The sequence below is a fragment of the Streptomyces sp. NPDC046465 genome, from assembly GCF_040646035.1.
Classification (GTDB): Bacteria; Actinomycetota; Actinomycetes; order Streptomycetales; family Streptomycetaceae; genus Streptomyces.
In genome coordinates, this window is record NZ_JBEYZK010000002.1 from 1 (window position 1) to 56,781 (window position 56,781).

A 56,781-nucleotide genomic window follows, 5' to 3' on the forward strand; every position below is an offset into this window, starting at 1 on the left:
GACCCGATCGACGGCACGACCCTCTGCGCGAAGGGCATGCCGAACGCCATCGCCGTGCTGGCCGCCGCCGACCGCGGCGCCATGTTCGACCCGTCAGCCGTCTTCTACATGGACAAGCTGGTCACAGGCCCCGAGGCCGCCGATTACGTCGACATCAACGCGCCCGCCTCGGTCAACATCCGCCGCGTCGCGAAGGCCAAGAACTCCTCGCCCGAGGACGTCACGGTCATGATCCTGGACCGCCCCCGCCACGAGGGCATCGTCAAGGAGATCCGCGAGACCGGCGCCCGCATCAAGTTCATCTCGGACGGCGACGTCGCGGGCTCGGTCATGGCGGTCCGCGAGGGCACCGGCGTCGACCTGCTCATGGGCATCGGCGGCACCCCCGAGGGCATCATCTCGGCCTGCGCGATCAAGTGCCTGGGCGGCGTGATCCAGGGCAAGCTGTGGCCCAAGGACGACGCCGAGCGCCAGCGGGCCATCGACGCGGGCCACGACCTGGACCGCACGCTGTCCACGGACGACCTGGTCAAGGGCGACAACGTCTTCTTCGTCGGCACCGGCATCACCGACGGCGAGCTGCTCCAGGGCGTGCGCTACCGGGCGGCGACCGCCTCGACCTCGTCCCTGGTCATGCGCTCCAAGTCGGGCACGATCCGCAAGATCGACTCCGACCACCGGCTGTCGAAGCTGCGCGCGTACAGCGCGGTCGACTTCGAACGCGCCAAGTAGAACGGCAGCAGTACGCAGCAGGCAGCAGACCGTACACATGCCGAAGGGGGCGTCCCATGCTGGGACGCCCCCTTCGGCATGTGGTTCGCGCCGCGCCCCACCGCTATCCGGCGGCCGCGATGCCCGCCGCGTGGGACGCCTTCTTCAGCTCCAGGTCGCGCCGGCGGCGGCGGGCCAGGACCACGCGGCGCTCGGCGGCGGTGAGGCCGCCCCACACGCCGTACGGCTCGGGCTGGAGGAGGGCGTGTTCGCGGCACTCGACCATTACGGGGCAGCGGGCGCAGACGCGCTTGGCGGCCTCCTCCCGCGACAGCCGCGCCGCGGTCGGCTCCTTGGACGGGGCGAAGAACAGGCCGGCTTCATCGCGGCGGCACACGGCTTCGGTGTGCCACGGGGCGTCATCATCCCGATCTCGCATGGGTGACCGCTGGGCCGGAACTGCGGCGACCTGCAGAGACTGATGCGACGGTTGCAGCACGGGTCTACTCCTGACGACGGCTTCGCGAGCGAGAGACGATGCAGCAAGCTCTACCCGCTGTGTGCGCGCCTATGCACTGAGTTCCGATGTACGGATGTGCCGCTTCCTCATCGTGGCCGACGAGCGCCGTCAGTGGCCGGTGCGCTTGCCCAGTCGCCGGTGCAGATCGCGGACGAGCTTGCCGCGCTGCGGGAGCGCCTCGATGCTGCCGAGGACCGCGATGCCGTCCACGTAGACCACGGGGGCGTCCTGGTCCGGCGAGTCGATCGTGTCCACCTCGAAGCTGCCGAGCACGCCGCCGCCGCTGCCACGCAGCGAGACGTTCTCCGGGACGCGGATCTCGACCGAGCCGAAGATCGCCACGGCCTTGATGACGACCTGGCGCTGCTCGAAGATCGCCTCGCTCAGGTCGATCTCGACGCTGCCGAACACGGCGTACGCGTGCGTGCGGCGGGCCACCCGCCAGCGGCCCCTGCGCGCGGAGCTGCTGAGCACCGCGACGAGGTTCTCGTCGGCGACGGGCGGGACGACGCCGGGGGACGGCCGGGAGGGGGCGGGCTCGGGGGAGGGCTCGGGGGCGCGGCCGCGGGCGGGTGCCGGGGCGTGGGCGGCGGGCAGGTCGCGGACCAGCGGCTCCAGGTCGGCCATGGTCTTGGCGCCATACACCCCCTCGATCCGCTCCGCGTGCTCCTCGGCGGTCAGTCGGCCCTCGGCCAGGGCCTCGCGCAGGACGTCCGCCGTGCGGTCCCGGTCGGCGTCGGAGGCACGGAGCGCTGGAGGATGCTTTTCGAGGTCCACGCAGAGCAGCGTACCCAGACGCGATAGATCGCGACTACCCCTGTGGACAACCGACCCTGCGGACAATCCCTTGCCGTGCCCCGCGGGTCGCGGCAGATCTACTGAGCCTTACCTCACAGGATCGGCCCGACGTACGCGCTCTACGCTGGATGACGCGTCGCCAATGGAGGCCGCGCCGCTGTCTGCCGAGTGAGGAATGGCCGTAATGCCAGAGTTTGCGTACTCCGATCTGCTCCCGCTGGGAGAGGACACCACCCCGTACCGGCTGGTGACCGCCGAGGGTGTCTCCACCTTCGAGGCCGACGGGCGGACGTTCCTCAAGGTCGACCCGGAGGCGTTGCAGCAGCTGGCCGCCGAGGCGATCCACGACATCCAGCACTACCTGCGCCCCGCCCACCTGGCCCAGCTGCGGCGCATCGTCGACGACCCGGAGGCCTCGGGCAACGACAAGTTCGTGGCGCTCGACCTGCTGAAGAACGCGAACATCGCGGCGGCGGGCGTGCTCCCCATGTGCCAGGACACCGGCACCGCCATCGTCATGGGCAAGCGCGGCCAGCACGTCCTCACCGAAGGTGAGGACGAGAAGGCGCTCTCCAAGGGCATCTTCGACGCGTACACGAAGCTGAACCTGCGGTACTCGCAGATGGCTCCCCTGAACATGTGGGAGGAGAAGAACACCGGCTCCAACCTCCCCGCCCAGATCGAGCTGTACGCGACCGACGGCGGCGCCTACAAGTTCCTCTTCATGGCCAAGGGCGGCGGCTCCGCCAACAAGTCGTTCCTCTACCAGGAGACGAAGGCCGTCCTGAACGAGGCCTCCATGATGAAGTTCCTGGAGGAGAAGATCCGGTCCCTGGGGACGGCGGCGTGCCCGCCCTACCACCTGGCGATCGTCGTCGGCGGCACGTCCGCCGAGTTCGCCCTGAAGACCGCGAAGTACGCCTCCGCGCACTACCTGGACGAGCTGCCCGCCGAGGGCTCCGAGACCGGTCACGGGTTCAGGGACAAGGAGCTCGAAGAGAAGGTGTTCGAGCTGACGCAGAAGATCGGCATCGGCGCGCAGTTCGGCGGCAAGTACTTCTGCCACGACGTGCGCGTGGTGCGCCTGCCGCGGCACGGCGCCTCGCTGCCCGTCGCGATCGCCGTCTCCTGCTCGGCCGATCGCCAGGCGACCGCGAAGATCACGGCCGAGGGCGTCTTCCTGGAGCAGCTGGAGACGGACCCGGCCCGCTTCCTGCCGGAGACCGAGGACTCCCACCTGGACGAGTCCGCTGACGTCGTGAAGATCGACCTCAACCAGCCCATGGACGACATCCTCGCCGAGCTCACCAAGCACCCGGTGAAGACCCGTCTCTCGCTGACCGGACCCCTCGTCGTGGCCCGCGACATCGCGCACGCCAAGATCAAGGAGCGGCTCGACGCGGGCGAGGAGATGCCGCAGTACCTGAAGGACCACCCGGTGTACTACGCCGGTCCCGCGAAGACCCCCGAGGGTTACGCGTCCGGCTCCTTCGGGCCGACGACGGCCGGGCGGATGGACTCCTACGTAGAGCAGTTCCAGGCCGCCGGCGGCTCCAAGGTCATGCTCGCCAAGGGCAACCGGAGCAAGCAGGTCACCGACGCGTGCGACGCGCACGGCGGCTTCTACCTCGGCTCGATCGGCGGCCCGGCCGCGCGCCTCGCGCAGGACTGCATCAAGAAGGTCGAGGTCGTCGAGTACGAGGAGCTCGGCATGGAGGCGGTCTGGAAGATCGAGGTCGAGGACTTCCCCGCCTTCATCGTCGTCGACGACAAGGGCAACGACTTCTTCCAGAACCCGGCCCCGGAGCCGACGTTCACGCACATCCCGGTGCGCGGGCCCGGCCTGGTGTGATCTTTTGAGGGGCGCGGGGAACTGCGCGACCAGCCACGACGCGCCCGCAGCGCAAGGTCACGCAGTTCCCGCGGAGGACGGCTCCCAGAGCCTGTCGTCAGGCGAACCGCTGGTTCGCCGCCCCCGTGCACTTCTGCAGCCGCACCGGCTCCTTGGCCCCCGCAAGGGTCAGACAGAGCCCGCTGGCAGCGGCGGGCCGCACCGTGCCCGCCTCGCGGACGAACTTCTGGTTGCCGCCGCCGTGGCAGTTCCAGAGGGTGACGGCGGCGCCTTCCTTGTAGGCCCCGTCCGGCACGTCCAGGCAGCGGTCCTGGGTCAGACCGGTGTGCAGCGACCGCTGCGTGCCGTCGTACCACCAGGTCTGGTTGCGGTTGCCGGTGCAGTCCCAGCCCTGGACCTTGGTTCCGTTGCGGCTCTTGGACGCGTCGACGTCCACGCAGGTCCCGGTGGCCTCGTTCTTCAGCGGCTTGTACGCGTCGTCCCAGGCGCCCTCGTACAGCTTCGGGCTGCCCGTGCTCGCGGGGTCGGCGCAACTGCCCTCACGCTTGCCCGAGTCGTAGATCTGGGTGAGGCAGGACGCGAAGGCGGCGTGGCCGCGGGCGTTCGGGTGGAAGGACTGGCGCACCGAGTTGGAGTCCGGCGGGAACGGGTTGGACAGGTCGACGTAGAGGCCGCGCGCCCAGGTGTCCTCCGTGCAGACCTCGTGGCCGTGAAAGAGGCGGGAGTTGTCGAGGTAGGTCGCGCCCGCGTTCCTGGCGGCCTTGCGCATGCCGGTCTCGAAGGCGGGCACCGCGTAGTTGCGGCCCCACTCGGTGTCGGAGTCGTAGCCGAGTCCGCCGCAGGCGAGCTTGCCGGGGAACTTGGGGTTGTCGCGGAAGTCCGGGCCGATCGGGCTCGGGTAGCCCATGGCGACGAGCTGGTAGTCGCCGTCCTGGTAGCCCGCGTCCTTCATGACGGTCTTCAGGTCGCGGAGGGACTGCTCGACCTTGGGCACGAGGCCGTCGACCCGCGCCTGCCAGCCGTCGTTGTACTTGCCCGCGCACGCTCCCTGGCTGAGCAGGAAGCGGGTCACGCAGTCCGTCATCACGCCGGAGAAGTCGAGGTCGTCGTTGGCGCCGATGACGAGCAGGATCGTCTTGATCTTGGTGTTTCGGGCCTTGACCGCGAGGTTGTCGCTCTGGACCAGTTCGTCGGCGTACTGCTTCTGACCGCCGATCCTGATGTTGGCGGTCTGCGCTCCCGAGCAGGCGACGTTGTACGTCACGTCGGCCGGGATGCCGGTGCGGTGGATCGCGGCGTCCGGCGAGCGGTGGCACCAGTTGACGGGGCCGTCGGTGCCAGGCTCGTACGTCCCGACGCCCTCGCCGGAGATCTCGCTGTCGCCGAGCGAGATCAGGCCGGTCTTGCGGTCGGCCATCGGGCGCTCGGCCGGACTGCCGTAGAGCTTCGTGGCCTCGTCCGCCCGGATCTTCTCCAGATCGGGCGGCAGTGGCGCCGCGGCGGGCGCCTTCCCCCCGCTCCCGTCCGCCGCCTGGGCGGGTACTGCGGCGGCCGTGCCGAGCACGGCGGCCATCGCGACGGCTGCCGCGAACGAACATCGCAGTCGGCCACCGCTGCGATTGATGCGCTTCATTGCGCCTCCCCGGTGTGGTGTTACCCAGGGTTTTTACTGGTCAGTAGCAGGCTTGGGAATACCTGGAACAAGACAAGTGCTCAACTTTTTACGGGGTTTGAGCGGAGAGGTAGGTTCAGCGCATGACCAGCGACGCCAGCGGCGGCCAGACCGGCGAGTACCGGATCGAGCACGACTCCATGGGCGAGGTACGGGTCCCCGCGCACGCCAAATGGCGGGCCCAGACCCAGCGCGCGGTGGAGAACTTCCCCATCTCGGGGCAGGTCCTGGAGCGCGCCCACATCGCCGCCCTCGCCCGGATCAAGGCGGCCGCCGCCCAGGTCAACGCGGAGCTCGGGGTGCTCGACAAGGACATCGCCGACGCCATCGCCGCCGCGGCCGCCGAGGTCGCCGAAGGGCGCTGGGACGACCACTTCCCGGTCGACGTCTTCCAGACCGGCTCCGGCACCTCGTCCAACATGAACACCAACGAGGTCGTCGCCACCCTCGCCACCGAGCGCCTCGGCCGCGACGTCCACCCCAACGACCACGTGAACGCCTCGCAGTCGTCGAACGACGTCTTCCCGTCCTCGATCCACATCGCGGCGACGGACGCGGTCACCGGCGACCTGATCCCCGCCCTCGACCACCTCACCGCCGCCCTCGAGCGCAAGGCCGCGGAGTTCGCCGACGTCGTGAAGTCCGGCCGTACGCACCTCATGGACGCCACGCCCGTGACGCTGGGCCAGGAGTTCGGCGGCTACGCGGCCCAGGTGCGGTACGGCGCCGAGCGGCTGCGCGCCTCGCTCCCCCGCCTCGCCGAACTGCCGCTCGGCGGCACGGCCGTGGGCACCGGCATCAACACCCCGCCCGGCTTCGCCGCGGCCGTGATCGCCGAGGTCGCGCGGGCCACCGGGCTGCCGCTGACCGAGGCGCGCGACCACTTCGAGGCGCAGGGCGCGCGGGACGGCATCGTCGAGACCAGCGGGCAGCTGCGGACCATCGGCGTCGGCCTGACGAAGATCGCGAACGATCTGCGGTGGATGGCGTCGGGTCCGCGCACCGGCCTCGCCGAGATCAGCCTGCCGGACCTGCAGCCCGGCTCGTCGATCATGCCCGGCAAGGTCAACCCGGTCATCCCCGAGGCCGCCCTGATGGTCGCCGCGCAGGTCACCGGCAACGACGCGACGGTCGCCGCGGCCGGGGCCGCCGGGAACTTCGAGCTCAACGTCATGCTCCCGGTCATCGCCAAGAACGTCCTGGAGTCCATCCGGCTGCTCGCCAACGTCTCCCGGCTGCTCGCCGACCGGACCGTCGACGGGATCACCGCGAACCGCGAGCGGGCCCGCGAGTACGCCGAGTCCTCGCCGTCCGTCGTGACGCCGCTGAACAAGTACATCGGATACGAGGAGGCGGCGAAGGTCGCCAAGAAGTCGCTCGCCGAGCGCAAGACGATCCGTGAGGTGGTGCTCGAATCCGGGTACGTCGAGCGGGGCGACCTCTCCCTGGAGCAGTTGGACGAGGCCCTGGACGTCCTGCGCATGACACATCCCTGACGGAGCCCGGACTCCGGGCGGGCTTCAGATACAGGCTCTAGTATCTGTCCATGACAGACCTCGACGGGCAGACGACGGCCGGCGGCGGAGCGGTGCGGTGGGCGCCGGGGGACCACATCCTGTGGCGGTACCGGGAGAACTCCGGGCACCGCGTCCACATCTGCCGCCCCGTCACCGTCGTGCGGGACACCGAGGACCTGCTCGCCGTGTGGATGGCGCCCGGGACCGAGTGCGTGAAGCCGGTGCTCGCCGACGGGACGCCCCTGCACCACGAGCCGCTCGCCACCCGCTACACCAAGCCGCGCAGGGTCCGCACGGGCCACTGGTTCGGCACCGGAGTCCTCAAGCTCGCGCGGCCCGGCGACCCCTGGTCGGTCTGGCTGTTCTGGGACTCGGGCTGGAAGTTCAAGAACTGGTACGTCAACCTGGAGGAGCCGCGCGTCCGTTGGACCGGCGGCGTCGACTCCGAGGATCACTTTCTGGACATCTCCGTGCGCCCGGACCGCAGCTGGTGCTGGCACGACGAGGACGAGTTCGAGCAGGCCCGCAGGGTGGGCCTGATGGACGCGGGAAAGGCCGCTGACGTCCGCGCCGCCGGGCAGGCCGCACTTGACGTGATCGGTGCCTGGGGGGCGCCGTTTTCGGACGGCTGGCAGAACTGGCGGCCCGATCCGTCCTGGGTCGTACCCTCCCTTCCGGATGACTGGGACCGTACGCCCGCGCATGTGTCCTCATGAGACCCTTGATGCGCCCCCGTGGTTCAAACGTAGGATCGTCCTCCGCAAGGGCGCACAGCAGCAACTCCGTGCGTCCGCGCGGTGCCTGACAGGAAGTCATCGAGGGGCGGCAGAACGTGAGCGAGGACCGCAGAGGTCAGGCCGAGGCCTTTGACGCCATCGGGCAGCACTACGACGACGCCTTCCCGCACAAGGAAGGCCAACTGGACGCCGGAAGCCGCCTCGCCGCGGCGCTCCCGGCCGGGTCCGCCGTGCTCGACGTGGGCTGCGGCACCGGCCTGCCGACCGCCCGCCAACTGACCGGATCAGGCCACTCGGTCCTCGGCACCGACATCTCGTCGGGCATGCTGGACCTGGCGAGAAAGAACGTCCCGGCAGCCCGGTTCCGGCAACTCGACATCGCGGAGCTGCGGGCCGAAGGGCCGGGCGGAGTCGGCACGTTCGACGGCATCGCCTGTTTCTTCTCCCTCCTGATGCTGCCGCGCGCCGAGATCCCCGAGGCGTTGCGGCTGCTGCACGGTCTGCTGCGACCTGGAGGCCTGATGGAACTGTCCATGGTCGAGGCCGACCTGGACGACGCGGCGATTCCGTTCCTGGGGCACACAATCCGGGTATCGGGATATCTGCGGGAGGAACTGCGGCAGGTCGTGCGGGACGCGGGCTTCGAGATCACCGGCGAGGACACGTATTCGTACGCCCCCGCAAGCAGCGACGCACCACCCGAGCACCAGGTCTTTCTGCACTGCCGACGCGGCTGAGCAACGTGCAACGCTGGACGGCGCGCACGGCGCGCAGCCCCGGACGGACGGATTCGAAACGCGTGACGGAGCACCTCACCCCCCACGAGGGTCGCAAGGCACCAGCTGCCCGGCCGACCGCCCCCGCGGATCCCCGCGGGGCGCTGCTGCGTTCCCCCGAACACCCGGAGGGCGCCGGCGAGGCGCGTTCGGAGGCGCCCTTGCCGTCCGGCGAGCACTCCCAGTCACCGGCCGCCGAGCCCGACCCGCACCGGCCGCGCCCCGTGCCCGAGAGCGGCGTGCCCTCCCAGCCCGGACCCGCCCCTGGCGGCCCGGCGGTCCCGCCGGACGGCGAGGAGCGGCGCTCCGGCGCGCCGCGGCCGCCGGGTGCGGGGCCGGTGGCGATGCGGCGTGACGGCGACCGGCTGCGCTTCGTGGGCGCCGCGACCCGGCGCATCGCCCGCGGCATCGACCTCGACGAGATCGTGATGGGGCTGTGCCGGGCGACGGTGCCGACGTTCTCCGACGCGATCCTGGTCTATCTGCGCGATCCGCTGCCGGTCGGCGACGAGCGCCCCACCGGGCCGCTGGTGCTGCGGCTGCGCCGCACCGACCGGCTGCGCTCCATCGACGAGGGCGCCGAGGAGCCGGAGACCGACAGCGGCGGCGCCCTGCCCCCGCTGCAGATGGTGCAGCCCGACATCACCGACGTGATGGGCAGCGCCGAGCTGTGCGAGGTGCGGCCCGGCGGCGCGCTCGCCGAGGTCCTGCGCGGGGTGCGCCCGGTCTTCGCGGATTCGGCGGCGGCGCGGGCCGCACTGCCCGAGCTGCTCGGCGAGGGGCGGACCCTGCCGGGCGGGCAGCGGGCGATCCTCGCGCCGCTGCGGGGACGGCGCCGGGTGATCGGCGCGGCGGTCTTCCTGCGCCGCCCCGACCGGCCCGCGTTCGAGGGGGACGATCTGCTGGTCGCCGCCCAGCTGGCCACGCACAGCGCGCTCGGCATCGACAAGGCCGTCCTGTACGGCCGCGAGGCGTACATCGCCGACGAGCTGCAGCGCACCATGCTCCCCGAGACGCTGCCGCGCCCGACGGGCGTGCGGCTCGCCTCGCGCTATCTGCCGGCCGCCGAGACGGCCCGCGTCGGCGGCGACTGGTACGACGCGATCCCGCTGCCCGGCAGCCGGGTCGCCCTGGTCGTGGGCGACGTCATGGGGCACTCGATGACCTCGGCGGCGATCATGGGACAGCTGCGGACGACCGCGCAGACCCTGGCCGGGCTCGACCTGCCGCCCCAGGAGGTCCTGCACCACCTGGACGAGCAGGCCCAGCGGCTCGGCTCCGACCGCATGGCCACCTGCCTGTACGCGGTGTACGACCCGGTCTCGCACCGCATCACCATCGCCAACGCCGGGCATCCGCCGCCCGTCCTGCTGCACCTGGGCGGCCGCGCCGAGGTGCTCCGGGTCCCGCCGGGCGCGCCGATCGGAGTGGGCGGCGTCGACTTCGAGGCCGTCGAGCTGGACGCCCCCGCGGGCGCGACGCTGCTCCTCTACACGGACGGCCTGGTCGAGTCCCGGCTGCGCGACGTGTGGACCGGCATAGAACAGCTGCGGGAACGGCTGGCCGCCACCGCCCAGTTGACGGGCCCCGACCACCCGCCGCCCCTCGAAGCCCTCTGCGACGAGGTGCTCGACATGCTCGGCCCGGGTGACCGGGACGACGACATCGCGCTGCTCGCCGCCCGCTTCGACGGGATCGCCCCGAGCGACGTCGCGTACTGGTTCCTGGAGCCGGAGAACGCGACGCCGTCCCGCGCCCGCCGCCTGGCCCGCAGCGCGCTGGTGCGCTGGGGTCTTGAAGAGCTCACGGACTCGGTGGAGCTCCTGGTCAGCGAGGTCGTGACGAACGCCGTGCGGTACGCGTCGCGGCCGATCACGCTGCGCCTGCTCCGTACCGACGTGCTGCGCTGCGAGGTCGGCGACGACGTGCCGCAACTGCCCCGCCTGCGCAACGCCCGCGCCACCGACGAGGGTGGCCGCGGCCTGTATCTCGTCAACAAGATGGCGCGGCGCTGGGGTGCCACGCGGCTGAGTACCGGCAAGGTGGTCTGGTTCGAGCTGAACCGGAGCTGAGCAGCTCTCTGGTCTACGACGAAGGCGCCCCGGACCGTTTCGGTCCGGGGCGCCTTCGTCGTGTGCTGATCGTTCCCGCGGCTGCGGCTGCGGGGTCAGTCCCTGCCGAACAGGCCGTCGTCCGGGTCCTCCGGGAGGTCGGGTGAGGTCGTCGGGTCCGGATCGGTCGTCCGCGTCGGCGTCGGGGTCGGCGTCGGCGAGTGCGTCGGGGTCGGCGTGTGCGTCGGCGTCGGCTTGTTGGTCGGCGACTTCGTCGGCGTCGGGTCCTTCTCGGACTCCGTCGGGGTGGGCGTCGGATCCTTCGAGACCGACTGCGTCGGGTCCGGCGGCGGCGCGATCGCCGCGCCCATGTTCGTGTCGAGGTCGAACTGGCTCGGCGCGCCCATGGCGTCGAACGTGTAGGCCGCCCAGATCTCGGCGGGGAAGCTGCCGCCGTCGACGCGCGCCTTGCCGCCCGCGCCCTTCATGGAGACATGCTTGTTCTTCTCCGGGGTGCCCGGGGGGCCCTCGCCGAACAGGCCGACGGAAGTGACCAGCTTCGGCGTGTAGCCGGTGAACCAGGCCGACTTGTTGTTGTCGGAGGTACCGGTCTTGCCCGCCACGTCCTGCTCGGGGTTGCGCACCGCGTGGCCCGTACCGTCGTCGACCACGCCGGTGAGGACCGAGGTGAGCGAGTCGGCCGTGCCGCGCTTGATGACCTCTTCGCCGACCGGGTCGGGCAGGTCGACGGTGCGGTCCTTGTGCTCGACGGAGCCGACGAGCGCCGGGGTGACCTTCTTGCCGTGGTTGTCGAGCGTGGCGTACACGCCCGCCATCTCCAGGGGGCTCGCGCCCATGGAGCCCAGGGTCTGCGCGGGCACGGCAGGCAGGCCCTTGACGTCCATGCCGAGTTTGCCCGCCATCTCCATGACCTCGGGCATGCCCACGTCGACGCCCATCTGCGCGAAGACGGAGTTGATGGACTTGTTCATCGCCTTCTGGACGGTGACGGGTCCGTAGCTGCGGCTGTCCTCGTTGGGCGGCGCGAAGCCGACCTCGCTGCCCTTGACCGGTCGCCTGCTGGTGCCGTCGTAGATCGTGCCGGCCGTGATCGGCTTGCCGTCCTGCGTGGTGGCGCCGTGTTCCAGGGCCGCGGCGAGGATCAGCGGCTTGAAGGTGGAGGCGGACTGGTAGTCGCGGCGGGTCGCGTTGTTCGTGTAGTGCTTCACGTAGTCCTCGCCGCCGTACATGGCGAGGACCTTGCCCGTCTTCGGGTCGACGGACGCGGCGCCCGCCTGGACGCGGGCGTCCGCCTTGTTCTTCTTGCGGTCGAGGTTGTCGTTCAGCTTCTTGTCGACGGCCCGTTCGAGCTTCTTCTGCTTCTTGGGGTCGATGTTCAGCGTGACGGTGTAACCACCGGCCTCGAACTGAGCCTCGCTGAGGTTGCTGTTGCGCAGGACCTCACGCTTGGCCTCCTCCACGAGGTAGCCGATCTGGCCCTCGCGGCCGGGCGGGGCCTTGGGGCGCTCGGGCGTGGGGAACTTCAGGTCCGAGCGCTTGCCGGAGTCCAGCCAGCCCTCCTCGACCATGTTGTCGAGGACGTAGTTCCAGCGGGCCTTGACCAGCTTCCTGCCGGTCGGCGTCGCGGACGTCCAGTCGTACTGGCTGGGGGCCTGCAGCAGCGCCGCGAGGTAGGCGCCCTGCTGCACCTTCAGGTCCTTGGCGTCGACGCCGTAGTAGGCCTGGGCCGCGGCCTGGATGCCGTACGCGCCGCGGCCGTAGTAGCTGGTGTTGATGTAGCCCGCGAGGATGTCGTCCTTGCTCTTCTCGCGGTCCACCTTCAGCGAGACGACCAGTTCCTTCAGCTTGCGGCTGACGGTCTGGTCCTGGCTGAGGTAGTAGTTCTTCACGTACTGCTGGGTGATGGTCGAGCCACCCTGCTTGCCCTTGCCGGTGACCGTGTTGAGCACACCGCGGGCGGTGCCCTTGAAGTCGATGCCCTCGTCCTTGTAGAAGGACTTGTTCTCGGCGGCGACGAAGGTCTTCTGGACGTCCTCCGGGACCTTGTCCAGGTCGACGATCTCGCGGTTCACGTCGCCGGTGCGGGCGATGACGTCGCCGTTGCTGTACCGGTAGACGTTGCTCTGCATCTTCGCCGCCGCATTGCCCTTGGGTATGTCCACCACGAGGTACAGGATCACGAAGCCGAGCATGCCAAGGAGGATGAATCCGAGGAACGTGCCGAGGATCTTCTTCCAGGTGAAGAAGCGGCGTATGCCGGTGCGCTTGGGCTTGCCCCCGCTGGTGCGCTTGGGCTTGTCCCCGCCCGACGGGCGCCCGCGCGCTGCCCGGCGGGCACCGCGCTGCCGCGCTTGTCGTTCTTCGGCTCGGCCCATGACTGAGAGTGCTCCGCTTCCGTCTAGTCCTCATGCGTACGTCGAGTCAGCTCATGAAGCTAACACCGCACTGCGGGACAAACTCCGGCCCATCCGGTCTTTTCCGGACGTGACAATGAGCACCTGCCCCTTAGGAACCGACGTTCTCAAGGCCCGGATGGTTGCCCACCCGTCGCACAAATGATCACTGCACCCACCTATGCACGGCACGTATACACCGCACGTATACACACCGTGTAGAGTGCTCAGCATGTCCATTGGCCACACCCTTCTGGGTCTCCTGGAGTCCGGCCCCCGGCACGGCTACGACCTCAAGCGCGCCTTCGACGAGAAGTTCGGGCACGACAAGCCCCTGCACTACGGGCAGGTCTACTCGACCATGTCCCGGCTCTTGAAGAACGGCCTCGTCGAGGTCGACGGCATAGAGGCGGGCGGCGGACCCGAGCGCAAGCGGTACGCGATCACCGAAGCCGGCATCACGGATGTCCAGCGGTGGCTCGCCACCCCGGAGAAGCCGGAGCCCTACCTTCAGTCGACCCTCTACACCAAGGTCGTCCTCGCGCTCCTCACCGAACGCGACGCCGCCGAACTCCTCGACGTACAGCGCGCGGAGCACCTGCGCCTGATGCGCATCCTCACCGACCGCAAGCGCAAGGGCGATCTCGCCGACCAGCTCATCTGCGACCACGCGCTCTTCCACCTCGAAGCCGATCTGCGCTGGCTGGAGCTGGCCGCCGCACGTCTCGGCAAGCTCGCCCAGGAGGTGCGCTCCGCATGACCCCCGCAGGTTCCCTCCTCGCGGCCGAAGGACTCCGCAAGGAGTACGGCCCGACCACCGCGCTCGACGGCGCGGCCTTCTCCATCCACCCCGGCGAGGTCGTCGCCGTCATGGGCCCCTCCGGCTCCGGCAAGTCGACCCTGCTGCACTGCCTCGCCGGGATCGTCCGCCCCGACGCGGGCTCCATCACGTACGGCGGCCGCTCGCTGACCGACATGTCGGACGCCGAGCTGAGCGGCCTGCGCCGCAGCGAGTTCGGCTTCGTCTTCCAGTTCGGCCAGCTCGTCCCCGAGCTCACCTGCGTCGAGAACGTCGCGCTCCCGCTGCGCCTCAACGGCGTCAAGCGCAAGGCCGCCGAGGCGACGGCCCGCACCTGGATGGAGCGCCTGGAGGTCGACGACGTCGCCGCCAAGCGGCCCGGCGAGGCGTCCGGCGGCCAGGGCCAGCGCGTCGCCGTCGCCCGCGCGCTCGCCACAAGCCCGCGCGTCATCTTCGCCGACGAGCCGACCGGCGCCCTCGACTCCCTCAACGGCGAACGCGTCATGGAGCTCCTGACCGACGCGGCCCGCTCCACCAACGCGGCCGTCGTCCTGGTCACCCACGAGACCCGCGTCGCCGCCTACTCCGACCGCGAGATCGTCGTGCGCGACGGCAAGTCCCGCGACATGGAGCGGATCGCATGAGTGCCACCCGGGTCCGCCCGCAGGCCCCCGCCGCGCCCGCGACCGCCACCACCCCGTCCGGCGGCACCGCCTGGCTGCGCGACCTCGGCATGGGCATGCGGTTCGCCTCCGGCGGCGGCCGCGAAGGCTGGATCCGTACGATCCTGACCGCCGTGGGCGTCGGCCTCGGCGTCGCCCTGCTGCTCGGCGCGGCCTCCGTGCCCAACCTCCTGGAGAACCGCGACGACCGCGCCGTCGCCCGCACGCCGCACTTCTCGGCGGACGGCAAGCCGCCCGCGGCGAGCGACACGACGCTGATGGTGCGCGACACCGGCACCGAGTTCCACGGGCGCACCGCGACCGGCAAGTTCCTGAAGGCCGACGGCGGCCACCCGGTCCTGCCGCCGGGCCTCGACAAGATCCCCGGGCCCGGCGAGATGGTCGTCTCGCCCGCGCTGCGCGACGTGCTCGACGACCCGGCGAACACCCTGCTCAAGGAGCGCTTCAGCGCGTACAAGCAGGCCGGGACCATCGGTGAGGCGGGGCTCATGTCCCCGGTCGAGCTCTACTACTACGTCGGCGCCGACACGCTCACATCGGCGCACGGAGCGCATCGCTTCGAGGGCTTCGGCGAGGACGACTCGCTGCCCCTCGACCCGTTCCTGATGGCGCTCGTCGTCCTGATCTGCGTCGTCCTGCTCACCCCGGTGGCGATCTTCATCGGCACCGCGGTGCGGTTCGGCGGCGACCGGCGCGACCGGCGGCTCGCCGCGCTGCGCCTGGTCGGCGCGAGCGCCCGCTCGGTGCGCAGGATCGCCGCGGGCGAGGCGCTGTTCGGCGCGCTCGTCGGGCTGGCCTTCGGCGCGGTCCTCTTCCTGCTCATGCGCCAACTGGTGGGCATGGTCGACCTGACGAACGTCAGCGCGTACCCGTCCGACATGGTGCCCGCGTCCGGCCTGGTGGTGCTGATCGCGGTGGCCGTACCGGTGTCGGCGGTCCTGGTGACGCTGATCTCGCTGCGCTCGGTCGCCATCGAGCCGCTCGGTGTGGTCAGGGGCGGCAAGCAGCGGAGGCGCCGCCTGTGGTGGCGCGTCGTCCTGCCGGTCGCCGGTATCGGCATCCTGCTCCTCTCCGGCCGCATCGACCGCGACATGGGCAACGACGCCGTCAACGTGACGGCGATCGCGGTGGGTTCGTCGCTCGCCCTGATCGGGCTCAGCGCGCTCCTTCCCTGGCTCGTCGAGGCCGTCGTGGGGCGGCTGCACGGCGGTCCCGTGCCCTGGCAGCTCGCCGTCCGCAGGCTGCAACTGACGTCGGGCACGGCGTCCCGCGCGGTCAGCGGGATCACCGTCGCGGTGGCGGGCGCGGTGGCGCTACAGATGATGTTCGCGTCCATGCACGACGACTTCACCCAGGTCACCGGCCAGGACACCACGCGTGCGCAGCTCACGGTCCGCAGCGGCTCCGGCGACGGCGCGCTCGCCCAGCGGATGATCGACGACTTCACGAAGACCGAGGGCGTCACCAAGGTCATCGGGACCGTGCAGGCGTACGTCACCCGCCCCGGCGGCAAGAAGGAAGACGGCCTGACGCCGACCACGGAGCTGACCATCGGCACCTGCGCGACCCTGCGCGAGCTGGCGGACCTCGACTCGTGCAAGGACGGCGACACCTTCGTCGCGCACACGGGCAGCAAGGAGCAGAACGACTGGGTGGACGCGACCGCACGCCCCGGCAAGCCCGTCAACGTCGGGCCCGACCCCGACTTCAACAAGGGGGCGAAGCCGGTCCTGTGGACGCTGCCGAAGGGCACGCCCACCGTCAAGGCCCGGCCGAACCCGTCCGGCACGAAGATGGACGGCATCTTCGCGACGCCCGGCGCGGTCGACATCAAGAAGCTCGACGACGCGTCGACGTCCTCCTGGGTCAAGCTCGACCCGAAGGCGCCGGACGCCGAGGAACACGTGCGCAACACCGCGGCACACATCAGCCCGTTCCTCGGCGTGGACTCGCTGAAGGCGGTCGACCGCGACAAGCAGTACGCGTCCATCGCGCGCGGCCTGCAGATCGGCGCGGCCGTCACCATGGCGCTGATCGCCGCGTCCATGCTGGTGTCGATGATCGAGCAACTCCGCGAGCGCAAGCGCCTCCTGGCCGCGCTCACCGCGTTCGGCACGCGCCGCTCGTCGATGGCGTGGTCGCTCCTGTGGCAGACGGCGATCCCCGTCGCCCTGGGCCTCGCCCTCGCGATCGGCGGCGGTCTCGGCCTGGGCGTGGTCATGACGCGCATGATCGGCAAGGGGGTCACCGACTGGTGGTCGTTCCTGCCGCTGACGGGCGCGGGCGCGGCGATGGTAGCCGTCGTCACGCTCCTCAGCCTGCCGCCGCTGCGGCGCATGATGCGCCCGGACGGACTGCGCACGGAGTAGGGCCCTGGGGGGAGCGCCCCCACACCGCCCCGCGCAATCAGAAGCGACCCCACGGCCGTTGCCGGTGCAGGTTCACACCACCCGCACCGGCAACGGCCGCACGGCCCCCCGCAAGGCCCGCGCCAACTCCTCGTACTCGGCCGCCCGCGCAGCCCCCGTCCGCATCGCGAGGGCGATCCGCCGGGTCGGCGCGGGATCGGCGAAGTACCCGGTCAGGAGCTGATTGCTGCGGCTGGTCTCCACCCGCACCGCCGTACGCGGCAGCAGCGTCACGCCGAGCCCGCCGGCCACCAGCTGGACGAGGGTGGAGAGCCCGGCGGCGGTCGTGGTGACGGGAGCCTCCGCGCGGCCCGCCTCCCGGCAGATGTCGAGGGCCTGGTCGCGCAGGCAGTGCCCCTCGTCGAGGAGCAGCAGGTTGAGCTCCTTCAGCGCCTCGCGCGGAATCCCCTCGCGGCCGCCGAGCCAGTGGTCAAGGGGCGTGACGAGCACGAAGTCCTCGTCGAAGAGCGGCAGTTCGCTCACCCCCGGCACGCCGAGCGGCACCGCGAGCAGCAGCAGGTCGAGCCGTCCCGCCGTGAGCCCTTCGAGGAGCGAGGAGGTCTGCTCCTCGTGCACCTGGAGGTCCAGGTCCGGGTACCGCTCGTGGACGAGCGCGATCACCGTGGGCAGCAGGTACGGTGCCACGGTCGGGATCACGCCGAGCCGCAGCGCGCCGGTGAACGGCGCCTTGACCGCGTCGGCCTCCTCCATGAGCGCCTCGACCTCGCCGAGGACCGCCTTGACCCGTACGGAGAGCCGCTCGCCCGCGGGCGAGAGCAGTACCTTACGGGTGGTCCGCTCCAGGAGCTTGACACCCAGTGCCTCCTCCAGCGCGGCAACGGCCCCGGAGAGCGCCGGCTGGCTCATTCCGATCGCGGCGGCGGCGTCCCGGAAGTGCAGGTGCTCGGCCACGGCGGCGAAGGCGCGCAACTGCGCCAGGCTGGGCTGTCTGCCCTGTGACGGCTTGCCCCTATGTATGGCTCGCACTGATAACCACCTCCGATCAACATGACCCACTCTAGCTATTTCCGTAATCAATGCACCCTGTGCCAACATCGACTTCAGTCCAACCCCATAGGAATCTCCTCAAAAGGGATTTTCCTTGTCGCAAGGAGTACGTGTGCTCACTGTCGGTGACAAGTTCCCCGAGTTCGACCTGACCGCCTGTGTCTCGCTGGAGAAGGGCTCGGAGTTCGAGCAGATCAACCACAAGACCTACGAGGGCAAGTGGAAGATCGTCTTCGCGTGGCCCAAGGACTTCACCTTCGTGTGCCCGACCGAGATCGCGGCGTTCGGCAAGCTGAACGACGAGTTCGCCGACCGTGACGCCCAGGTCCTCGGCTTCTCCGGTGACTCCGAGTTCGTGCACCACGCCTGGCGCAAGGACCACCCGGACCTGACGGACTTGCCCTTCCCGATGCTGGCCGACTCGAAGCACGAGCTCATGCGTGACCTCGGCATCGAGGGCGAGGACGGCTTCGCGCAGCGCGCCGTCTTCATCGTCGACCAGAACAACGAGATCCAGTTCACGATGGTGACCGCCGGTTCCGTGGGCCGTAACCCCAAGGAGGTCCTCCGGGTCCTCGACGCCCTGCAGACCGACGAGCTGTGCCCCTGCAACTGGACCCAGGGCGACGAGACCCTGGACCCGGTCGCGCTGCTCTCGGGCGAGTGAACAGGAGTTTTCTGACATGGCACTCGACGAACTGAAGTCCGCCGTTCCGGACTACGCCAAGGACCTGAAGCTGAACCTCGGCTCGGTCATCGGCAACTCGGACCTGCCCAAGCAGCAGCTCTGGGGCACGGTGCTCGCCTGCGCGATCGCCTCCCGCTCCCCGAAGGTGCTGCGCGAGCTCGAGCCCGAGGCGAAGGCCAACCTCTCCCCCGAGGCGTACACGGCCGCCAAGTCGGCCGCCGCCGTCATGGCGATGAACAACGTCTTCTACCGCACGCGCCACCTGCTCTCCGACCCGGAGTACGGGACGATGCGCGCCGGTCTGCGGATGAACGTCATCGGCAACCCGGGCGTCGAGAAGGTCGACTTCGAGCTGTGGTCCCTCGCGGTCTCCGCGATCAACGGCTGCGGCCAGTGCCTGGACTCGCACGAGCAGGTCCTGCGCAAGGCAGGCGTCGACCGCGAGACGATCCAGGAGGCCTTCAAGGTCGCCGCGGTCATCCAGGCGGTGGGCGTCACGCTGGACTCCGAGGCTCACCTCGCGTAGTTCCGCCGGAGCTCGTAACCGAAGCTCGTAAAAGAGTGGGGCCCGGAACCGAAAGGTTCCGGGCCCCACTCTTTGTGTGCGCGGGCTACTCCTGCGGGTCGTCCGTACGCTCCGGCGCGGACGCCGACACGGCCGCGGAGTCCAGGGCGGTCGCGCCCCTGGGCTGCGGAGCCTGCTTCAGCGCGGCCTCGCGGGCATAGGACCGGAGGTAGCCGACGACCGTGTTCGTGACGGCGACCAGCGGCACCGCCACGACCGCACCGCCGACCCCGGCGACCATGCCGCCCGCGGCGACGGACAGGATCACCGCGAGGGGATGCACCCGCACCGCGCGGCCGAGGATGAACGGCTGCAGGATGTGCCCCTCGATCTGCTGCACCGCGAGGACCACCGCCAGCGCCATCACCGCGGTGAACACGCCCTGCGTGACCAGGGCGACGACCACGGCGAGCGCGCCGGAGGCCACGGCGCCGACCAGCGGCACGAACGCGGCGAGGAAGATGATGACGGCGAGCGGCACCGCCATCGGCACCCCGAGGAAGTAGATTCCGAGGCCGATGAAGATGGCGTCGATCAGAGCCACTATCACCGTGCCGCGCACGTACGCGGTGAGCGTGCGCCAGGCCCGCGGACCCGCGCCCGCGATGCCGGGCCGCGCCTGAGCGGGCATCAGCTTCAGGAACCACTGCCAGATGCGCTTGCCGTCGTACAGCAGGAAGAGCGTCGAGAACATCGCGAGCAGGATGCCGGTCAGCATTTCGACGATGACGGTGACGCCTTCCAGGCCCGCGGAGGTGAGCTCCTCCGTGTTGGAGCCGACCGCGTCACGCAGGCTCTTCGCGATGTCGTTGATCTGGTCCTCGGTCACATGGAACGGGCTGTTGAGGAGCCACTTGCGCAGATCCTCGATGCCGTCCTGGACCTGCCGGGACAGTTCGTCGGCGTTCTCCATGACCTGCCACACCACGAACCAGCCGACCAGGCCCATGATGACGAAGCCGAGGATCGCGGTGACCGCCGTCGCGAGCCCGCGCGGCAGACCGAGGTTCTTGAGCCGGGCCACCGTGGGCTGCAGCAGCGCGGTGATCAGCAGGGCGGCCACGAACGCGAGCACCACGAGCTGCACCGCGCTGATGACCTTCATCAGGACCCAGAGGGTGCCCGCGAGGACCAGCATCCGCCAGCCCGCCTCGGCGGCGACCCGCACGCCCCACGGCACGGCGTCCACGGGGTCGGGTCTCGCCGCTATGGCCGGCGCGTACGCGGGCGGCGCCGGCACGTGTTCGTTGTCTTCACTGTCATCGTGATCGTTCTCGACGACGGATTCTCTCGGCTCGTCGGCGTCCGAGTCGGCGTCCTTGTCGCGGCGCTGCTCGTTCAACCGCTCGCCCATCCCGCTCAGTCCGGCGCCAACCCGGCCGAGCCACCCTGGCACTCGCGACATGATCCGTCCTCTACCCCCGTCTTTCCCCACCACTCCCCCCTGGAGCTGTCGCACCGACCGTACACGGGAGAGACCCCCCACCGAAGGACGGTGAGGGGCCTCTCAAGGTTGAGCACCGGTAGGGCCGGAGTGCGGCCTAGTACCAGTTGTTCGCCTGCCAGAAGCTCCAGGCGCCGCACGGGCTTCCGTAGCGGTCGTTCATGTAACCCAGGCCCCACTTGATCTGCGTGGCCGGGTTGGTCTGCCAGTCGGAGCCCGCCGAGGACATCTTGGAACCGGGCAGCGCCTGGACGAGGCCGTACGCGCCCGAACCGGCGTTGGTGGCCTTGTAGTTCCACGTCGACTCATGGTTGACGATGTTGCTGAAGCACTGGAACTGGTCGCCGGGGACCATCTGCCGTGCCATCGCCTGGACCTGGGCAACCGTGTAAGAGCCCTGCGGCTCGAAGCTGGAGGCGTCGCGGGCGGAGGAGCGGCTGGCCTTGGTCTCGGCCTTGTCCTCACGCTCCTTCTTCTCGGCGGCCTTCTTGGCCGCCTCCTCCTTCTCCGCCTTCTCCGCGGCCTGCTGCTTCTCGATCGCCGAGGCGGCGGCCTGCTTACGGGCCTCCTCCGCGGCGGTCTTCTTCGCGGCGTTGTCGGCGGCCGTGGCCTGCGCGTCGGCCTGCTGCGTCAGGGACGCGGTCTGGACCTGGGCCTGCTGACCCGCGGGTATGTCTGCGAGGAGCGTCGCGTCGCTTGCCGCTGCCTCAAAGTCGTTCGAGTTCGAGGGCTGGGTGTTGCCCGAGGCAACACCCACGACAGCGCCGACGGTGGTGACCGCGGTGGCAGAAGCCACGGCGAATCCCCGGACCGAAATCCGGCTCACACGGTTTCCTTCCAGCATCGCCCGCACAGGTGACCCCGCGGACGCAATCGTGCCCCTGGCGCTGGCCTCCGCTGGTCGTTCGGTCACGGGAGGCTCGGACCCGGTGCTCAACTCCCGTTACGGGAGCGTCGCGTGGTGCTTCGGGCGGCATGCGACGGTCACTATGAAGTTCTGTGGTGCTCGAGTTGTCGTACCCCTAGGGGTACACGTGTGTCGCATGCGGGGCCTGACAGGACCCAGACTCTGCCCCAGCCGGACACCGCAAGGCAATTCTCCGTTGCGTGGGAAAGCTCACACCCCGTTTGCCCCAGGAGTTTTACGGAAACAGGGGCGCAGCAAGACGCCGCCCGGCTAGGCTCCTTTGCTTCGCCGGGCGGCGCCAACTGTGGGGCAACTGCCGTGAACTGCCTCAGATGTGACCGTCCTCCAGCATTTCGGTCACCAGGGCCGCGATCTGCGACCGCTCCGATCGCGTGAGCGTGACGTGCGCGAAGAGCGGATGCCCCTTCAGCTTCTCGACGACGGCGACCACACCGTCGTACCTCCCCACCCGGAGGTTGTCGCGCTGCGCCACGTCATGGGTCAGTACGACACGGGAGTTCGCCCCGATACGGGACAGAACGGTCAACAGGACGTTCCGTTCCAGGGATTGCGCCTCGTCCACGATCACGAACGCGTCGTGCAGGGAGCGCCCGCGGATATGGGTGAGCGGCAGCACTTCGAGCATGCCGCGCGCCGTGACCTCCTCGATGACCGCTTTCCCCGCCACCGAACCGAGCGTGTCGAAGACCGCCTGCGCCCAGGGGCCCATCTTCTCGGCCTCGGTGCCGGGCAGATAGCCGAGCTCCTGCCCGCCCACCGCGTACAGCGGCCGGAAGACCATCACCTTCTGGTGCTGCCTGCGCTCCAGAACGGCCTCCAGGCCCGCGCAGAGCGCGAGCGCCGACTTGCCGGTGCCCGCACGGCCGCCCATCGAGACGATGCCGACGTCCGGGTCGAGGAGCAGATCCAGCGCGATCCGCTGCTCGGCGCTGCGCCCCTTGAGACCGAAGGCCTCCCGGTCGCCGCGTACGAGCCGGACGTTGCCGTCGGCCGTGATGCGGCCCAGCGCCTTGCCCCGCTCCGACTGGATGGTGAGGCCCGTGTGCACGGGCAGGTCCGCCGCCTCGGGTACGTACAGGGTGTCCTCTTCAAAGAGGAGGTCCACCTGCTCGCCCGAGAGCGTCAGTTCGGACATGCCGGTCCAGCCGGAGTCCGTGATGGCGAGCTCGGCGCGGTACTCCTCGGCGAGGAGCCCCACCGACGACGCCTTGATCCTGAGCGGCAGGTCCTTGGAGACGACGGTGACGTCGTACCCCTCGGCCTGCAGGTTGCGCGCTACGGCGAGAATCCGTGAGTCGTTGTCCCCCAACCGGTAGCCGGCCGGAAGCACGCCGGGATCGGAGTGGTTGAGCTCGACGCGCAGCGAACCGCCGAGATCCCCGATCGGGATCGGGGCGTCCAGGCGGCCGTGCCGGATGCGGAAGTCGTCCAGCAGGCGCAGCGCCTGCCGGGCGAAGTATCCGAGCTCCGGATGGTGCCGCTTGGCCTCCAGCTCTGTCACCACGACGATCGGCAGCACGACTTCGTGCTCCTCGAAGCGGGTCAGGGCGTTCGGATCGGCCAGCAGAACGCTGGTGTCGAGAACATAGGTGCGCCTGTCGGGCATGCGGCGCTTTGTGCTGGTCACCACGGAAGGACGTACCCCCTCGGATGAGGTCGGGGAGCGACGGGAGGGTTGCCGGGCGCGATCCGGCGGGTGTGAGCCGGACCGGTCGCGGGCCGCGCTGCGCGGGCCGAGCACCGGCCCTCCACGTCGCCCGTGCTGCTCACACGGTCGTCCTGGTGCAACGGGCCTCCCGGGCGGACGGCCCATGCCGTCCGCTGAGATACGACATCCGTGAATCGGACGTCGACCTGGAAGGCTTATTCCCTCGAACAAGCGCAGCCATGCCAGGGCATATGACGACGCGTTGGTTAACTCCGGGTTACCCCGACCTCAGGGGCGTATGCGGGTCAGCCGCCGTAGCGGCGGTGGCGGGCCGCGTAATCACGCAGCGCACGCAGGAAGTCGACCTTGCGGAAGGCCGGCCAGAAGACTTCACAGAAGTAGTACTCGGAGTGGGCCGACTGCCAGAGCATGAATCCGGAGAGACGCTGCTCACCACTCGTTCGGATCACCAGGTCCGGGTCCGGCTGGCCGCTGGTGTAGAGGTGCTTGGAGATCTGGTCGACGTCGACGCTCTCCGCGGCCTCCTCCAGGCTCGCGCCGTTGTCCGCGTGCTCCAGGAGCAGCGAGCGGACCGCGTCGGCGATCTCCTGGCGGCCGCCGTAGCCGACGGCCACGTTGACCAGTATTCCGGTGTTGGCGTGGGTCGCCTCTTCGGCTTCCTTCATGACCGTCTGGGTGTGGCCCGGCAGCAGATCGAGGGCGCCGACGTGGTGGACCCGCCAGCGGCCGTCCGCGACGAGCGCGCGGACGGTGCCCTCGATGATGCCGAGGAGCGGCGTCAGCTCGTCCGGGGGCCGGTCGAAGTTGTCGGTGGAGAGCATCCACAACGTCACGACCTCGACGTCCGTCTCCGCGCACCAGCCGAGGAACTCCTCGATCTTGTGTGCACCCGCCTGGTGGCCCTCAGCGGTGGTCCCGCCCGCCGCCTTGGCCCAACGGCGATTGCCGTCGAGGATGACGCCGATGTGCTTGGGCACCTGGTCGTGGTCGAGGCGGCCTTCCACCCGGCGTGCGTAAAGTCCGTACACCAGGTCGCGCAGGTTCACGTGTGTCAGCCTCCAGCAGATGGCGATCTCCGGGGGTGCGCCCAGAGCAACCCCGAGGGCGACACCCTACCGCCGCTCGAGCGTCCCTCCACAGTCGGGTGGCAGGACCCTGAAGTAGCTTCGTACCCATGAACGACACGTCTCTGTATCGCGCGGCACCGGACCGTTACGACTCGATGGAGTACCGGCGGACGGGTCGCAGCGGCCTGAAACTGCCCGCGGTGTCCCTCGGGCTCTGGCACAACTTCGGCGACGACAACGCCCTCGGCACGCAGCGCGAAATCCTGCGACGCGCCTTCGACCTGGGCGTCACGCACTTCGACCTGGCGAACAACTACGGCCCCCCGGCCGGTTCGGCCGAGCTCAACTTCGGCAAGATCTTCGCCCAGGACTTCGCCCCGTACCGCGACGAACTGATCCTCTCGACCAAGGCCGGCTACCTCATGCACCCCGGCCCGTACGGCGAGTGGGGCAGCCGCAAATATCTGTTGTCGTCGTTGGACGCGTCGCTCGATCGGATGGGCGTCGACTACGTAGACGTCTTCTACTCCCACCGCTTCGACCCGGAGACCCCGCTCGAGGAGACGATGGGTGCCCTCGCCTCCGCCGTCCAGCAGGGCAAGGCGCTGTACGTGGGCGTCTCCTCGTACAACAGCGAGCAGACCGCACAAGCGGCGCGGCTGCTGCGGGAGATGGGCGTCCCGGCCCTCATCCACCAGCCCTCGTACTCGATGATCAACCGCTGGACCGAGGACGACGGGCTGCTGGACACCCTGGAGGCGGCGGGCATGGGCTGCATCTCCTTCGTGCCGCTCGCCCAGGGCCTGCTGACGAACAAGTACCTGAAGGGCATCCCGGAGGGTTCGCGCGCGACACAGGGCAAATCCCTGGACCCGGGCCTGCTGAGCGAGGAGGTCGTGCGCCGGCTGAACGGCCTGAACGACATCGCGGCGGGCCGCGGCCAGTCCCTCGCGCAGCTCGCCCTGAACTGGGTGCTGCGCGACGAGCGGATGACCTCCGCCCTGATCGGCGCCTCCAGCGTCAAGCAGTTGGAGGAGAACGTGGCGGCGCTCGCCGGTCCGAAGCTGACGGACGCGGAGCTGTCCGCGATCGACACGTTCGCGGTGTCGACGCCCGGCACCAATATCTGGGCCGGGCGCGGCTGAGGGGTACGGGGCCCGCGGGTAGACGTGCGGGTGTGGATGTGCGGGTGTGGATGTGCGGGTGTGGATGTGCGGGAGCCTCGGGCCGGATGTGTTCCGTCCCGGGGCTCCCCGCCGCTCGCCGCGTCGCGTCAGAACGTCGCGTCAGACCGTCGCGTCAGGCGCGCGGCCGCTTGAACCACGCGCCCGCAATGCCCTGCGAGAGCAGGATGACGACGGCGATCGAACCGAGCAGCGGCAGCAGCCCGCCGGGGTTGCCCGCGGCGGCGCCGCCGAGTCCGAACAGGATCTGCACACTCATCAGGACGATGCACGTGACGCGGATGCCGTTGCCCGCGGTGCCGAAGCGGAAGGCCATGCCGGCGGCGACGAGCAGGCAGACGTTCACGCCGAGGGCCGCGCCCGCCGTCTCAGGATTGGAGATGGCTATCAGGAGGATGCTGCCGATGACGGTGAGTCCGGCGAGCACCCAGGTGACGATCTGCGCGGCGCGGACGACGCCGGGCATCGTCTGCGGGCCCATCGGGCCCTGCCCGTAGCCGGGCTGGCCGGGGTATCCGGGGCCGTATCCGTAGCCGGGCCCCTGCCCGTAGCCCGGGTCCTGGGCGGGGCCGGTGTATGTGGGGAGGCCTTGCTGAGGATTGGGCTGGGGGTTGGGCTGCGCCGGGGGCGGAGGGGGGAATTGGTTCGACATGTCCCTGACGATAACCGGATGTCGATCTTCGGCCACGCCGTGGCACAAAAAATCGGGCCGGTCCGTGGGGGGGAGACGGACCGGCCCGAGGGGGGGTTTCCACCATAACCCTTCGTAAGTGCTGCTGGGTGCATTGGCGCGCCACAACTACTCTCCGAGACCGGCCGACGACTGCGCGATCCCGTTCTACCGGCGGAATCAGGGGTTCTGGGGCGTATTTCGGCCGGGCGTGGCGGTACCCCACAAGAGGGACCCCCGCGCGGTTCGCGCGCTTGACGCCCCGGGTGGCCGTGGCGCTAATTTCGCGGCATGGCGACGATGACGGTGTCCCCTCCCCCGCCCGGACCCTCCCCCCGGGAGTTCCCGGACCCGGCCCCGGAGGCGCCCCCGGAGATCCCCCTGGAGATCGCGGAGTCGGCGCGGGCGCGGCGGCGGGGGCTGCTCGGGCGCGCGGGGGTGACGGGGGCGCTCCTGCTGGCACCCGCGAGCAGTGTGCACACCGTGCGGATGCGGTTCGCCATTGATGTGGCGTATCTCGATCGGAAGTTGCGCGTGTTGTCCGTGCGGACGATGCGCCCGGGGCGGGTCGGGCTGCCGCGGCCGCGGGCCAGGTACGTGATCGAGGCGGAGGCCGGGGCGCTGGCCCGGTGGGGCGTGCGCCGGGGTGCGCGGATCGTCGTGCGAGACGCCGGGCGCGCTACGGAGTGACGGCTCGCGGCGCCGCGCGGCCCCCTCCACCGCACGGCACCGCCCGCGTAGATTTGCTCACGCGAATTAGCCTTGGTCTGAACTTACGTGACATCGACGGGCACATCGAGCCAGTATTGATAACGATGCGGAATCAAGGCTTCGATTACGGGTCGTACGTCACGATATGAGGGATGCGGGCGAAGAAACCGTATTCCTGAATTAGGCGACGCTATTAACCCTGTTGTCGCTGACGGCTACTCACTCACTGTCCGACCTCACCGGCTTGCGAAGCTCGAAGAGGTGCCGGGTGCTGTGGGCCACGAAGGGGCCTTCCGCCTCGATCCGGTCGTGCAGCTCGCGCAGTCGCGGCCGGTACTTCTCCACGCTGAAGCCGGGGACCATCCACACCACCTTGCGCAGGAAGTGGACGACCGCCCCGATGTCGTAGAACTCGATCCGCAGCCGCTCGGCCCGCAGATCCACGACCTCGAGCCCAGCCGCCTCGGCCTCGGCGCGCTCCAGATCGGGATGGCGGCCGTTCCTGACGTCCGCCGGCTGGGTCCCGAGGAAGTACTCGACGACCTCGAAGACGCTGGCGGGCCCGACGTGCTGAGCGAAGTACGTGCCGCCGGGGCGCAGCACGCGGGCGATGTCGTCGAAGTGGGCCTTCACCGGGTGCCGGCTGGTGACGAGGTCGAACGCCCCGTCCGCGAACGGCAGCGGCGCGTCCTCGGGCGAGGCGACGACCACCACGCCGCGCGGGTGCAGCAGGGCGGTGGCCTTGGCGACGTTCGCGGGCCAGCCCTCCGTGGCCACGGCGAGCGGCGGCAGAGCGGCGGCGGAGGCCAGCACCTCGCCGCCGCCGGTCTGGATGTCGAGGCTCGCGGACGCCCCGGCGAGACGCTCCGCCATGGCCTCGGCGTACCGCCACGAGGGCCGCGCCTCGGTGGCCCGCCCCTCGAACCAGGAGAAGTCCCACCCTTCGGTGGACGCGGCCTCGGCCTCGGCGACGAGGTCCTCGAAGGGGCGGCGGGGGGTGGGGTGGGGTGCGGGGTGGGGCACGGGGCCGGGGGTGGTGGGGTTAGTGGGGCTGCTCATGGGGCAATCCTGCCGGACGGCGCGACGCGCGGGCGGGCTTGACGTGGGGGCGGGCTTGACGTGGGGGCGGGCCTGACGCGCGGGCGGGCTTGACGTGGGGGCGGGGCCCGTCAGACTCCCCGGGTGTGACAGTGACCCGGCACACCATGACGGACGAGCAACGGAAGTCGGTTGCGCTCGAGTACCTCAAGGGTTTCGACCGGGGCGGCAAGACCTCCGGCGGCGCACCGCTCCTCGATCTCTTCGCGGACGACGCCCAGGTGTACTTCCCGAAGTGGGGCCTCGCCGAAGGCAAGGCGGAGATCGGGCGGATGTTCGGCGACGTGGGCGGCACGCTCCGCTCCATCACGCACCACTACGCCGACTTCAACTGGATCTTCTCCGGTACGGACACCGTCGTCTGCGAGGGCACGAGCCACGGCCAGCACCGGGACGGGGCCTGGCGCGAGGGCCTGCCCGCGTGGGGCGCGGGCCGCTTCTGCGACGTCTTCGAGATACGGGACTGGCTGATCCAGCGCTGCTTCATCTATCTGGACCCGGATTACGCGGGCGCGGACGTCGGGCGGTATCCGTGGCTCAGCCCGTAGTGCCTTCGGGAGCGCCTTCGGACGCGGCCCCCTCGCTGCCACGCGGGAAGGAGACCTCCACCCGGCGGTTCTTCCTGCGGCCCTCCTCGGAGCCGTTGTCCGCGATCGGGTAGTCCTCGCTGTAGCCGCGTACGGAGTACGTGACCTCCGGGCCGAGGTAGCCCGCCATCGTGTCGTGCACGGCTTCCGCGCGTTCGCGGGAGAGCTTCTTGCCATGGTCGTAGGACCCGAGGCTGTCCGTGAACCCGAACACCCGTACGTCCGTGGCCTTCTGGTTCTTGGCCTCCTCCGCGATCGCCTTGATCCGGGCGCTCGCCTCGGGGTTCAGCTTCGAGCTGTCCTTGGGGAACAGCACCTCCGCCTGTAGCGCGAACTTCACGTCCGTGTTGGTGTCCTCACGGCGCTCCTCGCCGCCGAGGTCCTCGACGACGGACTTGATGTCCAGCACCTTGGCGGGCGCGAGCGTGGCGCCGTCGGCGAGCTTCAGCCCCGGGCTGGTGGAGTCGACTTCGGGGGGTGGGGAGGTGGTGGTGCTGCCGGGGGGGGTGGTGGGGTCTTTGTCGTCGGCCCAGGCGGGCGCCGGCCCCAGGAGCAGAGCCAGCACGGTGAGGGTGGCTGCGCCTGCGGTACGGCGGAGGTGGCGGGTCACGGGTCACTCGCCGTCGGAGATGTCGAGGGAGGCGGGGGGCATGGAACCCACTTGGAAGGTGACGGTGTCGGTCCCCTCGGGTGGGGCGGGGAATTGTGCGAACCAGTCGACCGTTTGCCCCGAGTCGATACCGCCCTCGAACTTGGTGCAGAGGCAGCGCCCGCTGGTGTCGCGAAGAACCAGGTACCGCTTCTTGCCCTGACCGTCCACGAGGCTGGCACCGGCCACAGATCCACCGTTCTTCTGTAGCTCCTTTTCGTCGCCGCGCCACTGGCCACCTGTCCACAGGCCTCCGGACGTGTTCGTCACCTTGCCCAAGACGGTGAGGAAACCACCGTCATCACGATCCGCACCAGTAATCACCAGAGTGACGCCGTCGCCCTTTGCCTCAGCCAGAACCTGATCCTCCGCAGGCTCCTCCGTCTCCTTGGCCTTACCGTCGTTCTGGTTGTCGGCCGCCGTGGACTTGGAGTTCTTGTCCGGCTTGTCTCCATCCCCGCCACCCCCACCACAACCGGCGAGCGTGAGAACAAATCCAGCGGCGATCGCAGCAGCGGTCAAGGCCCTACGGCCCATCATCCAGCGCCGAATGTTCATCGCTACCGCTTCCTTCTTTCGTCGATCGCCGTCAGTCGGCCAGATGGACAGAGAAGAGGACGGATGCGTCCGGGAGGTCGTCCAGTTCGAAGTCCTCTGGATCGATCTCGAAGGATTCACCGCCATCGCACTTGACTTCCACGGCCTTCTCCGGGGCAGCCGAAGGAGCGACGTCGCAGCGCGGTTTGATGATGGCGGTGGCGTCCGCCTTGGCGTGCTTGGACTCCGTGCCCGGAATGATCGAGTCCCCGACGGTGTACGAGGTCTCGATCTCTGCCCAGAACCCCGGGTAGCCGTTCACCTCGTCCAGCCCAAAGCCGATAACGGTTGAGTCGTTGGCAGCAGCCAAGGCGTCGGCCGCCCCCCGGGCCCCAGCGCCGGTGAACTTGTCACCCGCAAGCCAGTCCAGCCAGTCATCGTCTCCTCCGATGGCTGTCCCCAACCCGTCCGCGATTTCATCCCTGACGTCCTGGGCTGCGGCCAAGGCAGCTGCGTCAGCTGCTGATTGAGCGCCGTTCCGAGCAGAAGCAGCCTGGGCGAAGGCAAAGAAGGCGAACGCGACGAAGAGCAGAATCCCCGTCATCCAGATGTAGATGGGGAGAGTCTGCCCTCGGTCGTTCCGCAGATGGCAGCGCGTCATCCTCCGACGACGTCGCTCACCGCATTGCCGATCGCTGTGGAGATCTTGTTGTCGAGCGCCAGGCCGTCGATCAACGTATAGATCCCCGCAATAAGAATCATCAGCCCCGCATACTCCACAAACCCCGCCCCCGCATCCCGGCTCTCCCCCCGGACCCGGGACGTCACGGCAATCGTCCAGTCCACCCAGACCTTGAGCGCGCGTTCCTTCAGCACGACGGCCCCTTCTCTCCCACCTGATACCGCGACCGTTGCAGTCAGAGGCAACGTACGCCACCACGCGTGCATCGGCAGCAACTCTGCGCAACGGATGCGGCAACCGGAGTGCCCGGCCCGCAAGTTGGCGGGTTCTCTTCCCCCTCGGTGAGATCACCATGCACGACGTCCCCTCACGCGAACCGTGAACTCAATTCTGACTGTCCCACATCGAGTTGCATCCGCGAAGGGCTTTCGCGAACCTGGTGCTAACGGCCCAGGATGGAGCCGAAGTCGGAGCCCGAGCCGAGGAACATTCCGGCGGCGATCAGGATCATCGTGGCCGGGAGCATGAAGACCAGGGTCACCATCGTCGCCTTGGGGATCGTCTTGGCCGCCCTGCGGCGGGAGTTCTGGGCGTCCGTGCGGCGCATGTCCGTGGCGAGCTGGATCAGGGTGTCGGCGATCGGGGAGCCCAGCTCCTCGCCCTGCTGGAGCGCGGAGACGAACTGGGCGACCTGTTCGGAGGCGTTGCGGCGGCGGAGTTCGTCGAAGGCCTGGCGGCGGCTGACGCCCATGTCCATCTGGCGCAGGGTGATGCGGAGTTCGTCCGCCCACGGCCCCTCGTACCGTTCCGCCACGCGGTCGAGCGCCTGACGGAAACCGAGGCCCGCCGAGACGACGACGGCGAGGACGTCCAGGAAGTCGGGGAGCGTGCGGTCGATGACCTCGCGGCGTTCGCGGATCGCCTGCCAGATCAGGCCGTCCGCCGCGATCGCGCCGAAGGCCAGGGTGAGGAGGCCGAAGAGCGGGGAGCCGTTGGTGAGGAAGACCAGGCCGAGGACGAGGCCGAAGACGCCGTAGACGGCGCGGCGGGCCGCGTACCGGTCGATGGTCAGGCCGCCGGGGTTGCCCGCCATGTCTATCCTGCGGCGCTTCGCGTCGACCCGCTTCGGGCCCATCATGCGCAGGACGAGGGGGGCGAAGCGCATGCCGAGGCGGTCGACGGCGGAGCCCGCCACCGAGACGCGGGTCGCGCCGACCTCCAGGGCGACGGCCAGGTCGGAGGGGAGCTTCGCGTCCGCGCGGTACATGCGGACGCCCTGGCAGACGCCCGCCACGGCGAGACCCATCGCGACCGCGAGCAGCAAGCCCAGCAACGTAACTCCTCCACCCTGCCGTTGTTTTCTAGACCTCGATCTTGCCGAGGCGTCTGATCACGAAGAAGCCGATTCCGTACAGGCCCAGCGAGACGAGGATCAGTGTCTGGCCGAGCGGTGAGCCGGTCACGCGCTCCAGCGCGCCCTCGTTCGAGGAGTTGATGAGGAGCAGGGAGCCGAGGCCGAGCAGCGGGACCGTGAACGCCGTCGCGTGGACCTCCGACAGCATCGTGCGGACCTCGCGCCGGGTCTCCTTCCTGTCCTCAAGGGTCTGGGTGAGGTTGCGCAGGGAGTTGACCACCGTGCCGCCCGCCTTGTTGGACAGGACGAGCGTCGTCACGAGGACTATCAGCTCCCGGGAGGGGAGGCGTTCGGCCAGTTCGCCCAGGGTGTCGTCGATGGAGCGGCCCAGGGTCAACTGGTCGGCCACGTGCGAGAGTTCCTCGCCCGCGGGGGCCTCCAGCTCTTCCGCCGCCATGGCGAGCGAGGTGCGCAGGGCCAGACCCGCCGCCGTCGCATTCGCCAGAATGCGGGCCACGTCGGGGAGTTGGTTGATGAAGGCCTCGATGCGCTTCTGGCGCTGCCAGTTGAGGAAGGCGAGCGCGCTCCATACCGCCACCACGCCCGCGATCGGGCCGAAGAAGGGGGCCAGCGTGGCCGCCGCTATCAGCCAGAGCGCGGCGACGACCGCGACGACGTACGTGAAGAACTCGCCGGGCGTCAGGTCCAGGCCCGTCGCCGAGAGGCGCAGGTGCAGGGAGCGGCCCAGGCGGGTGCGGCGCAGGCGGCGGTCGACGGCGGCGAAGCGGCGGGAGCGGCCGGGCGGGCCGCCGTCGCCCGTGCCGGGGCCGAGCGCGAGGCGGTCGACGAGGGCCTGGCGCTGCGCCCGGCCCGACGCGTACGTGTGGACTCCGGCGACGGCGAGGGTGCCCGTGAGGATCGTGGCGCCCAGCGCGAGGACAGCGGGGTTGTTCATCCGATCGCCTCCCTCGTGTTCACGACGTCGACGGCGTCCGCGACGCCGAAGGCGGGCGGTACCGGTTCGTTGGCGACGTACAGCTTGTCGGCGACCTCGCGCGGCAGCGGCAGGTGCTCGTAGTAGCCGTGCACGACGCGGTCGGCGCCGAGCGGGCGCGGCACGAAGCGGGTGACGGGCACGATGCGGAACTGCTGGCGGCCGTGGCTGACGAGCAGCACGATCTCGGCGACCTTGCGGGAGCCGTCGCCGTGCCGGGCGAGCTGGACGACGACGTCGACGGCCGAGTTGATCTGGTCCTTGAGGGCCTCGAAGGGGATCTGGACCTCCGACATGGAGCCGAGGGTCTGCATGCGCATGAGGGCGTCCTCCGCGGTGTTCGCGTGGACGGTGGCGAGCGAGCCGTCGTGGCCCGTCGACATGGCCTGGAGCATGTCGAGGGTCTCGCCGCCGCGGACCTCGCCGACGATGATGCGGTCGGGGCGCATGCGCAGGCTGTTGCGGACGAGGTCGCGGATGGTGATCTGGCCCTTGCCCTCGACGTTGGGGGGCCGGGATTCGAGGCGGATCACGTGCTCCTGCTGGAGCTGCAGCTCGGCGGAGTCCTCGATGGTGATGATGCGCTCGTGGGCGGGGATCAGTCCGGACAGTGCGTTGAGAAGGGTCGTCTTGCCGGTGCCCGTACCGCCGCTGACGATGAGGTTGAAGCGGGCGCGCACGAACGCGGCGAGCAGCATCAGCATGTGCTCGTCGAGGGAGCCGAGGCCGATGAGTTCGGGGAGCGTGTAGGCGCGCGGGAAGCGGCGGATCGTGAGGGTGGCGCCGGTGAGGGCGAGCGGCGGGATGATGACGTTGACGCGTTCGCCGGTGGGGAGGCGGGCGTCGACCATGGGGTTCGACTCGTCGACGCGGCGGTTGACCGTGGAGACGATGCGTTCGATGGTCTGCATCAGCTGCTCGTTCGAGGCGAAGCGGAGGGGGAGCTGTTCCACCCGGCCCGCGCGCTCGACGAAGATCGAGTCGGGGCCGTTGACCATGATCTCCGTGATGGACGGGTCGGCGAGCAGCGGTTCGAGTACGCCGAGCCCGAGGGCCTCGTCGACGACGCGGCGGATCAGCTGGGCGCGCTCGGAGGTGGAGAGGACGGGGCCCTCGCGGCTGATGATGTGGCCGAGGACGCGTTCCAGGCGGACCCGGCGGTCCGCCGCCGCGAGCGACGACATCTCGGCGAGGTCGATCTCCTCCAGGAGCTTGGAGCGGTAGACGGCCACGAGGCCGTCGTCGCGGCTCGGCTCGGTCTGGTGGGTGGGGGCCACGCGGTCGCGCAGGCTCATGGCGTCCTTCGACCTCCTTCTGGCGTACGGGCTGGCCGTCGGGCTGGCGTACGGGCCGGGGTACGGGCCGGGGTACGGGCCGGGGTACGAGAGTTCGGCACGGTTCAGTCGTCCGGGGCGTCGTCGTTGGGCATGGTGGCTTGTTTGGTGACGCTCCAGTCCGAGCCGATGAAGGGGAGCAGCGTCGGAACCTGGACCTCGACGGTGGCGGTCGTCGTGTCGCCGCCCCCGCCGACCGCGATCGAGGAGCTCAGGTCGCCGTCCATGGCCGCCGCGCCCGCCGCCTGCCCCGAGTCGCCCTGCGAGGCCGCGCGGGCGGCGGCGCGGGCGCCGGAACCGGCCTGGTTGGCGGCGTATCCGACGAGGCCCAGCTGGATCGTGGCGAGGCCGACGAGCAGCAGGATCGGCAGGAATCCGGCGAACTCCAGCATGGATACGCCGTGGTCGCCCCAGGGGCGCCGACGTCCGAAGGCCCCGTGGGCCCCGGGGGTCCCGTGGGCCCCGGGGGTCCCGGAGGCCCCGGAGGCCCCGGAGGCCCCGGAGGCCCCGGGGGTCCCAGAGGCCCCGCCCCTGCGGCCCCGGAACCTCGCGAAGAACCCGGCCCGTTTCACCCGTCATCCCCCTCCAGCGCCGCCCCCGCCTCGCCGTGGACCTTCCACCCCGCGTCGAAGCCGGGGAAGAACACGGGCACGTCCACCCGTACGTGCGCCTTGTACACCGCGCCCTCGGGCGCGCATCTCACGTCCGCGTCCTGCCAGGCGTCCGGCAGGTGTTCCCGGGCCGCCGACGAGCAGGCGCCCGCCTCGTCCGCCCCCGCCGCGTACGCCGCCGTGGCCGCCCGCGCCGCCTCGTCCGCCGCGTTCCCGGCCAGGGCGTACGAGTACCCGTACAGCGCGCACTGCCAGAGGATCGTCATGACGACGAGGAGCAGCGGGAACATACCGGCGAATTCGAGGGTGACGGCGCCCCGGTCGCCGGTCGCCGCCTTTCTGCGCAGGGCCAGGCCCCCTCGTCTGGCGCCGGTGCCCGCCGCCTCCGGGTCGACGAGGCCCAGTTCGCCCGCGAGGGCCCACAGTGCCTGTTTCACCGAGGAGCGGCTGTCGAGGTCCTGCATGCGGCCCGCGTCGACCGCGCCCTGCAACTCCTTGAAACAGGCGGGCACGGTGGAACGGGCTGTCCGCGTGCCGGTGACGCGTTCGACCAGGGAGGGCTGGATCTCCGCGGTCCTGCCGTGCCGGTTGACGACGGTGACGGTCTCCTCGGCCTTGCGGATCTGCAGGCGGTCCCAGAGCCGCACCATGCGTTTGGCGGCGCGGACCGCGACGACGTCGGGGGTGACGAGGAGCAGGGCCTGGTCGGCGAGTTCGACGGCGGTGGCGCTCGCCGCTGTGACGTAGGCGCCGCAGTCGACGACCACGACGTCGTACCGGGCGCGCAGGGCGCCGATGATCTGGCGGGCGACCCGGTCGGTGACCTCTTCGCCGCGCTCGCCCTCGGCGGGGGCGAGGAGCAGGCCGATGCCGGTCTCATGGGTGTATATGGCGTCCTGAAGGACGCGGGGGGTGATGTCGCTGATGGCGGCGAGGTCGGCGATGGAGCGCCGGAACTGCACGTCGAGGTAGGAGGCGACGTCCCCGGACTGCAGGTCGAGGTCGAGGAGGGCGGTCGTACGGCCCGACGCGCTCGCGGCGAGGGCGAGCTGGACGGCCGTCACGGTCGTCCCGACGCCGCCCTTGGCGCCGCTGACCGCGACGACGGTGCCCGCGCCGCCGGACCCGGCGCCGTTGCCCGCGTACAGCTCAAGGCCGCTGCTCCCGCTGCCCAGGTGCCGCCGCATCCCGGTGGACCAGGCGGCGGCCGCCTGGACGCGCTCGGCGAGGGGGTCGTAGGCGAGCGGGAGGCCGACGATGCCGCGTGCGCCCGAGTCCATGGCGGCGGTGAGGGTGCCGGGGCTGGTGTCAGCGGTGATCAGGACGACGCCGACGGCGGGGAAGCGCAGGACCAGGTCGCGGATGAGGTCGAGGGCGGGGACGGGCCCGATCCGCTCGTGGACGAGGACGACCTCGGGCAGTTCGTCGACGGATTCGGCGGCGAGCTGGGCGAGGGTGTCGAGGAGCGCCGTGGAGTCGCCCACGGGCAGCGCGGGTTCGGTGTCGGGCAGCTGGCCGGTGAGGGTGGACAGGGCGCGGGCCGCGTCGGTGTCTCCGACGGCGGGGAGGATCCGGATGGTCATACGTGACCTCCTGTGGTCATACGTGACCTCCTACTTGTCCTCGTCGAGGGTGTACGTCCGGTCGCGGGGCGGTACGGTCGCGTCGCCGCCCGCGCCGACCAGGGCGAGCCGGACGTGCGTGGCGAACGACTCGGCGTAGGCGACGCGCTGCGCGTCCGCGGTGCCGAGGGCGAACGTGATGGGCACCGCCTCGCTGGCCCTGCGGCGGGTGCGATCGTCCTGGTTCGGTTCGAGCGGGGTCAGCTTGCCGACGTCGAGCACCTTGGCGCCCTCCACGATGACTTTGGACTGGTCCTTCGCCTTGTCGGTCTCGCCCTTGAAGGTGGCGTAGATGTTGACCGTCGCGCCCGGTGTGATCTTGCCCGCGACGCCGGTCGCCGCGTCGATCATGATGGCGATCTCCTGCTGCCCCGGCCCCAGTTCGGGCCGCCTGACGATCATGTCGGACTGCAGCAGCGAGCCCTTCCGCAGCTGGGTGACGGCGATCTTGCCGCGGATCTCACCGAGGTCGGTGACGGCGTTGTCGGACAGCCAGCGCTCGGGCATCTCGACCTTCTCGAACTGGTCGGAGGTCAGCTCCTTGTAGGGCGCGATATCACCCTTGAGCTTGTACGCGGGGACCTCGGGGCCGACCTTCGAGTTCACGTCACGGATCACCGAGAGGACGCCCGCGAACGCGCCGATCGCGCACAGGACCGACAGGACCAGCAGGATGATGCCGCGGCGCTGGCGTGAGTTCATGGGCCGGACTACCTCGATCGAGTGCGGTTGGCTACGGACAGTGAGCGGGGTGGCGCACGTGCGGTCGTGGTCGTCGGTCTCGTACGAGGTGGGGGGGCGGATGCGGGTGCGGGTGCGGGTGCGGATGCGGGTCTAGGTGGCGCCGCGGGGCACGAGGGCGCGCACCGGTGGTGCGGGTCGGTCGGAGGGCGGCGGCAGCGGTGCGGCGCAGAACGCGCAGCGGTCACCGATGAGTTCGAGGCCGCACCAGTGGCAGTCGTCGCGGCGGACGGACGACACCAGTTGGTAGAGGACGGAGATGTCCGGGATGGCGGCGGCGAACTCGACGAGTCTGCCGGTGGCCCACCAGCGCGCGGACTCGCCGGGCAGCCGCGCCTCGGTGACGTCCCGGGAGTGCCAGGCGGGGGCGAGGGTGGCGGTCACCCAGTCGGGGGCGAGCCGACCGGGGGCGTAGAGCATCCTCGTGCCGAATCCCGGCCCCGGCAGGTGCGCCTCGTCGCCACCCGACACCTTCACGAGTGCGGGGCGCGGCGTGGCGAGGACCGCGAACTGGGTGCCGGGGACCCAGGACTTGGCGTGCGACTGGAGGGTGACGGGGACCCGGTCGAGCTTGGCGACGGAGCCGAGCAGGGCGCCCGCGTAGATGTAGTGGGAGAGGAGCCGGGCGGCGGAGGCGAGGACGCCGGGACTGAAGTCGCAGACGGACAACTGCCGTAGCTGCAAGGCGAGTACGGCGAGGCCGAGCGGCGGCAGGTCCGAGCGGACGACGGCGATGCGGTCGCTCTCCAGGACGGAACGGACCGCGTGCAGCCGCTGGACGACGGCGGCGGGCGCGGAGGCGGGGCAGAGGGCGATGACGTACCCGTGGTGCTCGATAAGGGTGTGCATCTCGGTGAGCGCCTGGTCCAGGGGGTACGCCCGCGGGGACTGCACGGCCGACTGGAGGACGGCGGCCGAGGGGGTGTGCCGGTCGGGCGACGGCAGCACGAGATCGGGGCCGGTGACGGCTATGGCGGTCGGCAATGCGTACACCCCCGGTGGTCGTGCACTCCTGCCTCAGCACCATATCCACGTCATGGTCGCCCCAACACCCAACTTCGCACTGTTCATGTGGAGGTGGGACTTACCCCTGAGCAACGAGTGACGCTTGAACCCTTGACAACGCAATTGGTCTGGACCAGCTTGTACGACCAAGCACACGGCGGTGGCCACCGTTTCGAAGCAGCTCTCTCCCCCCACCGAAACACCTCTCCCCCCACCGGAGGCAGCAGTGGACCGCACACGCAGGAGAAGGACCGGTGCCCTCACCGGCGCTCTCACCGCCCTCGCCCTCACCGCCCTGTTCACCGGCGGCGGCGCCGCGAACGCGGACACCGGAACCGCCGGTGCCGGGACCCGCGCCGTGCCGAAGCACGCGGTGACCGGCTACTGGCAGAACTTCGACAACGGCGCCCAAGTACAGAAGCTGGGCGACGTGCCGGACGACTACGACATCATCGCCGTCTCCTTCGCCGACGCGACCGGCACACCGGGCCAACTGGCCTTCAACCTCGACTCGGCGGGCCTCGGCGGCTACACCGTCGACCAGTTCAAGGCCGACATCAAGGCCAAGCACGCGGCAGGCAAGTCCGTGATCCTCTCCGTCGGCGGCGAGAAGGGCGCGGTGGCGGTCAACAGCGCGGCCTCCGCGACGGCCTTCGCCGACTCCGCGTACGAACTCATGCAGGAGTACGGCTTCGACGGCGTCGACATCGACCTGGAGAACGGTCTGAACTCCACGTACATGGCGCAGGCGCTCAAGTCCCTGGGCGGCAAGGCCGGTTCCGGCTTCGTCCTGACGATGGCGCCGCAGACCATCGACATGCAGTCCCCGTCGACCGAGTACTTCAAGACCGCGCTCGCCGTGAAGGACATCCTCACGGTGGTCAACATGCAGTACTACAACAGCGGTTCGATGCTCGGCTGCGACGGCAAGGTCTACAGCCAGGGCACGGTCGACTTCCTCACCGGGCTCGCCTGCATCCAGCTGGAGAACGGTCTCGCGCCCTCGCAGGTCGGCATCGGCGTCCCCGCCTCCGCGCGGGCGGCCGGCGGCGGCTACGTCGCGCCGGACGTCGTGAACAACGCCCTGGAATGCCTGGCCAAGGGCACGGGCTGCGGCACGTTCAAGCCGTCCAAGACGTACCCGGACATCCGGGGCGCGATGACCTGGTCCACCAACTGGGACGCGGCGGCGGGCAACAGCTGGTCCGGTTCGGTCGGGCCGCACGTGCACGGGCTGCCGTAGCACGACGGATACGGACAGCGGCGCCCCCGCTCCCCCGGAGGCGCCGCTGTCGACACCGTGTTCGAGCGCTGCCGGACGGGTCAGAAGGTGACCCCCGCCCACAGCAGCTTGTGGTCGGAGTGGATCGCGTCCGTGGCGTCGGCCCAGTCGACGTGCGTCGACACCGGCACGAAGAGATAGTCGATCTTCTTGTTCTCGCCCGCCATCGTCGCCTCGCCGTCCCGGCACCACAGGAACACCGGGAACGGCGAGCCACCGATCACGTCGCCCCAGTGCGGGTTGTTGCCGCAGTGGCTGTCGGCCTCCTTGAACTGGCCGAGCGCGCCCCGCCCGTAGTCGGAGTGGTAGAAGTTGTCCGGCGCCTGATGCAGCGGCTCGGCGTTGAGGTCACCGCCCACGAACTTCGTGTACCCGGCGTAGTCGGTGTCCAGAAGCCTTCTGGCCTCGGCGGACTCCTTGCGGCGCTCGGACTTGCTGTCGTGCGTGAGGTGCACGCTGCACAGGGCCAGCATCCTGCTGGGAGAGGTCATGCAGAGCATCTCGCGCTGCTCCCGGCCCCCCGAGGTGCCGAGGAGGTGGCCCTTGACCGTCGCGGGGTCGAAGCCCAGGTCGTTGCGGACGAGGAGGCCGTTCCCGAAGTCGGTGCGCTGCTCCTCCGGCACACCCACCGGGTGGTAGCACTTGGTGTTCGGCCCGTCGGCGCTTTTCGTCACCGGGTCGAACAGCACCGTGTACTCGCTGCCCAGCTGCGTCCGCAGCCGGTTCGACCAGTCCGCGCAGGCCTCGTTCAGGGTCATGAAGGCGGGCTTGCGGTCCTGGACGCTGCGGACGAGGGCGTCCGGCGCCTCGTCGCCGTCGTCGCCGTGCTGGGTGTTGCCGCCCGCCATGTTGAACTGCCCGATGGTGTACGAGGCCGCGGCAGCGGGGGCCGGAGCGGAGCCGGGACCGGCCGGGTCCGCGGAGGCGGTCGGTCCGGCCCACAGCAGGGCGCCGCCGAGCAGCGCCGCGAGCGAGACGAACGTACGCGCCGCGCGGGTGGTGGTCCTTCTGGTGCCTTTCGTGTTCATGATCTCCCCCGTTCGCCCGGCTGAACGGCAGCCGGGCTTGAGTGGTCCATGACACTACTGAGGCCGCTCGGACGAGACAGCGCGCGCGACGGAACGGGCCGGAAATCGCCCCAGCCGGAACCGCGGTTCAGAAGAAGCTGTTCCAGTCCAGATCCATGATCTGCTTGACGCACAGGACCAGGAACAGCAGCCCCGCCGCGGCCAGCATGACGTTGCTGAGCCAGCCGTTGCGCCACTGCCCCGGCGTGCGCGAGGTGTTGAGCAGCCAGAGCAGCGTGAGGGCGAGGAAGGGCATGAAGAACGCACCCAGCACGCCGTACGCGATGACCAGGCCGAATGGCTGGTCCAGGAAGAGCAGTCCCATCGGCGGGAAGGTCAGCCAGAGCAGGTACGCGCGGAACGGCAGCGACTTCTCGCGCTTGCCCGCGGCGACCTCCTCGACCATGTCTCCCGTGCCGCCCGCGGCGCCGCGCTCGCGCCGCAGCCGCTCCACGAAGTCCGCGAACATCAGGCTCACGCCGTGCCACACGCCCATCAGCGCGCCGAAGGACGTGGCGAAGAACCCGAACAGGAAGAGGTTCGCGGTGACCGCGCCGAACTTGTCCTCCAGGACCTTGCCGAGGTCGACGAGGCCGCGGTCGCCGGAGTTGAGGGCGATGTCCGTGCTGTGCAGGAGCTCGGCGCCGATGATCATCATCGCGACGACGAAGACGCCGGTCGTGATGTACGCGACGCGGTTGTCGAGACGCATCACCTTGAGCCAGGTGATGTCGGTCCAGCCCTTGGAGTTCACCCAGTACCCGTACGCGGCCATGGTGATGGTGCCACCGACGCCGCCGACCAGACCGAGCGTGTAGAGCAGCGAGCCGTCGGGGAGGACCGGCGCGAGGCCCGCGAAGGCGTTGCCGAGGTCGGGGGCGACGCGGATGGCGACGTACACGACGATCAGGAACTTCATGCCGATGACGACCGTCATGGCCTTCTCGAAGACGGCGTACCGGTTGAACCAGACGAAGGCGAGCCCGAGCAGTCCGCAGATGACCGCCCAGGTCTTCAGGCTCGGGCCGTCCGGGAAGAGCGCGACCAGCGGCAGGGCGCTGGACGACATGGCCGTGGCGCCGTAGACGAAGCCCCAGATGACCACGTAGACCGCGAAGTAGTAGGTGGTCCACTGGCCGAGGCTGCGCCAGCCCTCGAAGAGGGTGCGCCCGGTGGCGAGATGCCATCGTCCCGTCGCCTCGGCGAGGGAGATCTTCACCAGACAGCCGATGATCGCGGCCCACAGCAGGGTGTAGCCGAACTTGCTGCCCGCGATGAGGGTCGCGACGAGGTCGCCCGCGCCGACTCCGGTGGCCGCGACGACGATGCCGGGGCCGACGTACTTCCAGCTCGCCTTGCGGAGCCGCGGCTCCGTTTCACCGGCGGCGGTGCCACTGCCTGTCGTTTCAGCCATGCCGATCAAGAAAGCGCATCGCCGCGTCCGGCACAAGGGGGTTGGCCGAAGAGAGCGTTGACGGGGGCATGCCACCGCTCGACGATGGGCCCGCGCAACCCGCACCGCACGCGGCGCACACGCAGCGCGCCGCCGCCCACCGCACTGTCGCACTGAACAACCCCCACCCTTCAGGAGCCTTCATGCGACTCCGCATACGCGGCAGGAGATCCGCCGCTCTCGCGACACTTCTCACCCTCGCCCTCGCGGCGCCCCTCACCGCCAACGCCTCACCCACGTCCACACCGTCCGGCCGGACCGCGCCCAGCGGGGCGACGGCGGCCGACGAGGAGACGCGCCAGTACGAGATCCCGCTGCGCGACGACCGCGCGGCACGCACCGCCCTCGCACGCACCGGCGTCGCGATCGACGAGGTCGACGCCCGCGCGGTGGTCGTCTCGGCCGACGCCCGGCAGGCGGCGGCGCTGCGGGAGTCGGGTTACGAGCTCAAGCCGCTTGCCGGGCCCCCGAAGCGCACGGACGGACAGGCGGTGGAGGTCAAGGACTTCCCGCCCGCCGACGCGAACTACCACAACTACGCCGAGATGAACGCGGAGATCGACCAGCGCATCGCGGCCCACCCGAACCTGATGAGCAAACGCGTCATCGGCAAGTCCTATTCGGGCCGCGACATCGTCGCCATCAAGGTCAGCGACAACGTGAGCACCGACGAGGCCGAGCCGGAGGTCCTCTTCACCCACCACCAGCACGCGCGCGAGCACCTGACGGTGGAGATGGCGCTGTATCTGCTGCGCGAACTCGGCGACGACTACGGCACGGACGCGCGGATCAAGAAGATGGTCGACGAGCGCGAGATCTGGATCGTGCCGGACCTGAATCCGGACGGCGGCGAGTACGACATCGCGACGGGCCGCTACCGCAGCTGGCGCAAGAACCGGCAGCCCAACAGCGGTTCGTCGAACGTCGGCACCGACCTGAACCGCAACTGGAACTTCAAGTGGGGCTGCTGCGGCGGCTCTTCCGGGTCAACGGGTTCGGAGACCTACCGCGGTACGCGCGGCGAGTCGGCCCCCGAGGTCAAGGTCGTCGCGGACTTCGTCCGCAGCCGCGTGGTCGGTGGCAAGCAGCAGATCAGGGCGGGCATCGACTTCCACACGTACAGCGAACTGGTCCTGTGGCCCTACGGCTACACGTACAACGACACGGCGCCCGGCCTCACCCAGGACGACCGCGACGCGCACGCCGCGGTGGGCCGGAAGATGGCCGCGAGCAACGGCTACACGCCCGAGCAGGCCAGTGACCTCTACATCACGGACGGGTCGATCGACGACTGGCTGTGGGGCGCCCAGAAGATATTCAGCTACACCTTCGAGATGTACCCGACGTCCGCCGGTGCCGGCGGCTTCTACCCGCCCGACGAGGTGATCGAGCGGGAAACCTCACGCAACCGTGACGCGGTCCTGCAGCTCTTGGAGAACTCGGACTGCATGTATCGCTCGATCGGCAAGGAGCAGCAGTACTGCACGAGTTGACGCGCACGGCCGAGACGGCCCCGGACCCACGCAGGGGTCCGGGGCCGCAGCGCGCCTTCGCCGGTCGGGGGCAGCCCCCAGCGAAACCGGGGGGACAGCCGTAGTGAGTGGGGGCTGCTGTTCCGCTTAGCGTCTGACGGTATGAGACATATACGGAACGTCGGCCTCGTCCTCGCCGCCTGCCTCGGCGCGGCACCCGCCGTGACGGCCGCGACCGCCGCGCCCGCGACCGCCGCCGCGCCGAAGCCCGCGTCCGGCCTTGACCGTTACTACGACCAGCGGCTGGGCTGGGGCAGCTGCGCCAAGGGCCCGGACGACACCATGGGCCGCGACTTGGACAAGGCGGGCGTGCGGTGCGCGGACGTCACCGTGCCACTCGACTACTCCAAGCCCCGGGGCCGTACGATCACCGTCGCGATATCCCGACTCAAGGCCACCGACACCCGCCACCGCATCGGCTCGATGCTGCTCAACAACGGCGGCCCCGGCAACGGCGCCGTCCAGTCCCCGCCGGAGTTCCACGCGTGGATGAAGAAGACGGGCCCGCGGTACGACATCGTCGGCTTCGACCCGCGCTTCGTCGGCCGCAGCACCCCGCTGGACTGCGGCTGGAACGTCGGCACGACGCTCTTCTCGGCGGGTCTGGGCCGGGCGAGCTTCGATCGCCAGGTCGAACTCCACAAGGACCTGGCCGCCAAGTGCCGGGCCACCAACGCCGACGTACTGCCGCACGTGAGCACCCGCAACACGGCCCGCGACATGGACGTCATCCGCGGCGCGCTCGGTGAGCGGAAGATCTCCTACTTCGGCTATTCGTACGGCACTTACCTCGGCACGGTCTACACCCAGATGTTCCCGGGACGCACCGACCGCATGATCCTGGACGGCGCCATCGACCCGCGCAAGTTCGGCCCCCGGCTGCTGAGGGAGGCCGTCGGCGAGAACGAGCGGGCGCTCGCCGCCTGGGCCACCTGGGCTGCCGCCCGGAACGACACCTACGGCCTCGGACGCACCCGTGCCCAGGTCCTCGCCACCATCGACCGCATCATCAAGACGTCCTCGCGCGGCCCGCTGACCGTCGGCACCGCCCCTGACACCTTCCGGCTCGACGACACCCAGGTCCCGTTCGTCCTCCTCGCCGGACTCGACAGCGACACCGACACGTCCCGGGCATCCCTCGGCGAGCAGCTCTCCGTACTGAACAAGGCCGCGGCCGGGCAGCCGACCACGCTCTCACCGCAGTTCACCGGACTCCTGCGGCTCGCGACGACCGGCGACCACTCGAACATGGGCAGCGCGCAGACCGCCGTCATCTGCGGGGACAAGGCGGCCCCGCGCGACCCGGAGGTCTACTGGCGGGACATCCAGCGCAGCCGCGCCGCGTACCCGCGCTTCGCCGCGGTGAACAACAACATCGGCCCGTGCGCCTTCTGGGACCGGCCCCAGGAGCGGCCCACCCAGGTCGAGCACGACGCCAAGGCCCTGATCGTGTCCGCCACCGGCGACCCGCGCACCCCGCACAAGGGGGCCGTCGCCCTGCACGGCCTGCTGCCGAGCTCCAAGCTGATCACCGTCAAGGGTGCCAACCGGCACGCGGTCTACGGCCTTTACGAGAACGCCTGCGTCGACAACCAGGTCAACCGCTACCTGGCCACGGGGAAGCTGCCCGCCGCCGACCGGACCTGCTCCCGGAAGTCCGACTAGGGCCCTAGCCTCGGGGCACCCGTGGCGACGCCACCCCGTACGTCGCTCCCCCGCCGTACGGCACCGTCGCCCACATCCGCGTACCCCCGCCCGGTTCCCGCGCCTCGCCGAAACCCCAGTCGCCCTCGCACGCCCGTGCCACGCAGGCGAGCAGCCGTAGTGCCGCGCGACGACGGGCTTCGCAGGCGGCGGCGAGTCGCGGGTGCGTGTGGCTGCGATGACTGTCGTAGACGATGACGCGGAGGGTTCCTTCACGGAAGCGGAGGGAGAGGTAGATCTCTGCCGCGGCACTGAACTGGCAGGCCGTCGCGGCCAGTTCGCCCACGAGCTGAGTCGCCGGGTCGACCAACGCCGCAAGCCCGTGCGCGGTGAGCACGGTGCGGGTCGCTGCGCGGGCAATCGCCGGGGACGTGAGGGCCGCGGGCAGGGTGAGGCTGTACGCGAGGGTGTCGGGGGTGGGGGCGGAGTGGTCACTCCGGGCGGGGCAGGTCGTCACGGTGGTGTGCCCTACGGGTGTGGACATGCGGAACTCCTTGAGAACGAGCGGGTGTTGTTCTGACCTCGGCCGTCGGTGGCTCGTCTCCCTGACGCGGGCCGCGCCCCTCCCAGGGAGGGAGGTTGCGGGCAGGCTCGCGCGATGCACTGCCAACTGCCGTGTGTAGCTTGTGCGTTACCCAACGTAGGGCAGGTTTTGGTTACTGTGCCACCTTGCAGCAGAAATTGAACCCGACCGTGGTCAGATTGAGCCCATGGGCGGCAGACTGCTGACGAACATCACGAAGGGGAACGCCATGCCACCAAGGACGACGCCTAGCGAGCGCCAGAAGCGACTGGGCAGCGAGCTGCGCAAGATGCGGGTGGCCGCCGGGATGTCGACTGAGCACGCTGCGGGACTGCTCGGTCTGGACCGCGCGAAGATCTCGAACATCGAGACGGGGATCCGCACCATCAGTGCGGAGCGCCTTCGCACGCTGGCGTGCAACTGCGACTGCTCCGACGCGGCGTACGTCGACGCGCTCGTTGCCATGGCTGGACCAAACGGGTGTGGCTGGTGGGAGCGTTACCGGGGCTCTCTTTCTCCGAGACTCCTGGACATCGCCGAGCTGGAGTCGTACGCCGTACGCATGCGCACCGCGCACACCGCGCACATCCCCGGGCTGCTCCAGACCAGCGACCACGCGCTGGAGCTGTTCCGCGCGGTGCTTCCGTCGCTGCCCGAGCACGAGTCCGCCCTCCGACTGGCTTACCGAGTGGAACGACAGAAGGTCCTGTTGGGCGAGGACCCGCCGGAGTATGTCGGAATCGTCCACGAGGCGGCCCTGCGCATGCAGTTCGGAGGACGCACAGTGGCCCGCACTCAGCTCAACCACCTGCTCACCGCATCCGAACGCCCGAACCTCCAGCTCCTGGTGATTCCGTTTGCGGCGGGCACGTTCCCAGGTGCCGGGCAGACGGTCAACTACCTCGAAGGACCCGTACCGCAGCTCGACACCGTCCAGGTCGACAGCTCTCACGGACCGGAATTCCTGGGTGGCGAGGCTCAGTTGTCCAAGTACCGAGCCCATCTGGACTGGATGGAGCGCATCGCCCTGTCGCCCGAGGCGTCACGCGATTTCATCCACGACATCATCGACAAACTCTGAGGAGCCACCCCATGACCGAGATCACGTGGGAAGACCCTTTCTGCGGCGAGGGTGCCAGTTGCTTCCGCATAGGCACCGACCCCACCGGCAGGGCCTACATCGCCGTCGCCGGTCAGGAGGACCACTACCTCACCGACACCCACGAAGCCCTGCGCTCCCTCATCCGCGACATCAAAGCAGGCAAAGCCGACCACCTCCTCTAGCGCCAAGGAGCGACACCATGCCCGAGATCAACTGGGAGGACCCCTTCTGCGGCGAAGGAAACAACTGTTTCCGCCTCGGCACCGACCCCACCGGCAACGCCTACATCGCCATCTCCGGCCAAGAGGACCACTACCTCACCGACACCCGCGAAGCCCTCCGCACTCTCATCCGCGACATCAAGGCAGGCAAGGCCGACCACCTTCTCTAGGGCTACGCAGTGGACGGGGGCGCCCGGCAGCATTGCCGAGTGCCCCCGTCCGCGTACGTACGAGAAGCGGGCCGCGCTACACGAACAGGCTGACCGCGCCCGCCACCGCAAACCCGGCGACGGACAGCACCGACTCCAGTACCGTCCACGTCTTCAACGTGTCCCGCTCACTGATGCCGAAGTACTTCGCGACCATCCAGAAGCCACCGTCGTTGACGTGCGAGGCGAAGATGGAGCCCGCCGAGATGGCCATGATGACCAGGGCGGTGAAGGCCTGGGAGTAGTCGCCCTCGGAGAGCAGGGGGGCGACGATGCCCGCCGTGGTGACGATCGCGACCGTCGCCGAGCCCTGGGCGACCCGCAGGATCAGGGAAAGCAGGTACGCGAGGACGATGATCGGCAGGCCGACGTCCTGGAAGGTGTCCGAGATCGCGCCCGCCACACCGCTCGCCTTGAGGACCGCACCGAAGATCCCGCCCGCGCCGACGACCAGGAGGATGTTGCCGACCGGCTTGAGGGAGGCGGTGGAGACGGTTTCAAGGGACTTGCGGGACCAGCCGCGCCGGATGCCGAGCAGGTAGTACGCCATGAGGAGTGCGATCGTCAGGGCTACGAAGGGGCTGCCGAAGAACTCTATGACCGAGCGGAAGGTGGAGGGGTCGAAGGCGATCGAGGAGAACGTGGCGAGGAGGATCAGGACCAGCGGCGTGCCGATGATCGTGAAGACGATGCCCAGCGACACCGGCTCCTCCCGCGGGGCCACGCCCGCCGCACGCTGCTCGGCGACGACTGCGGCCTTCGCCTCGTCGGCGGCCTCGACCATGTCCTGCGGCACCGGCACGAAGATGCGCTTGCCGACCCAGGCTGAGAAGGCCCAGGCGGCGAGAACGGCCGGGATGCCGCAGACGATGCCCATGAGGATGACCCAGCCGAGGTCGACCTTCAGGAGGCCCGCGGCGGCCACCGGGCCCGGGTGCGGGGGCAGGAACGCGTGGGTCATGGAGAGACCCGCGAGCAGGGGGAGGCAGTAGAGGAGGATCGACTTGCCGCTGCGCTTGGCGGCGGCGTACACGATCGGTGCGAGGACGAAGATGCCGACGTCGAAGAAGACGGGGACACCGAAGATCAGGCCCGTCAGGCCCATGGCCAGGGGGGCGCGCTTCTCGCCGAAGAGGCCGAGGAGGCGGGAGGCGAGGACCTCGGCGCCGCCGGAGACTTCGAGGATCGCGCCGAGCATCGTGCCGAGGCCGATGATGATCGCCACATGGCCGAGGATGCCGCCCATGCCGGACTCGATGACCGAGACGGCTTCGGACTTCTGGACGGTGCCGAAGAGTTCCGTGACGGAGAGGCCCGCGGAGAGGCCGACGACTATGGAGACCGCGAGGAGCGCCACGAAGGGCTGCAGCCTGACCTTGATGATCAGGAAGAGCAGAAGCAGGATGCCGAGCGCGGCGACGGTCAGCAGGCCTGGCGTGCCGTCGATCAGGGCGAGCAGTCCGCCGGTGTGCGGTGGTGCCTCGGCGGCGGGGGCGGCCGCGAGCGCGGCGAAGGGCGACGGGGACATCGTTGACCTCGTAAGTGCATGGGGCTTTCGGGGCAGGGGGGATCGCGGCGCGGCGCCCCGGGGATGGGCGCCGCGCCGTGACGACGAACGGCTTGCTGGTGGAGAGGGATGTGCGTCAGCCGAGGACGGCGAGCGCGTCGATCTCGATGAGGAGGCCCGCCGGGAGACCGACGTAGACCGTGGTGCGGGCGGAGGCGGGGGCCTTCAGGCCCTGCTCCTCGAAGTAGGAGTTGTAGATCTCGTTCATCTCCGCGAAGTGGTCCACGTCCGTGAGGTAGACGCGCATCATCATCACGTCGTCCCAGGTCGCGCCGCCCTCTTCGAGGATCGCCTTGACGTTGGCGAAGGTCTGGAGGGTCTGCTCGCGCAGGGTCGGGCCCGCGGGGGTGGGGGCCTTGCCCTCCTCGGCGGGGAGGAAGCCGACCTGTCCTGCGACCTGAAGGATGTTGCCCTTCTTCACGCCGTGGGAGAACTTCGCGGGCGGGGTGGTGTGGGTGGCCGGGGTGAGGGCGGTCTTCTCGGTCATGAACTTGCTTCCTTCAGAGGGGCGTTGCCGGAGTACTCGCGGCTGATGGCGTCCGCCGTGCGGCGGACCAGCGGGAGGAGGGTGAGGAGTTCCTCGGCGGTCACGACGACATTCGGTGCGGAGACCGACATGGCGGCGACGACGCGCCCGTCCGCACCGCGGATGGGGGCCCCGATGCAGTTGATGGACTCCTCGTGGCCACCGAGGTCGGTGGCCCAGCCCTGTTCGCGCACGGCGGCAAGCTCCCTGAGGAACGCGGCGGCGTTGGGCGTCGAACGGGACGTGTAGGTGGGGTAGTCGAGCTTCTCCGCGATGGCGCGGCGCTCGGCCTCCGGGAAGTCGGAGATCAGCAGCTTGGCGACGGCGGCGACCGTGATCGCCACCGGCTTGCCGATACGGGAGTACATCCGTACCGGATAGCGGCTCTCGACCTTGTCGATGTAGAGGACTTCCTGCTCCTCGTAGACGGCGAGGTGGACCGTGTGGCCGCACTTCTCGTTGAGGGCGAGGAGGTGGGGGTGGGCGATCTCGCGCACGTCGAGGCTCTCGACGGCCTGCTGGGCGAGGGCGAAGAGGCGCGCGCCGAGGCGGTAGCGCTGGTCGGACTGGCGGAAGACCAGGCCGTGCTCGTGGAGGGTGCGCAGGAGCCGCAGGGCCGTGGACTTGTGCACGTCGAGGCGGTCGGCGACCTGGCCCAGGTCGGCGGGGCCCTCGGCGAGCAGCGGCAGGATCGAGAGCGCTCGGTCGACTGTCTGGCTCATGGGGTACGTACCTCCTCCTCGGCCTCGGTGTCCGCCGGAACGAGGTCCGTCCAGCCGGGGCCGAGACGAAGTGTCTCCCAGGCGGCGTCGTCCAGGTCGGCGAGGCGGTCGGCATGAGTGCGGGCAGGGGGTGTGGCGAGGTCGCCGGGGACGGTGAGCGCGGCGGCGGCCATCAGGTGGCCGTGGCGCAGGCACCGGTCGGCGGGCAGGTCGCGCAGGGTGGCGGAGAGGAAACCGGCGGCGAAGGCGTCCCCGGCGCCGACGGGCGCGACGACATCCACGTGCAGGGCGGCCCGGAACACGGGGTCCTCGCCGTGCCGGAAGACGGTGGCGCCGCGGCTGCCCTGCTTCACCACGAGGGTGGCGGGCTCGGGCAGGGCGGCGCGGACGGCGGCGGGCCCGCCGGTCACGCCCCAGGCGGCCGCGGCCTCGTCCTCGCCGACGAAGACGAGATCGGCGCCGCGGGCGAGGTCGAGGAGGACACCGGGGCCGTCCCCCGCGTCTTTCCACAGCCGCGGCCGGTGGTTGATGTCGAAGGAGACGAGCGGGCCGCGGTCCGGGCGCCGGGTGCAGAGGTGGCGTACGAGGGCCAGGCAGTCGGCGGAGAGGGCGGGGGTGATGCCCGACAGGTGGAGGATGCGGGCGGCGGTGAGGGCGCCCTCGTCGACGGAGCTGGGCGACATGGCGGAGGCGGCGGAGCCCGCGCGGTAGTAGACGACCTCGTGGGCGTCGGTGTCGCGGTCGTCGGCGGTGCGGAAGTAGATGCCGGTGGGGCGGTGCGGGTCGCGGCCGACGGCGGAGGTGTCGACGCCGTAGCGGCCGACGGCCTCGACGAGGTGGTCGCCGAAGCCGTCGGCGCCGACGCGGCTGACCCAGCGGGCGGTGTGTCCGGCGGCGGCCAGGGCGCAGGCGACGTTGGACTCGGCGCCGCCGATCCCGCGGTCGAAGGAGGGCACGTCGGCGAGGCGGCCGGGCCGGGCGGGCAGGAACGTGACCATGGACTCGCCGAGTGCCACGACGTCCACCACTGCCTGTGCGGCCGCCCCTGCGGCTGCCTGTGCGGTCACGATCTTCCAGCCCCTCAACCGACTCTCCGGATCCGTTGACCCGGCGTTGGCTCGGATGTTAGACAGCAGTAAGCGACATACGCAATGACCGTTGCAAATAATGCAACGCACTCCTGGAGGAGGCGCCCATGGCCGCCGACAACGCCGTCGAACGTCCCGCCGATTCAGCCGCCGGTTCAGCCGCCGAACGGCTCGCCGGTCTCGCGGACGAGCGGCTCGATCACCGCTTCAAGGGCCTTCCTCCGGACGCCGAAGGGCTGACGGTGGGCGAGCTGGCGGCGCAGCGGCGCAACCTCTTCACGGGCGGCTTCACCACCCCCGTACTCGCCCTTTCGGCCGAGCGCCTTGAGCACAACCTCGCCCTCATGGAGACGTACTCCGAGCGGCACGGCCTCGCCTTCGCGCCGCACGGCAAGACGTCGATGGCCCCGCAGCTCTTCGCCCGCCAACTGGCGCGCGGGGCATGGGGCATCACGCTCGCGGTGCCCCACCAGGTGCGCGTGGCACGGGAGTTCGGCGTCCAGCAGATCTTCCTCGCCAATGAACTCGTCGACGCGGCCGCGCTGCGGTGGCTCGTCGGCGAGCTCGACGCGGACCCCTCCTTCCGCTTCATCTGTTACGTCGACTCCGTACGCGGCGTCGAGCTGATGCACGCCGCGCTCAGCGAGGCGGGCGCGAGCCGCCCCGTGGACGTCGTGGTGGAGCTGGCGGCGGGCGACGGCGCGCGGACCGGCGTACGCACCGAGACGGAGTGCTTCGAGATCGCCACCGCCGTCGCGGGCGCGGACACGCTGCGGCTCGTGGGCGTCGCCGGGTACGAGGGCGAGGTGCCGGACGCGTCGAGCGAGACCGTCACGGCGTGGCTGCGCCGCCTCATCTCGCTCCTCGTCGACTTCGACAAGTCCGGGCACTTCGCGGACCTGCCCGAGGTCGTGCTCAGCGCGGGCGGCAGCGCGTGGTTCGACGCGGTGGCCGCCGTCTTCGCGGAGCTGCCCGAACTGTCGCGGCCCGTGTGCAAGTTGCTGCGCTCCGGTGCGTACGTCTCGCACGACGACGGCCACTACAAGCATCTGACGCCGTTCAACCGGGTGCCGGAGGAGGGCGCACTGGAGCCCGCCTTCCGGCTCTGGGCCCAGGTGGTGTCCCGGCCCTCCGCCGAGCAGGCGTTCACCAACGCGGGCAAGCGGGACGCGGCGTACGACCTGGACCTGCCCGAGGCGCAGGTCGTCCGCCGGGACGGCACGGAGCGCCCGGCGACCGGGGTCGCCGTCACCGGCCTCTCCGACCAGCACGGATGGCTCCGGACGACTCCGGAGGCGGACCTCGCGGTCGGCGACTGGCTCGGGATGGGGCTTTCGCATCCGTGCACGGCGTTCGACAAGTGGGAGCTGATCCCGGTGGTGGAGGGGGACGGGACGGTCACGGACTACGTCCGCACGTTCTTCTGACCGGGGGGTCTCGCGGGCGCCCTGTCCCGCCGCTCCGCGGCGGATGGGATCTCGGGGGCTTCCGGCTCTCCGGTCCCTTGCGGCGGTGGGTGGCAGCCCTGTCCCGCCGCTTCGCGGCGGATGTATCCCACCCACCCACCCGTTTGCCCCGCGACGTCCAGCGGGAGTAGGAACCACCCCACCCACCCCTTCGCCGCCAACGGCGGACCCGCCCCACAAGGGCCACCCGCACCCGGCGACGAGACCCGCACGGGCGGTGCGGGTGGGAACAAAAAGACCCGGCCGGAGGCCGGGTGCACCACAACCCGGCTGCAGCCGAACGCAGAGGAAAGGCACCCCCATGGACCTGGTGATCCGGGACGCACGCGTCATAGACGGCACCGGAGGCGCCTCCTACCGCGCCGACGTAGCCGTACACGAGGGCAGAATCACGGAGATCCACCGGGAGGGAGAGTCAAAAGGGCCCCGCCCAACGGGGCAGGCCACCCTCGACGCCGAAGGCCTCGCACTCGCGCCCGGCTTCATCGACATGCACGCCCACAGCGACCTCGCCCTCCTCAGGGACCCGGACCACTCCGCGAAGGCCGCGCAGGGCGTGACCCTGGAGGTCATCGGCCAGGACGGCCTGTCCTACGCCCCCGTCGACGACCGCACGCTCGCCCAGGTCCGCCAGGCCATCACCGGCTGGAACGGCGACGGCAGCGACATCGACTTCACCTGGCGCACGGTCGGCGGCTACCTGGACACCCTGGACACCGCCCACGGCGGCCGCGGCATCGCGGTGAACGCCGCGTACCTCATCCCGCAGGGCACCGTCCGCATGCACGCGCTCGGCTGGGACGACCGCCCGGCCACCGCCGCCGAGCTGGACCGGATGAAGGAGCTCGTCGCCGAGGGGATGCGGGAGGGCGCCGTCGGCATGTCGTCGGGGCTCACGTACACGCCGGGCATGTACGCCGACGACTCCGAACTCACCGAACTCTGCAAGGTCGTGGCGGCCCACAACGGCTACTACTGCCCCCATCACCGCAGTTACGGCGCCGGTGCCCTCCAGGCGTACGAGGAGATGGTGACCCTCACCCGGACCGCGAACTGCCCCCTCCACCTCGCGCACGCCACCATGAACTTCGGCGTGAACAAGGGCAAGGCCCCCGACCTGCTCGCCCTCCTCGACGACGCCCTCGCGCAAGGGGCGGACATCACGCTCGACACGTACCCCTACACCCCGGGCTGTACGACGCTCGTGGCGATGCTGCCGAGCTGGGCGAGCGAAGGAGGGCCCGACGCCATCCTCGCCCGCCTCAAGGACGACGGGACCGCCGAGAAGATCCGTCACCACATGGAGGTCATCGGCGCCGACGGCTGTCACGGCGTGCCGATCGAGTGGGACAGGATCGAGGTCTCGGGCGTCTCCGACCCCGGTCTCGCCTCCTGCGTCGGCAAGACCATCGCCCGGTCGGCCGCCCAGCGCGGCGAGGAGCCGTGGATCACCGCCCGCCGTCTCCTCATCAACGACAACCTCGGCTCGACGATCCTCCAGCACGTCGGTCACGAGGAGAACGTGCAGGCGATCATGCGGCACCGGGTGCACACCGGCGGCAGCGACGGCATTCTGCAGGGCTTCAAGCCGCACCCGCGTGCGTACGGCACGTTCCCGCAGTACCTCGGGCGGTACGCACGGGAGCTCGGCGTCATGTCCCTGGAGGAGACCGTCGCGCACCTCACCTCGCGCCCGGCGGCCCGTCTGCGCCTGTCCGACCGGGGCGTCGTCCGTGAGGGCTACCGCGCCGACCTGGTCCTCTTCGACCCGGAGACGGTCGCGGCGGGGTCGACGTTCGAGGCGCCGCGCACCCTGCCCGTCGGTGTCCCGCACGTCCTGATCGACGGCAGGTTCGTGACGCGGGACGGCCGACGCACGGACGTCCTCGCGGGACGTGCCGTACGCCGGACCCCCTGAGGACGGACCCCTTGAGGACGGACCCCTTGAGGACGGGCGCCCGAGGACGGGCGCCTGTCGACTACCTCGCGGCGGCCGGCCGGGGCAGCTTGCAGCCCTTCCGGCCCAGGTCGATCTTGCTGGCCTTGCCGACGCACGGCACGATCCCGTACGTCTCCTGGGCGTAGTTGATGCCCTTGCGCACGGTCACCCTGCCCTTGCGGTCGATCTCACAGGGGTTGTTGAGGGTGCAGCGCTCGCCGTCCTCGTTGCCCGTGTTGTTGACCGCGGTGACCTTGCCGGTCTTGTGGTCGATCACCGGTGAGCCCGACGTGCCACCGATGGTCTGGCACTCGGGGGTGTAGCGAACGGAGTCCTTCCAGGTCCACCCGCCCTCCTTGATGCGGTGGACGAACCCGTCGATGTTGCAGCTGTACGTCTTCTTCCAGTAGCCGGAGACGACCGTGATCGGCCGCTTCTTCACCGGGTGGTCGTCCTCGAGCTCCAGCGGCTTGATCTTGTACTTCGCCGTGATGTCGCGGTAGCTGCTGGTGAGTTGGTAGAGCGTGATGTCGGTGTCCGTCATCGTCGCGTACGACACCTTGGACGCCTTGAGCGTGGCGACCTCGTTCGCTCCCGCGTCGAGCAGCTTGAAGGTGCGGGTGGACGGCTGGTCGACGATGACCTCACCCGCCGCGGGGAACCCGGACTCTATGCAGTGGCCGTTGGTGAGCACGAGGGCCGGGTCGCCCGGTTTGGACTTGGGCGTGCGGACGACCGAGCCGGAACAGTTGCTGAGCGCCACCGTCCCCGCGAAGTCGACCGCCTTGGTCTTGGACTTGGACTTGGACGTGGACTTGGACTTGGACGTGGCCTGAGCCTGCTGGGTCGGCTGGTCGTCGCCCGCGAACGCGGGTGCCGCACCGGCACCGGCCAGGGCGAGGGCGAGCAGCCCGCCCGCTACCGCTTTGCTCGTCTGTCCCATCTGTGGAGCCCCCCTTGCGATGTACACCAGTCGTACGTATGTCAGGGGCATTCTTGAGGTCACTGTGCAGCCGGACAAGAGGTGGGAACTCTTTCATTTCACCCACGTGGTGTGATGCGGACAGCGTGCGTGCCCGGCTCCGAACCGAGCGTGAGGATACGGGTCTTGGAATCCCAGTCCCAGGAGCGTCGCTCTACGCCCCGCACCCTGGCGCCCTTCGGAAAGTGGCGCGCGGGCAGCCGGACTTCCGTGCCGCCCCGTACGCCCGCCCTGCCCCGCCAGCTCACCGTAAGGACCTTGTCCGCCGCGTCCCACCGGTAGGCGACCGGGTCCCCGGCGATGGCAGTCGGAGAGGGCCGGTCGAGCACGGGCAGCAGCGCGGTCGGCTTCATGTCGGCGTCCCACGGCGCCCAGGTACCGGGGTCGTTGGACCAGTACGCGAAGCCCGCGCCCATCTCGTCGGCCGTCCGCTGCACCACCTCGACGTAATCCATGGCACCCGGCAGACCCACGTCGAGCCCGAACTCCCCGACGACCACGGGTGCCCCGAGCCGTCGCGCGGTCTTCTCCGTCTGCTCGCGCCAGGCCCGCAACGACCGGTCGACCTGGCTCTTGGTGCCACCGGTGTAGCCGCCGCCCAGGTCCATGGGGAGGGGGTAGAGGTGCGGCGCGTACGCGATGCGGGCCTCGTCGCCGTCACCGCGCGGGTCGTCCAGGCGCGGAAGTCCGGACGCGAAGCCCCAGTTGGCACCGATGGCCGACGGTTCGACGAAGAGCCAGTGGTCGCGGTCGACGGTGCGGATGGCGTCGATGCCGTCCTGGTAGAGGCGCGCGAGCGGGCCCGACTCGAACGCCGGACCCTGCACGCTGCCGCCCCACGGCTCGTTCATCAGGTCGTACCCGATGACGGCGTCGTCGTCGGCGAAGTGGCGGGCCACCTCACGCAGGGCGCCGACGTAGTGCCCTCGCAGATCGCGCCCGCCGCCTTCGACCGTCCCCCAGAAACGGTCGAAGGCGCGGACGGTCCCGGGCTCGGCGTAACCGAGTTCCCAGGGGTCGGTGGCGGCGGACGCGAGGCCGTCGGTCCCGGTGGCCCACGCGGGCGCGCCATTGCCGCCGACCCGTGGCCCGTACAGGTCCTGGTGCATGTCGAGCAGCACGTGATAGCCCCGCTCGCCGTACCAGCGCACGCGTTCGGCGACCCGCTTCAGATACGTCCTGTCGTACGTTCCCGGGGACGGCTCGACCTTGCGCCACTGGAGGAGGAAGCGGACGAAGTTCGTGCCCAGCGCGCGCTGTTCGCGCGCGACGTCCTTCTCCTCGATCCAGGGCATGCCGTCCGCCGCTTGTT

General features: G+C 70.1%; 53 protein-coding genes (1 of these 53 only partly in view). 22 read left to right on the forward strand and 31 right to left on the reverse strand.

The features are described 5' to 3' along the window. Positions 1-732: fructose-bisphosphatase class II family protein (locus ABZ953_RS02915; RefSeq protein ID WP_361715711.1), on the forward strand; the 732-nt coding region annotated here is incomplete at its 5' end. A 103-nt stretch (positions 733-835) separates the two neighbouring features. Here ABZ953_RS02915 and ABZ953_RS02920 read toward each other — a convergent pair. Continuing rightward, the gene (locus ABZ953_RS02920; protein WP_361715714.1) at positions 836-1,210 is read right to left on the reverse strand and encodes a WhiB family transcriptional regulator; all 375 of its coding nucleotides are present in this window, start codon (positions 1,208-1,210) and stop codon (positions 836-838) included. 129 nt (positions 1,211-1,339) lie between these two features. Continuing rightward, the gene (locus ABZ953_RS02925) at positions 1,340-2,008 is read right to left on the reverse strand and encodes a DUF1707 domain-containing protein (RefSeq protein ID WP_361715717.1); all 669 of its coding nucleotides are present in this window, start codon (positions 2,006-2,008) and stop codon (positions 1,340-1,342) included. A 205-nt stretch (positions 2,009-2,213) separates the two neighbouring features. On the opposite strand from ABZ953_RS02925, the gene ABZ953_RS02930 reads away from it, so the two are divergent. Then, a complete protein-coding gene (locus ABZ953_RS02930; protein ID WP_361715720.1) occupies positions 2,214-3,881 on the forward strand; it encodes a fumarate hydratase in 1,668 nt (555 codons plus the stop codon). Positions 3,882-3,978: 97 nt separating this feature from the next. Here ABZ953_RS02930 and ABZ953_RS02935 read toward each other — a convergent pair whose 3' ends face one another. Then, the gene (locus tag ABZ953_RS02935; RefSeq protein ID WP_361715723.1) at positions 3,979-5,514 is read right to left on the reverse strand and encodes a ricin-type beta-trefoil lectin domain protein; all 1,536 of its coding nucleotides are present in this window, start codon (positions 5,512-5,514) and stop codon (positions 3,979-3,981) included. A gap of 122 nt (positions 5,515-5,636) precedes the next feature. On the opposite strand from ABZ953_RS02935, the gene ABZ953_RS02940 reads away from it, so the two are divergent. The 4 genes from ABZ953_RS02940 (at position 5,637) to ABZ953_RS02955 (ending at position 10,655) form a co-directional block, all read left to right on the forward strand. Further along, positions 5,637-7,049, forward strand: coding sequence for a class II fumarate hydratase (locus ABZ953_RS02940; RefSeq protein WP_361715726.1), 1,413 nt, complete (start codon positions 5,637-5,639; stop codon positions 7,047-7,049). Positions 7,050-7,099: 50 nt separating this feature from the next. Further along, positions 7,100-7,786: a DUF402 domain-containing protein gene (locus tag ABZ953_RS02945; RefSeq protein ID WP_361715729.1), complete on the forward strand. Its 687-nt coding sequence runs from the start codon at positions 7,100-7,102 to the stop codon at positions 7,784-7,786. Positions 7,787-7,902: 116 nt separating this feature from the next. After that, positions 7,903-8,544: a class I SAM-dependent methyltransferase gene (locus tag ABZ953_RS02950; RefSeq protein ID WP_361715732.1), complete on the forward strand. Its 642-nt coding sequence runs from the start codon at positions 7,903-7,905 to the stop codon at positions 8,542-8,544. Between the two features lie 200 nt (positions 8,545-8,744). Next, on the forward strand, positions 8,745-10,655 hold the full coding sequence (locus ABZ953_RS02955) for an ATP-binding SpoIIE family protein phosphatase (RefSeq protein WP_361717000.1): 1,911 nt from the start codon (positions 8,745-8,747) through the stop codon (positions 10,653-10,655). A gap of 95 nt (positions 10,656-10,750) precedes the next feature. On the opposite strand, the gene ABZ953_RS02960 is transcribed toward ABZ953_RS02955, so the two are convergent. Then, the gene (locus ABZ953_RS02960) at positions 10,751-13,030 is read right to left on the reverse strand and encodes a transglycosylase domain-containing protein (protein ID WP_361715735.1); all 2,280 of its coding nucleotides are present in this window, start codon (positions 13,028-13,030) and stop codon (positions 10,751-10,753) included. A 250-nt stretch (positions 13,031-13,280) separates the two neighbouring features. Here ABZ953_RS02960 and ABZ953_RS02965 point away from each other — a divergent pair, with 250 nt between their 5' ends. From ABZ953_RS02965 to ABZ953_RS02975, 3 genes are read left to right on the forward strand one after another with little or no spacing between them, the layout of a single operon-like run. After that, on the forward strand, positions 13,281-13,808 hold the full coding sequence (locus ABZ953_RS02965; RefSeq protein WP_361715738.1) for a PadR family transcriptional regulator: 528 nt from the start codon (positions 13,281-13,283) through the stop codon (positions 13,806-13,808). Further along, positions 13,805-14,491, forward strand: a complete 687-nt coding sequence (locus tag ABZ953_RS02970) for an ABC transporter ATP-binding protein (RefSeq protein ID WP_361715741.1) — start codon at positions 13,805-13,807, stop codon at positions 14,489-14,491. The genes ABZ953_RS02965 and ABZ953_RS02970 overlap by 4 nt, the downstream gene beginning before the upstream one ends. After that, positions 14,488-16,899: an FtsX-like permease family protein gene (locus ABZ953_RS02975; RefSeq protein WP_361715744.1), complete on the forward strand. Its 2,412-nt coding sequence runs from the start codon at positions 14,488-14,490 to the stop codon at positions 16,897-16,899. The genes ABZ953_RS02970 and ABZ953_RS02975 overlap by 4 nt, the downstream gene beginning before the upstream one ends. 72 nt (positions 16,900-16,971) lie before the next feature. Here the strand turns inward: ABZ953_RS02975 and ABZ953_RS02980 are convergent, their stop codons facing one another. Next, complete coding sequence (locus ABZ953_RS02980) at positions 16,972-17,925, reverse strand: LysR substrate-binding domain-containing protein (RefSeq protein ID WP_361715747.1); 954 nt, start codon at positions 17,923-17,925, stop codon at positions 16,972-16,974. Between the two features lie 133 nt (positions 17,926-18,058). On the opposite strand from ABZ953_RS02980, the gene ABZ953_RS02985 reads away from it, so the two are divergent. After that, positions 18,059-18,613 carry a peroxiredoxin gene (locus tag ABZ953_RS02985; RefSeq protein ID WP_361715750.1) on the forward strand — a complete coding sequence of 185 codons (555 nt, stop codon included), beginning with the start codon at positions 18,059-18,061 and terminating at the stop codon, positions 18,611-18,613. Positions 18,614-18,629: 16 nt separating this feature from the next. Further along, positions 18,630-19,160, forward strand: coding sequence for an alkyl hydroperoxide reductase (locus ABZ953_RS02990; protein ID WP_361715753.1), 531 nt, complete (start codon positions 18,630-18,632; stop codon positions 19,158-19,160). An 85-nt stretch (positions 19,161-19,245) separates the two neighbouring features. Here ABZ953_RS02990 and ABZ953_RS02995 read toward each other — a convergent pair whose 3' ends face one another. The 4 genes from ABZ953_RS02995 to ABZ953_RS03010 all read right to left on the reverse strand — a co-directional run bounded on the left by ABZ953_RS02995 (position 19,246) and on the right by ABZ953_RS03010 (position 24,286). Further along, on the reverse strand, positions 19,246-20,604 hold the full coding sequence (locus ABZ953_RS02995) for an AI-2E family transporter (protein ID WP_361715756.1): 1,359 nt from the start codon (positions 20,602-20,604) through the stop codon (positions 19,246-19,248). Between the two features lie 136 nt (positions 20,605-20,740). Beyond that, positions 20,741-21,487 (reverse strand): lytic transglycosylase domain-containing protein, encoded by a 747-nt coding sequence (locus ABZ953_RS03000; protein WP_361715760.1) that lies wholly within the window; start codon positions 21,485-21,487, stop codon positions 20,741-20,743. A gap of 391 nt (positions 21,488-21,878) precedes the next feature. Then, complete coding sequence (locus ABZ953_RS03005) at positions 21,879-23,201, reverse strand: PhoH family protein (protein WP_361715763.1); 1,323 nt, start codon at positions 23,199-23,201, stop codon at positions 21,879-21,881. 323 nt (positions 23,202-23,524) lie between these two features. Further along, positions 23,525-24,286: an isoprenyl transferase gene (locus tag ABZ953_RS03010; RefSeq protein WP_361715766.1), complete on the reverse strand. Its 762-nt coding sequence runs from the start codon at positions 24,284-24,286 to the stop codon at positions 23,525-23,527. A gap of 128 nt (positions 24,287-24,414) precedes the next feature. Here ABZ953_RS03010 and mgrA point away from each other — a divergent pair, with 128 nt between their 5' ends. Further along, positions 24,415-25,452, forward strand: a complete 1,038-nt coding sequence (gene mgrA, locus ABZ953_RS03015) for an L-glyceraldehyde 3-phosphate reductase (RefSeq protein ID WP_361715769.1) — start codon at positions 24,415-24,417, stop codon at positions 25,450-25,452. A gap of 154 nt (positions 25,453-25,606) precedes the next feature. Here the strand turns inward: mgrA and ABZ953_RS03020 are convergent, their stop codons facing one another. Beyond that, complete coding sequence (locus tag ABZ953_RS03020; protein WP_361715772.1) at positions 25,607-26,143, reverse strand: hypothetical protein; 537 nt, start codon at positions 26,141-26,143, stop codon at positions 25,607-25,609. A gap of 318 nt (positions 26,144-26,461) precedes the next feature. On the opposite strand from ABZ953_RS03020, the gene ABZ953_RS03025 reads away from it, so the two are divergent. After that, on the forward strand, positions 26,462-26,851 hold the full coding sequence (locus ABZ953_RS03025; protein ID WP_361717003.1) for a DUF192 domain-containing protein: 390 nt from the start codon (positions 26,462-26,464) through the stop codon (positions 26,849-26,851). 240 nt (positions 26,852-27,091) lie between these two features. Here the strand turns inward: ABZ953_RS03025 and ABZ953_RS03030 are convergent, their stop codons facing one another. Further along, positions 27,092-27,931: a class I SAM-dependent methyltransferase gene (locus ABZ953_RS03030; RefSeq protein ID WP_361715775.1), complete on the reverse strand. Its 840-nt coding sequence runs from the start codon at positions 27,929-27,931 to the stop codon at positions 27,092-27,094. Positions 27,932-28,077: 146 nt separating this feature from the next. Between ABZ953_RS03030 and ABZ953_RS03035 the strand changes: the two genes are divergently transcribed. Next, a complete protein-coding gene (locus ABZ953_RS03035; protein WP_361715778.1) occupies positions 28,078-28,518 on the forward strand; it encodes a nuclear transport factor 2 family protein in 441 nt (146 codons plus the stop codon). Here the strand turns inward: ABZ953_RS03035 and ABZ953_RS03040 are convergent. The 11 genes from ABZ953_RS03040 to ABZ953_RS03090 all read right to left on the reverse strand — a co-directional run bounded on the left by ABZ953_RS03040 (position 28,508) and on the right by ABZ953_RS03090 (position 38,074). After that, the gene (locus tag ABZ953_RS03040) at positions 28,508-29,122 is read right to left on the reverse strand and encodes an OmpA family protein (RefSeq protein WP_361717006.1); all 615 of its coding nucleotides are present in this window, start codon (positions 29,120-29,122) and stop codon (positions 28,508-28,510) included. The two genes, ABZ953_RS03035 and ABZ953_RS03040, sit on opposite strands and share 11 nt — an antisense overlap. Before the next feature lie 48 nt (positions 29,123-29,170). Further along, positions 29,171-29,764, reverse strand: coding sequence for a hypothetical protein (locus ABZ953_RS03045; RefSeq protein WP_361715781.1), 594 nt, complete (start codon positions 29,762-29,764; stop codon positions 29,171-29,173). Positions 29,765-29,795: 31 nt separating this feature from the next. Next, positions 29,796-30,404: a pilus assembly protein TadG-related protein gene (locus ABZ953_RS03050; protein WP_361715784.1), complete on the reverse strand. Its 609-nt coding sequence runs from the start codon at positions 30,402-30,404 to the stop codon at positions 29,796-29,798. Beyond that, entirely contained in the window at positions 30,401-30,589 is a 189-nt protein-coding gene (locus ABZ953_RS03055; protein WP_361717009.1) for a hypothetical protein, read from the reverse strand. Before ABZ953_RS03055 ends, ABZ953_RS03050 begins: the two co-directional genes overlap by 4 nt. Positions 30,590-30,867: 278 nt before the next feature. After that, positions 30,868-31,758 (reverse strand): DUF5936 domain-containing protein, encoded by an 891-nt coding sequence (locus tag ABZ953_RS03060; protein ID WP_361715787.1) that lies wholly within the window; start codon positions 31,756-31,758, stop codon positions 30,868-30,870. A gap of 28 nt (positions 31,759-31,786) precedes the next feature. Continuing rightward, the gene (locus tag ABZ953_RS03065) at positions 31,787-32,734 is read right to left on the reverse strand and encodes a type II secretion system F family protein (protein WP_361715790.1); all 948 of its coding nucleotides are present in this window, start codon (positions 32,732-32,734) and stop codon (positions 31,787-31,789) included. Beyond that, on the reverse strand, positions 32,731-34,068 hold the full coding sequence (locus tag ABZ953_RS03070; protein WP_361715793.1) for a CpaF family protein: 1,338 nt from the start codon (positions 34,066-34,068) through the stop codon (positions 32,731-32,733). The genes ABZ953_RS03065 and ABZ953_RS03070 overlap by 4 nt, the downstream gene beginning before the upstream one ends. Before the next feature lie 104 nt (positions 34,069-34,172). Next, positions 34,173-34,499, reverse strand: a complete 327-nt coding sequence (locus ABZ953_RS03075) for a TadE/TadG family type IV pilus assembly protein (RefSeq protein WP_361715796.1) — start codon at positions 34,497-34,499, stop codon at positions 34,173-34,175. A gap of 176 nt (positions 34,500-34,675) precedes the next feature. After that, the gene (locus ABZ953_RS03080; RefSeq protein ID WP_361715799.1) at positions 34,676-36,301 is read right to left on the reverse strand and encodes an AAA family ATPase; all 1,626 of its coding nucleotides are present in this window, start codon (positions 36,299-36,301) and stop codon (positions 34,676-34,678) included. A 30-nt stretch (positions 36,302-36,331) separates the two neighbouring features. After that, on the reverse strand, positions 36,332-37,042 hold the full coding sequence (gene cpaB, locus ABZ953_RS03085) for a Flp pilus assembly protein CpaB (protein ID WP_361715802.1): 711 nt from the start codon (positions 37,040-37,042) through the stop codon (positions 36,332-36,334). A gap of 132 nt (positions 37,043-37,174) precedes the next feature. Continuing rightward, entirely contained in the window at positions 37,175-38,074 is a 900-nt protein-coding gene (locus ABZ953_RS03090; RefSeq protein WP_361715805.1) for a hypothetical protein, read from the reverse strand. A 238-nt stretch (positions 38,075-38,312) separates the two neighbouring features. Between ABZ953_RS03090 and ABZ953_RS03095 the strand changes: the two genes are divergently transcribed. Further along, on the forward strand, positions 38,313-39,329 hold the full coding sequence (locus ABZ953_RS03095; protein ID WP_361715808.1) for a chitinase: 1,017 nt from the start codon (positions 38,313-38,315) through the stop codon (positions 39,327-39,329). Between the two features lie 80 nt (positions 39,330-39,409). On the opposite strand, the gene ABZ953_RS03100 is transcribed toward ABZ953_RS03095, so the two are convergent. Continuing rightward, complete coding sequence (locus tag ABZ953_RS03100) at positions 39,410-40,396, reverse strand: endonuclease/exonuclease/phosphatase family protein (RefSeq protein WP_361715811.1); 987 nt, start codon at positions 40,394-40,396, stop codon at positions 39,410-39,412. Between the two features lie 127 nt (positions 40,397-40,523). Next, the gene (locus ABZ953_RS03105; protein WP_361715814.1) at positions 40,524-41,849 is read right to left on the reverse strand and encodes an Nramp family divalent metal transporter; all 1,326 of its coding nucleotides are present in this window, start codon (positions 41,847-41,849) and stop codon (positions 40,524-40,526) included. 182 nt (positions 41,850-42,031) lie between these two features. Here ABZ953_RS03105 and ABZ953_RS03110 point away from each other — a divergent pair, with 182 nt between their 5' ends. Together ABZ953_RS03110 and ABZ953_RS03115 are read left to right on the forward strand one after the other, a co-directional pair. Then, on the forward strand, positions 42,032-43,381 hold the full coding sequence (locus ABZ953_RS03110) for a M14 family metallopeptidase (protein ID WP_361715817.1): 1,350 nt from the start codon (positions 42,032-42,034) through the stop codon (positions 43,379-43,381). A gap of 141 nt (positions 43,382-43,522) precedes the next feature. Continuing rightward, on the forward strand, positions 43,523-45,085 hold the full coding sequence (locus ABZ953_RS03115; RefSeq protein WP_361715820.1) for an alpha/beta hydrolase: 1,563 nt from the start codon (positions 43,523-43,525) through the stop codon (positions 45,083-45,085). Positions 45,086-45,089: 4 nt separating this feature from the next. On the opposite strand, the gene ABZ953_RS03120 is transcribed toward ABZ953_RS03115, so the two are convergent. Next, positions 45,090-45,608 carry an ATP-binding protein gene (locus ABZ953_RS03120; RefSeq protein WP_361715823.1) on the reverse strand — a complete coding sequence of 173 codons (519 nt, stop codon included), beginning with the start codon at positions 45,606-45,608 and terminating at the stop codon, positions 45,090-45,092. A gap of 268 nt (positions 45,609-45,876) precedes the next feature. Between ABZ953_RS03120 and ABZ953_RS03125 the strand changes: the two genes are divergently transcribed. The 3 genes from ABZ953_RS03125 to ABZ953_RS03135 are packed head-to-tail and all read left to right on the forward strand — an operon-like array spanning position 45,877 to position 47,140. Continuing rightward, entirely contained in the window at positions 45,877-46,728 is an 852-nt protein-coding gene (locus tag ABZ953_RS03125) for a helix-turn-helix transcriptional regulator (protein ID WP_361717012.1), read from the forward strand. A gap of 11 nt (positions 46,729-46,739) precedes the next feature. Then, positions 46,740-46,931, forward strand: coding sequence for a hypothetical protein (locus tag ABZ953_RS03130; protein WP_361715825.1), 192 nt, complete (start codon positions 46,740-46,742; stop codon positions 46,929-46,931). Positions 46,932-46,948: 17 nt separating this feature from the next. Then, positions 46,949-47,140 (forward strand): hypothetical protein, encoded by a 192-nt coding sequence (locus ABZ953_RS03135; protein WP_361715828.1) that lies wholly within the window; start codon positions 46,949-46,951, stop codon positions 47,138-47,140. 76 nt (positions 47,141-47,216) lie between these two features. Here the strand turns inward: ABZ953_RS03135 and ABZ953_RS03140 are convergent, their stop codons facing one another. From ABZ953_RS03140 to ABZ953_RS03155, 4 genes are all read right to left on the reverse strand, one after another. Then, complete coding sequence (locus ABZ953_RS03140) at positions 47,217-48,707, reverse strand: gluconate:H+ symporter (RefSeq protein ID WP_361715831.1); 1,491 nt, start codon at positions 48,705-48,707, stop codon at positions 47,217-47,219. A 115-nt stretch (positions 48,708-48,822) separates the two neighbouring features. Next, positions 48,823-49,233, reverse strand: coding sequence for a RidA family protein (locus tag ABZ953_RS03145; RefSeq protein WP_361715834.1), 411 nt, complete (start codon positions 49,231-49,233; stop codon positions 48,823-48,825). Continuing rightward, positions 49,230-49,994, reverse strand: a complete 765-nt coding sequence (locus ABZ953_RS03150) for an IclR family transcriptional regulator (protein ID WP_361715837.1) — start codon at positions 49,992-49,994, stop codon at positions 49,230-49,232. The genes ABZ953_RS03145 and ABZ953_RS03150 overlap by 4 nt, the downstream gene beginning before the upstream one ends. Next, a complete protein-coding gene (locus ABZ953_RS03155; RefSeq protein ID WP_361715840.1) occupies positions 49,991-51,061 on the reverse strand; it encodes a sugar kinase in 1,071 nt (356 codons plus the stop codon). The genes ABZ953_RS03150 and ABZ953_RS03155 overlap by 4 nt, the downstream gene beginning before the upstream one ends. Positions 51,062-51,189: 128 nt before the next feature. Here ABZ953_RS03155 and ABZ953_RS03160 point away from each other — a divergent pair, with 128 nt between their 5' ends. Together ABZ953_RS03160 and ABZ953_RS03165 are read left to right on the forward strand one after the other, a co-directional pair. Continuing rightward, positions 51,190-52,509 (forward strand): amino acid deaminase, encoded by a 1,320-nt coding sequence (locus ABZ953_RS03160; protein ID WP_361715843.1) that lies wholly within the window; start codon positions 51,190-51,192, stop codon positions 52,507-52,509. 340 nt (positions 52,510-52,849) lie between these two features. After that, on the forward strand, positions 52,850-54,466 hold the full coding sequence (locus ABZ953_RS03165) for a D-aminoacylase (RefSeq protein WP_361715846.1): 1,617 nt from the start codon (positions 52,850-52,852) through the stop codon (positions 54,464-54,466). A gap of 61 nt (positions 54,467-54,527) precedes the next feature. On the opposite strand, the gene ABZ953_RS03170 is transcribed toward ABZ953_RS03165, so the two are convergent. Next, positions 54,528-55,430 (reverse strand): serine protease, encoded by a 903-nt coding sequence (locus tag ABZ953_RS03170; protein WP_361715849.1) that lies wholly within the window; start codon positions 55,428-55,430, stop codon positions 54,528-54,530. Between the two features lie 98 nt (positions 55,431-55,528). Further along, positions 55,529-56,781, reverse strand: the 3' portion of a protein-coding gene (locus ABZ953_RS03175; RefSeq protein WP_361715852.1) for a cellulase family glycosylhydrolase. Its footprint extends 220 nt past the window's final position; only the last 1,253 of its 1,473 coding nucleotides appear in the window; its start codon lies beyond the right edge, outside the window — the gene reads right to left on this strand; the stop codon is at positions 55,529-55,531.

Coding starts and splice junctions, on each gene's coding strand:
- ABZ953_RS02930 (WP_361715720.1), top strand. CDS start 2,214: ATGCCAGAGTTTGCGTACTCCGATCTGCTCCCGCTGGGAGAGGACACC.
- ABZ953_RS02935 (WP_361715723.1), bottom strand. CDS start 5,514: ATGAAGCGCATCAATCGCAGCGGTGGCCGACTGCGATGTTCGTTCGCG.
- ABZ953_RS02940 (WP_361715726.1), top strand. CDS start 5,637: ATGACCAGCGACGCCAGCGGCGGCCAGACCGGCGAGTACCGGATCGAG.
- ABZ953_RS02945 (WP_361715729.1), top strand. CDS start 7,100: ATGACAGACCTCGACGGGCAGACGACGGCCGGCGGCGGAGCGGTGCGG.
- ABZ953_RS02960 (WP_361715735.1), bottom strand. CDS start 13,030: ATGGGCCGAGCCGAAGAACGACAAGCGCGGCAGCGCGGTGCCCGCCGG.
- ABZ953_RS02965 (WP_361715738.1), top strand. CDS start 13,281: ATGTCCATTGGCCACACCCTTCTGGGTCTCCTGGAGTCCGGCCCCCGG.
- ABZ953_RS02970 (WP_361715741.1), top strand. CDS start 13,805: ATGACCCCCGCAGGTTCCCTCCTCGCGGCCGAAGGACTCCGCAAGGAG.
- ABZ953_RS02975 (WP_361715744.1), top strand. CDS start 14,488: ATGAGTGCCACCCGGGTCCGCCCGCAGGCCCCCGCCGCGCCCGCGACC.
- ABZ953_RS02990 (WP_361715753.1), top strand. CDS start 18,630: ATGGCACTCGACGAACTGAAGTCCGCCGTTCCGGACTACGCCAAGGAC.
- ABZ953_RS02995 (WP_361715756.1), bottom strand. CDS start 20,604: ATGTCGCGAGTGCCAGGGTGGCTCGGCCGGGTTGGCGCCGGACTGAGC.
- ABZ953_RS03000 (WP_361715760.1), bottom strand. CDS start 21,487: ATGCTGGAAGGAAACCGTGTGAGCCGGATTTCGGTCCGGGGATTCGCC.
- mgrA (WP_361715769.1), top strand. CDS start 24,415: ATGAACGACACGTCTCTGTATCGCGCGGCACCGGACCGTTACGACTCG.
- ABZ953_RS03020 (WP_361715772.1), bottom strand. CDS start 26,143: ATGTCGAACCAATTCCCCCCTCCGCCCCCGGCGCAGCCCAACCCCCAG.
- ABZ953_RS03025 (WP_361717003.1), top strand. CDS start 26,462: ATGACGGTGTCCCCTCCCCCGCCCGGACCCTCCCCCCGGGAGTTCCCG.
- ABZ953_RS03030 (WP_361715775.1), bottom strand. CDS start 27,931: ATGAGCAGCCCCACTAACCCCACCACCCCCGGCCCCGTGCCCCACCCC.
- ABZ953_RS03035 (WP_361715778.1), top strand. CDS start 28,078: ATGACGGACGAGCAACGGAAGTCGGTTGCGCTCGAGTACCTCAAGGGT.
- ABZ953_RS03045 (WP_361715781.1), bottom strand. CDS start 29,764: ATGAACATTCGGCGCTGGATGATGGGCCGTAGGGCCTTGACCGCTGCT.
- ABZ953_RS03050 (WP_361715784.1), bottom strand. CDS start 30,404: ATGACGCGCTGCCATCTGCGGAACGACCGAGGGCAGACTCTCCCCATC.
- ABZ953_RS03065 (WP_361715790.1), bottom strand. CDS start 32,734: ATGAACAACCCCGCTGTCCTCGCGCTGGGCGCCACGATCCTCACGGGC.
- ABZ953_RS03070 (WP_361715793.1), bottom strand. CDS start 34,068: ATGAGCCTGCGCGACCGCGTGGCCCCCACCCACCAGACCGAGCCGAGC.
- ABZ953_RS03075 (WP_361715796.1), bottom strand. CDS start 34,499: ATGCTGGAGTTCGCCGGATTCCTGCCGATCCTGCTGCTCGTCGGCCTC.
- ABZ953_RS03080 (WP_361715799.1), bottom strand. CDS start 36,301: ATGACCATCCGGATCCTCCCCGCCGTCGGAGACACCGACGCGGCCCGC.
- cpaB (WP_361715802.1), bottom strand. CDS start 37,042: ATGAACTCACGCCAGCGCCGCGGCATCATCCTGCTGGTCCTGTCGGTC.
- ABZ953_RS03100 (WP_361715811.1), bottom strand. CDS start 40,396: ATGAACACGAAAGGCACCAGAAGGACCACCACCCGCGCGGCGCGTACG.
- ABZ953_RS03105 (WP_361715814.1), bottom strand. CDS start 41,849: ATGGCTGAAACGACAGGCAGTGGCACCGCCGCCGGTGAAACGGAGCCG.
- ABZ953_RS03110 (WP_361715817.1), top strand. CDS start 42,032: ATGCGACTCCGCATACGCGGCAGGAGATCCGCCGCTCTCGCGACACTT.
- ABZ953_RS03115 (WP_361715820.1), top strand. CDS start 43,523: ATGAGACATATACGGAACGTCGGCCTCGTCCTCGCCGCCTGCCTCGGC.
- ABZ953_RS03120 (WP_361715823.1), bottom strand. CDS start 45,608: ATGTCCACACCCGTAGGGCACACCACCGTGACGACCTGCCCCGCCCGG.
- ABZ953_RS03125 (WP_361717012.1), top strand. CDS start 45,877: ATGCCACCAAGGACGACGCCTAGCGAGCGCCAGAAGCGACTGGGCAGC.
- ABZ953_RS03130 (WP_361715825.1), top strand. CDS start 46,740: ATGACCGAGATCACGTGGGAAGACCCTTTCTGCGGCGAGGGTGCCAGT.
- ABZ953_RS03135 (WP_361715828.1), top strand. CDS start 46,949: ATGCCCGAGATCAACTGGGAGGACCCCTTCTGCGGCGAAGGAAACAAC.
- ABZ953_RS03140 (WP_361715831.1), bottom strand. CDS start 48,707: ATGTCCCCGTCGCCCTTCGCCGCGCTCGCGGCCGCCCCCGCCGCCGAG.
- ABZ953_RS03145 (WP_361715834.1), bottom strand. CDS start 49,233: ATGACCGAGAAGACCGCCCTCACCCCGGCCACCCACACCACCCCGCCC.
- ABZ953_RS03150 (WP_361715837.1), bottom strand. CDS start 49,994: ATGAGCCAGACAGTCGACCGAGCGCTCTCGATCCTGCCGCTGCTCGCC.
- ABZ953_RS03160 (WP_361715843.1), top strand. CDS start 51,190: ATGGCCGCCGACAACGCCGTCGAACGTCCCGCCGATTCAGCCGCCGGT.
- ABZ953_RS03165 (WP_361715846.1), top strand. CDS start 52,850: ATGGACCTGGTGATCCGGGACGCACGCGTCATAGACGGCACCGGAGGC.
- ABZ953_RS03170 (WP_361715849.1), bottom strand. CDS start 55,430: ATGGGACAGACGAGCAAAGCGGTAGCGGGCGGGCTGCTCGCCCTCGCC.